45 protein-coding genes and 1 pseudogene (2 of these 46 running past the window's edge) are annotated in these 57,671 nt (G+C 50.6%); 6 read left to right on the top strand and 40 right to left on the bottom strand.

What is annotated here, in order from left to right; genetic code table 11:
- From MCJ35_RS17655 to MCJ35_RS17710, 12 genes and pseudogenes are all read right to left on the bottom strand, one after another.
- On the bottom strand, positions 1-179 hold the 5' portion of the coding sequence (locus MCJ35_RS17655; RefSeq protein WP_025486165.1) for a methyl-accepting chemotaxis protein. 1,498 nt of this gene lie to the left of the window's left edge; only the first 179 of its 1,677 coding nucleotides appear in the window; it begins with the start codon at positions 177-179; the stop codon falls past the left edge of the window.
- Positions 180-198: 19 nt separating this feature from the next.
- Entirely contained in the window at positions 199-564 is a 366-nt protein-coding gene (locus tag MCJ35_RS17660) for a response regulator (RefSeq protein ID WP_008718835.1), read from the bottom strand.
- 17 nt (positions 565-581) lie between these two features.
- Positions 582-1,400 carry a CheR family methyltransferase gene (locus MCJ35_RS17665; RefSeq protein WP_025486163.1) on the bottom strand — a complete coding sequence of 273 codons (819 nt, stop codon included), beginning with the start codon at positions 1,398-1,400 and terminating at the stop codon, positions 582-584.
- Complete coding sequence (locus MCJ35_RS17670; RefSeq protein ID WP_025486162.1) at positions 1,372-1,707, bottom strand: hypothetical protein; 336 nt, start codon at positions 1,705-1,707, stop codon at positions 1,372-1,374. Before MCJ35_RS17670 ends, MCJ35_RS17665 begins: the two co-directional genes overlap by 29 nt.
- Positions 1,707-2,111: a hypothetical protein gene (locus tag MCJ35_RS17675; RefSeq protein WP_025486161.1), complete on the bottom strand. Its 405-nt coding sequence runs from the start codon at positions 2,109-2,111 to the stop codon at positions 1,707-1,709. Before MCJ35_RS17675 ends, MCJ35_RS17670 begins: the two co-directional genes overlap by 1 nt.
- 153 nt (positions 2,112-2,264) lie before the next feature.
- A pseudogene (locus MCJ35_RS32180) lies at positions 2,265-2,867 on the bottom strand (polysaccharide deacetylase); the annotation flags it as partial.
- A gap of 639 nt (positions 2,868-3,506) precedes the next feature.
- Positions 3,507-4,334, bottom strand: coding sequence for a hypothetical protein (locus MCJ35_RS17685; RefSeq protein ID WP_025486158.1), 828 nt, complete (start codon positions 4,332-4,334; stop codon positions 3,507-3,509).
- 1 nt (position 4,335) lies between these two features.
- Entirely contained in the window at positions 4,336-5,745 is a 1,410-nt protein-coding gene (locus MCJ35_RS17690; protein ID WP_025486156.1) for a sensor histidine kinase, read from the bottom strand.
- Positions 5,742-6,401 (bottom strand): response regulator transcription factor, encoded by a 660-nt coding sequence (locus tag MCJ35_RS17695; protein WP_008718843.1) that lies wholly within the window; start codon positions 6,399-6,401, stop codon positions 5,742-5,744. The genes MCJ35_RS17690 and MCJ35_RS17695 overlap by 4 nt, the downstream gene beginning before the upstream one ends.
- Complete coding sequence (locus tag MCJ35_RS17700; RefSeq protein WP_025486154.1) at positions 6,398-7,528, bottom strand: hypothetical protein; 1,131 nt, start codon at positions 7,526-7,528, stop codon at positions 6,398-6,400. Before MCJ35_RS17700 ends, MCJ35_RS17695 begins: the two co-directional genes overlap by 4 nt.
- A gap of 158 nt (positions 7,529-7,686) precedes the next feature.
- Positions 7,687-9,627, bottom strand: coding sequence for an ABC transporter ATP-binding protein (locus tag MCJ35_RS17705; protein ID WP_025486153.1), 1,941 nt, complete (start codon positions 9,625-9,627; stop codon positions 7,687-7,689).
- Positions 9,627-11,402: an ABC transporter ATP-binding protein gene (locus tag MCJ35_RS17710; protein WP_025486151.1), complete on the bottom strand. Its 1,776-nt coding sequence runs from the start codon at positions 11,400-11,402 to the stop codon at positions 9,627-9,629. Before MCJ35_RS17710 ends, MCJ35_RS17705 begins: the two co-directional genes overlap by 1 nt.
- Positions 11,403-11,589: 187 nt before the next feature.
- Here MCJ35_RS17710 and MCJ35_RS17715 point away from each other — a divergent pair, with 187 nt between their 5' ends.
- Positions 11,590-12,465: a LysR family transcriptional regulator gene (locus MCJ35_RS17715; protein WP_025486150.1), complete on the top strand. Its 876-nt coding sequence runs from the start codon at positions 11,590-11,592 to the stop codon at positions 12,463-12,465.
- 30 nt (positions 12,466-12,495) lie between these two features.
- Here MCJ35_RS17715 and MCJ35_RS17720 read toward each other — a convergent pair whose 3' ends face one another.
- The 3 genes from MCJ35_RS17720 to MCJ35_RS17730 form a co-directional block, all read right to left on the bottom strand.
- Positions 12,496-13,839: an MATE family efflux transporter gene (locus tag MCJ35_RS17720; protein ID WP_034577724.1), complete on the bottom strand. Its 1,344-nt coding sequence runs from the start codon at positions 13,837-13,839 to the stop codon at positions 12,496-12,498.
- Between the two features lie 263 nt (positions 13,840-14,102).
- Positions 14,103-16,460 carry a beta-L-arabinofuranosidase domain-containing protein gene (locus MCJ35_RS17725; protein ID WP_240299595.1) on the bottom strand — a complete coding sequence of 786 codons (2,358 nt, stop codon included), beginning with the start codon at positions 16,458-16,460 and terminating at the stop codon, positions 14,103-14,105.
- Entirely contained in the window at positions 16,457-17,785 is a 1,329-nt protein-coding gene (locus MCJ35_RS17730; protein ID WP_025486148.1) for a dicarboxylate/amino acid:cation symporter, read from the bottom strand. Before MCJ35_RS17730 ends, MCJ35_RS17725 begins: the two co-directional genes overlap by 4 nt.
- A 281-nt stretch (positions 17,786-18,066) precedes the next feature.
- On the opposite strand from MCJ35_RS17730, the gene MCJ35_RS17735 reads away from it, so the two are divergent.
- From MCJ35_RS17735 to glgD, 4 genes are all read left to right on the top strand, one after another.
- Positions 18,067-19,002 carry an AraC family transcriptional regulator gene (locus MCJ35_RS17735; protein ID WP_240299596.1) on the top strand — a complete coding sequence of 312 codons (936 nt, stop codon included), beginning with the start codon at positions 18,067-18,069 and terminating at the stop codon, positions 19,000-19,002.
- Between the two features lie 87 nt (positions 19,003-19,089).
- A complete protein-coding gene (locus MCJ35_RS17740) occupies positions 19,090-19,500 on the top strand; it encodes a hypothetical protein (protein WP_025486147.1) in 411 nt (136 codons plus the stop codon).
- Between the two features lie 192 nt (positions 19,501-19,692).
- Complete coding sequence (locus MCJ35_RS17745) at positions 19,693-20,901, top strand: glucose-1-phosphate adenylyltransferase (RefSeq protein ID WP_008718862.1); 1,209 nt, start codon at positions 19,693-19,695, stop codon at positions 20,899-20,901.
- Positions 20,895-22,040 carry a glucose-1-phosphate adenylyltransferase subunit GlgD gene (gene glgD, locus MCJ35_RS17750; RefSeq protein ID WP_008718864.1) on the top strand — a complete coding sequence of 382 codons (1,146 nt, stop codon included), beginning with the start codon at positions 20,895-20,897 and terminating at the stop codon, positions 22,038-22,040. Before MCJ35_RS17745 ends, glgD begins: the two co-directional genes overlap by 7 nt.
- A gap of 50 nt (positions 22,041-22,090) precedes the next feature.
- Here glgD and MCJ35_RS17755 read toward each other — a convergent pair whose 3' ends face one another.
- The 22 genes from MCJ35_RS17755 to MCJ35_RS17860 all read right to left on the bottom strand — a co-directional run bounded on the left by MCJ35_RS17755 (position 22,091) and on the right by MCJ35_RS17860 (position 50,455).
- Entirely contained in the window at positions 22,091-22,468 is a 378-nt protein-coding gene (locus MCJ35_RS17755) for a cupin domain-containing protein (protein WP_025486145.1), read from the bottom strand.
- Positions 22,469-22,486: 18 nt separating this feature from the next.
- Positions 22,487-23,488 (bottom strand): LacI family DNA-binding transcriptional regulator, encoded by a 1,002-nt coding sequence (locus MCJ35_RS17760; RefSeq protein ID WP_025486143.1) that lies wholly within the window; start codon positions 23,486-23,488, stop codon positions 22,487-22,489.
- A gap of 116 nt (positions 23,489-23,604) precedes the next feature.
- Positions 23,605-25,566, bottom strand: a complete 1,962-nt coding sequence (locus MCJ35_RS17765) for an FAD-binding protein (protein ID WP_353656078.1) — start codon at positions 25,564-25,566, stop codon at positions 23,605-23,607.
- 12 nt (positions 25,567-25,578) lie between these two features.
- Positions 25,579-25,803, bottom strand: coding sequence for a hypothetical protein (locus MCJ35_RS17770; RefSeq protein WP_025486140.1), 225 nt, complete (start codon positions 25,801-25,803; stop codon positions 25,579-25,581).
- A gap of 24 nt (positions 25,804-25,827) precedes the next feature.
- Positions 25,828-27,498, bottom strand: a complete 1,671-nt coding sequence (gene ilvD, locus MCJ35_RS17775; protein ID WP_025486139.1) for a dihydroxy-acid dehydratase — start codon at positions 27,496-27,498, stop codon at positions 25,828-25,830.
- Positions 27,499-27,500: 2 nt separating this feature from the next.
- On the bottom strand, positions 27,501-29,423 hold the full coding sequence (locus MCJ35_RS17780; protein ID WP_025486137.1) for a TRAP transporter permease: 1,923 nt from the start codon (positions 29,421-29,423) through the stop codon (positions 27,501-27,503).
- Between the two features lie 31 nt (positions 29,424-29,454).
- Positions 29,455-30,549, bottom strand: coding sequence for a TAXI family TRAP transporter solute-binding subunit (locus tag MCJ35_RS17785; protein ID WP_025486136.1), 1,095 nt, complete (start codon positions 30,547-30,549; stop codon positions 29,455-29,457).
- 29 nt (positions 30,550-30,578) lie between these two features.
- A complete protein-coding gene (locus MCJ35_RS17790; protein ID WP_227796281.1) occupies positions 30,579-31,346 on the bottom strand; it encodes a 3-ketoacyl-ACP reductase in 768 nt (255 codons plus the stop codon).
- 29 nt (positions 31,347-31,375) lie between these two features.
- Complete coding sequence (locus MCJ35_RS17795; RefSeq protein ID WP_240299597.1) at positions 31,376-32,383, bottom strand: zinc-dependent alcohol dehydrogenase; 1,008 nt, start codon at positions 32,381-32,383, stop codon at positions 31,376-31,378.
- Positions 32,384-32,394: 11 nt separating this feature from the next.
- Complete coding sequence (locus MCJ35_RS17800; protein WP_025486133.1) at positions 32,395-34,422, bottom strand: oxidoreductase; 2,028 nt, start codon at positions 34,420-34,422, stop codon at positions 32,395-32,397.
- Positions 34,423-34,830: 408 nt separating this feature from the next.
- A complete protein-coding gene (locus tag MCJ35_RS17805) occupies positions 34,831-35,349 on the bottom strand; it encodes a hypothetical protein (protein WP_008718866.1) in 519 nt (172 codons plus the stop codon).
- A 311-nt stretch (positions 35,350-35,660) separates the two neighbouring features.
- Positions 35,661-37,067, bottom strand: a complete 1,407-nt coding sequence (locus MCJ35_RS17810; protein ID WP_025486131.1) for an ABC transporter substrate-binding protein — start codon at positions 37,065-37,067, stop codon at positions 35,661-35,663.
- An 85-nt stretch (positions 37,068-37,152) separates the two neighbouring features.
- Positions 37,153-39,033 (bottom strand): glycoside hydrolase family 43 protein, encoded by a 1,881-nt coding sequence (locus tag MCJ35_RS17815; protein ID WP_025486130.1) that lies wholly within the window; start codon positions 39,031-39,033, stop codon positions 37,153-37,155.
- Positions 39,034-39,064: 31 nt separating this feature from the next.
- Positions 39,065-39,868: a carbohydrate ABC transporter permease gene (locus MCJ35_RS17820; RefSeq protein WP_008718871.1), complete on the bottom strand. Its 804-nt coding sequence runs from the start codon at positions 39,866-39,868 to the stop codon at positions 39,065-39,067.
- 2 nt (positions 39,869-39,870) lie between these two features.
- Positions 39,871-40,746, bottom strand: a complete 876-nt coding sequence (locus MCJ35_RS17825; protein WP_025486129.1) for a carbohydrate ABC transporter permease — start codon at positions 40,744-40,746, stop codon at positions 39,871-39,873.
- Positions 40,747-40,818: 72 nt separating this feature from the next.
- Positions 40,819-42,369, bottom strand: coding sequence for a response regulator (locus tag MCJ35_RS17830; RefSeq protein ID WP_025486128.1), 1,551 nt, complete (start codon positions 42,367-42,369; stop codon positions 40,819-40,821).
- An 18-nt stretch (positions 42,370-42,387) separates the two neighbouring features.
- Positions 42,388-44,175, bottom strand: a complete 1,788-nt coding sequence (locus MCJ35_RS17835; RefSeq protein ID WP_240299598.1) for a sensor histidine kinase — start codon at positions 44,173-44,175, stop codon at positions 42,388-42,390.
- Between the two features lie 247 nt (positions 44,176-44,422).
- Positions 44,423-45,760 (bottom strand): amidohydrolase family protein, encoded by a 1,338-nt coding sequence (locus MCJ35_RS17840; RefSeq protein ID WP_025486125.1) that lies wholly within the window; start codon positions 45,758-45,760, stop codon positions 44,423-44,425.
- Between the two features lie 58 nt (positions 45,761-45,818).
- On the bottom strand, positions 45,819-46,280 hold the full coding sequence (locus tag MCJ35_RS17845) for a hypothetical protein (RefSeq protein ID WP_025486123.1): 462 nt from the start codon (positions 46,278-46,280) through the stop codon (positions 45,819-45,821).
- A gap of 14 nt (positions 46,281-46,294) precedes the next feature.
- On the bottom strand, positions 46,295-47,191 hold the full coding sequence (locus MCJ35_RS17850; RefSeq protein WP_240299599.1) for a DUF3100 domain-containing protein: 897 nt from the start codon (positions 47,189-47,191) through the stop codon (positions 46,295-46,297).
- Positions 47,192-47,295: 104 nt separating this feature from the next.
- A complete protein-coding gene (locus tag MCJ35_RS17855; protein WP_008718877.1) occupies positions 47,296-48,195 on the bottom strand; it encodes a LysR family transcriptional regulator in 900 nt (299 codons plus the stop codon).
- A gap of 109 nt (positions 48,196-48,304) precedes the next feature.
- On the bottom strand, positions 48,305-50,455 hold the full coding sequence (locus tag MCJ35_RS17860) for a M13 family metallopeptidase (protein WP_240299600.1): 2,151 nt from the start codon (positions 50,453-50,455) through the stop codon (positions 48,305-48,307).
- Positions 50,456-50,753: 298 nt separating this feature from the next.
- Between MCJ35_RS17860 and MCJ35_RS17865 the strand changes: the two genes are divergently transcribed.
- Positions 50,754-52,217 (top strand): FAD-dependent oxidoreductase, encoded by a 1,464-nt coding sequence (locus MCJ35_RS17865; protein ID WP_025486119.1) that lies wholly within the window; start codon positions 50,754-50,756, stop codon positions 52,215-52,217.
- Between the two features lie 72 nt (positions 52,218-52,289).
- Here the strand turns inward: MCJ35_RS17865 and ilvD (MCJ35_RS17870) are convergent, their stop codons facing one another.
- The 3 genes in view from ilvD (MCJ35_RS17870) to MCJ35_RS17880 are tightly spaced (at most 53 nt apart) and all read right to left on the bottom strand, a layout consistent with a single transcriptional unit that may run on beyond the window.
- Complete coding sequence (gene ilvD, locus MCJ35_RS17870) at positions 52,290-54,074, bottom strand: dihydroxy-acid dehydratase (RefSeq protein WP_034577722.1); 1,785 nt, start codon at positions 54,072-54,074, stop codon at positions 52,290-52,292.
- Positions 54,075-54,127: 53 nt separating this feature from the next.
- The gene (locus tag MCJ35_RS17875; RefSeq protein ID WP_025486117.1) at positions 54,128-55,588 is read right to left on the bottom strand and encodes a DUF4340 domain-containing protein; all 1,461 of its coding nucleotides are present in this window, start codon (positions 55,586-55,588) and stop codon (positions 54,128-54,130) included.
- Positions 55,585-57,671, bottom strand: the 3' portion of a protein-coding gene (locus MCJ35_RS17880) for a DUF7088 domain-containing protein (RefSeq protein ID WP_025486116.1). The gene runs 178 nt beyond the window's last position; 2,087 of the gene's 2,265 nt are visible here — the last part of the coding sequence; the start codon falls outside the window, past its right edge — the gene reads right to left on this strand; the stop codon is at positions 55,585-55,587. The genes MCJ35_RS17875 and MCJ35_RS17880 overlap by 4 nt, the downstream gene beginning before the upstream one ends.

Below are 57,671 nucleotides of genomic sequence, written 5' to 3' on the forward strand. Positions count from 1 at the left end.
ATCCTAAGGGAAGACTGCACATTGGCAAACTGGTTATTGTACAGGGTTTCCATCCGTGATGATATGGTCTCGATGTTAGACAGCGCCATGGCAACCGTGATGATATATAAGAGGATGATAAGCATGAATGCCAAAATCATTTTCTTTCCTGTCTTATAGTTCCTGAACCGTTCTCTCATCTTATGCTTCCCCACATTCTTATTGTTTTAAGTAGCAGTTCACAACCTTGCTGAATTCTTCCGGCTTAAACGGCTTCACTATAAAATCCAATGCCCCTGCAAGCACCGCCTTCTGGATCATCGTATCCTGTCCGACCGCGGAACACATGATAACCTTTGCCCCCGGATCCATGCCTATCATTTCCTCAAGCACCTCAAGCCCCGACTTTCCGGGCATGGTAATGTCAAGCAGCACCAGGTCAGGGTGGATCCTGCGAAACAGGTCAAGGGCCTGCTCCCCATCCTGGGCTTCCGCCACATCCTCATATCCGTTTTGTTTCAGGATCCTGCGGATCATACTTCTCATGAACATTGCGTCATCCACTATCAGAATTTTTTTATCCATCTAACCACCCTCTGTTTCTACCTTGTTTTTATATTTTTGTAAACCGCGGGATATACGGCTTTCAGCCCTGTCTCATCCGCTGCCAGCAGTTCCGCGTGCCCTACCAGCAGGTATCCGCCCGGCTTCAGGCACTGTTCCAGCTGCCGTATAAGCCGTCCCCTGGACTGCCTGTCAAAATAAATCATCACATTCCGGCACAATATCAGGTCATACTTATCCGCTCCCGGAGGCTGCTCCATCAGGTTATGCCGCCTGAAACGGATATTATACCGGAGCCGTTCATCCACGGCAAATGTATTCCCGTCCCGCACATGGCAGTATTTGCGCTGCCATGGTCCGGGCAGGCTTTCCAGCTCCTTCAGCGGGTATATCCCCTCTTCTGCTTTTTTCAGGGCTTCCCCGGAAATATCCGTGGCCGTTATCCGGATTCCCGGCATCCTTGCGCCCCTTTCCCTGTAATCCTGGACCAGCATGGCTACGGAATAAACCTCTTCCCCGGTGGAACACCCTGCGCTCCATATATTGCAGATTCCCATGCCGCGGTCCTCAAACAGGTCCGGCAGGATATCATTATACAGCGCGGAAAAATGGGCCGGCTCCCGCATGAAATATGTATAATTAGTGGTGATGCGGTTAATCATCTCACCCGCCATCTCACCTGACCTGTCATTCCTCATCTGTTCCATATACTGGGTAAAAGAGGTGAGCCCTCTTTTCTCCATCTCCCTGGCCATCCTGCATTCAATCAGCACCTGTTTCTTTTCCAGGTTGATTCCGTAATTTGACCGTATATATGATACAATCTCTTCAAACTCCCTGTTGTTCAGTCTTATCACTACACTTCTCCCATATTCCCGGCATCACATGAACCAGTCCTTCTGAATGGATGGATTCCTCTCCTGCCGGTTCTCCTGCAATTCCCCAGCGGGATTCCTGCTGTCCATTCATGATGACCGCGCAGACAGGCTCCCCGTCCCCTATGCGGCGGATAACCACCGGCATGTCTTCATGGAACAGGATGCCCAGGATATCCTGTGGCGCTCCCGGCACCCCATATACACGGGGATTGAGGATGATTTCCTTAATACAGCCCTTTTCCACATATATCTCCCTTAATCCATCCCGGACAATCACAAAATCCATTAATCAACACCTCTTTCATCACGCAAAGCAGTCTGGAAACCAGCCGGTTCCAGCACATATGCCAGTATCCTCCCGCCCTCCGTTCCGTCAAGAAGCGCCATGGCGCTTATGTACCGGTTCATCTGGCTCTTAACTTCCCCGGGCAGTTCCCATATCTGCTCCTTTAAAACCTGCACAAGCCCGGTTATCCCTTCAGCCCGAATGCCAGCCTTTCGTTCCCCGCATTCCACAGTCACCATATAGGGCCTGCTGTCCTGTCCCTCCGGCAATCCGGTCAATACGGCTTCCGGCAGTTCCGGGTCCGCTTCATCTGCCGCAGAAACCCGGCCTATCCATTCAAGGGGAAGAAGAAAATGAAACCCGGACAAAAAAAAGAGCATGTATGACTCTGTCAGACCATTCATACCATTCTCCTTTCCAAGCTTTTTAGTTAACATTCCTTCTTAACATATTGTTTATATTCTAACATATATGGAAGAGATTTACTATATTGAAAGTACAGAAAAAGAACCAGGAGCATGATTTTTCCTGATTCTGTAACATTTCCAGATTGAATTTTATGGCCTGAACCGCACAGGCTCCACCTCCGGCGTCAGGGGTTCCATACGGTATTCCGGGAACTGGCTTATCAGCTGGTCCAGACAGAGGGATGTGCTGTGGACGATATCATGGCCCAGAAGGACCACCTTCCGCCTTCCCATCATGGTCTTTTTAGCATTGTCAAGCAGTTCCTCAGGGCTGGATTTCCTGAGGGCGTCATCCAGGCTGGCATTCCAGTCAAAATAGATGAATCCCCTGGCGTCCATGGCTGCTATGATATCACTGTAAACTTCCCGGTTATGCGAATTAATGCTTCCTCCGGGGAAACGGTACAGCCTTGCCTTCTCCCCCGTTACCTCCAAAACAGCCCTGTAGGCCTTGTCAAAGTCCTCCAGATAGCTGTCCACACTCTCATAAAGGGCTTCATAATCATGCCTGTAACAGTGGATTCCTATGGTATGCCCCTCCGCCACTATCCTTTGGGCTGTCTCCGGATGCTTCAGGACATTTTCCCCCACCACGAAAAATGTTGCCTTTATATTCCGGTTTTTCAGTACGTCCAGGACCGCGTTTGTATTCTCTTCCGACGGGCCGTCGTCAAAGGTCAGATACATGACCTTCTGGGGGAGGACATCGTCCGGGACGGATGGGGTGTCCGGGGTGATGGAACTGTCCAAGGTGGTGGAACCATCCGGGGTGGATAGGGTATCCGGCGTGTTGGTATTACCCGAGGCGGATAGGGGGGCCGGGACGGATGGAACGCCTGGGACTGCCTGGGTTATATCCGGCTTCAGTACACTGCCTGGATTTCCAGCCTGGTATAGATACCCTGTCACTATCTGCAGGACATCCCCAGCCAAGGGAACCGGATATACCATGAATCCGTCATTTCCACCCTTCTCCCCGGTTGCTCCTTCCGACACCATGCTGTTCCCAATGAGCCTGTCAATTCCCGGGAACTCCGGCCGGACGGCAAGGAGCACCGCCAGGACAGACAGAATGCCCGCCGCCGCGGTTGACGCGGTAAACAGGATGTCCATCAGACTTTTCCTGCGCCTTCTTTTCCATCTCCGTTTACCGGGGTATGGATATCTTCTGTACATAATGGCTGCCCCTTTCATGCAAAAACTCCTGTGTAAGTGGAAAGCAGGTACAGGATAATCCCATACCCATGCCCCACAGCCCATCCTTCTGCGGGACACCATCCATCTTACACAGGAGCGGCATCATAATACCATCATTTTTGCATCATAGTTGCATCATTTGGATATTTTCAAAAAGAATTCATTGATTCCTTCATAGAATCCCACGGTGACAATGGTCGTCTCCCCTGCCGGGCCAGGGCATGCATATTTCTTAAAATAAGGAGTGGTCTCCATCAATGGGTTGGCCTCCTCATAGGGCTGGGGCTGCAAAAGCCCCATGTAGCTGCACCAGGTTTCCATTATCCTGTCCGGGTCCATTTCCTCCCAGCGGCGCGGGGTCCTGACGTAAAACTCGTACATTTTCCCATCATCCGCATCAATGTATGCGTTTATCAGATGGTTTTCCTTGTCCGCATTCTTCTGGATGTTTGACATTTCCATCTTCCATACCGCTACGTTATTGCGCGGCTCCAGCACATCAATGGCAGAGTAGAGGACCGCGTCATACGTCCCTGCATCCACATCCTTTACCGTATCCGGCAGTATGCCAAGCTCTTTCAGCGCCGCCAGTCCCTGGTTGCAGGTGCCGTATATCTGGGCATCCGTGATTTCTTCACCGGAAGGCCCTCTGTGGTTTACAACAAATGCATAATTCCCTTCCAGCTCCCCATATCCCGCTTCCGTATTGCTTCTGGTGACTGCATACTGTTCGCTTTCAGGCAATACCTGGCTGCTCAGGCTTTCCGACAGGATATAGAGCTTCTCACCGCGGCTTAAGGTATAACGGTACCCCTCCCCTTCCTCCTGGGCATCCACCTGGTGCACCGTACCCAGCACCGACCGGTCCCGGTACCTGGCAAACAGTTCAGGACCAGCTATGGACAGGGCCATGACAAGGACGGTAAACAGGATCAGGAGCAGGTTTGTCATTATCTTTCTCATCTCATCCCTCCTCCGGACGGGCCGGAAGCACAAAGCCCATGCAGGTGCCTTTCCCCGGTTCACTTTCTATCTCCAGACGGCTTCCATGCAGAAGAAGGATTTCCGCGCACAGGGCCAGCCCAAGTCCTGCCCCGTTCCTGCTTCTTGATCGGGACTTATCCACCATGTAAAATGCCTTTGTGATTTTGTGCTGTTCCTCCTTGGGGATTCCTACCCCATAGTCCTTTACTTCAAACCGGTACCCGTCCTTCTGAAGACGGCCATAGACTTCAATGAGGCCGTCTGCCTCCGATGCCTTGCAGGCATTGTCAAGAAGGTTCATGAGTACGGATTTAATCAGGTTTGCCTCTGCCCACACAAATCCTTCATCGTAGTTGAAATATATTTTCGCGCTCTTATTCAGCACATACATATCGTAAAGATAAACAAACAGGGATTCTGCAGAAACCACGGTAAATTCCACTTCGCTGCGCCGGGTGACCATGATGTCCAGCAGACGGAAGGACATGGTTTCCAGCCTTTTACCTTCCGTATAGATATAGTTGGCCGACATGAACTGCTTTTCCTCATCCAGCTTGCGGGAGCGCAGCATGTCCGCATATCCGATAATGGAGGTCAGCGGCGTTTTCAGTTCGTGGGCAAATGCAGCCACAAAGTCCTCCCTTGCCTGTATCTCGTCCTCCAGCTTCCCGATGTTGTCCTCCAGCGCATTGGCCATCTGGTTAAAGTCCGATGTCAGCTGCCCCAGTTCATCGCTGCTGACCTTCCTGGCACGGTAATGGTAATCCCCGGACGCCATGCGCTTGGTGGCACGGGTCAGGAGGCGGATGGGCCTGGTCAGCCAGGAGGATATCAGATGCATGATGAAGGTGCCGCATACCAGCATGGCAACGGTCACCTGGCGGTAGACGGAAAAGCCCAGGGCCCGTTCCCGGAACACATCCGATACATCCCTTAAGGTCTCCAGGTAGAGCGCCCGGTCCAGTGCATTGACCATCGTGCCTGCCTGTATGTAGTAGCCGCCATCCAGCTTTATGACCCGGTAGGTCTTGGTGCCGGAGGCTGTCTGGTCCAGGCTTTTGTTGTCAGCGTCAAAACCGATGCTGGCATACAGGACCTGCTTCTGCTCATCAGAAAGGCGCAGCATCCGTCTGGCGCTGTGTCCCCCTGTTTCCAGATTGGAGGCAATCTCGCTAATCGTGTTATCCTGCAGGACATCATATTTGGCCGGCACATTCAGGGCCGCGGTCTCAAATGCAAACCGCAGGATGCTGTTGTCATCCAGCGCCTGTGCCACTTCCCTGTCCATCGCTGTCTCAAACACATAATTCACAAAATAGAATCCGCTGAAGCCAAAGCCAAGGGCCATTACAATCATGGTGCATAACAGCAGTTTCAGTGAAAATTTCATCCTGATACCTCTAAGCGGTATCCCACTTTATAGACTGCCACCAGGCTGTTTTCCCAGCCAAGCTTCCTTCTCAGCCTCTGGACATGCAGATCCAGGGTACGGCTGTCCCCGGAGTATTCTCCTTCCCATACCTTTTCATAAAGGGTTTCCCTGAAAAGGGCAACATTCTTATTCCGTATGAAGAGGACCAAAAGGCCAAATTCCTTATTGGTCAGCACCACCGGCCTTCCCGCCTTGGTAACCATCCGCGCCTCCACATCCACGGTCACATCCCCGGCGCTTAACAGGTGTTCTGTCTTATTATACCGCCTCAAGACCGCCTCAACCCTGGCCGTAAGTTCCACCACGTCAAATGGCTTCACCAGATAATCATCCGCGCCCAGCCGCAGTCCCTTTACCCTGTCCTTCACCTCGTGCTTTGCCGTGATGAAGATTACAGGAATCCCAAGGGGACGTATGTATTCCATGATGTCATAGCCATCGGCTCCCGGCAGCATGATATCTAAAAGGATCAGGTCAAATGCCTCTTCTTCAATCATCTTAAGCGCCGCAATCCCGTCCTGGACCGCAGCGCACTGGTAACCGCTTGCACTCAGGTTCATATCAATCAGATCACAGATCGGTTTCTCATCATCCACTATCAGTATTCTTATCATTGCCCTGTTTTCCACCCCCAATATGCGCGCGCACGCTCCACCAATTCAGACATGGTGTCGGTATCGCTGCATTTTACCGTCTGTTTGATATCCGTATCCTCATAAAAACCAGCCGTCCTCTGGTAATAGACCGAATACCCGCTTTCCACCACGGACTGTCCGCCGCTTCCCTCATAGCTGTAGCTGGCCAGCACCATGATATCCTTCAGTCCGTCGCCGTCAATGTCCTGGCAGCTGATTCCCTTAAGCCCGTAAAGATTCTCATAATCCCCCATGGGCTGGAAGCTCCATACAATATATCCCTGTTCATTGACCAGATAAATCATGAACACGGTATATTCCGCCATGCGGTAGGTGCCAGGCACCACAAAAAGGCGGCCCAGCTTCTCAAACTGCCTGGGATAATACTGGTCCGCGGCAATCTCAAAGCCATTGTCCAGAAGTTCCTTCTGGGTGGCTGCCGTGTACAGGAATTCCGTGGAATACCCATCCCTTATAAAAGATGTGATGAACCGGATGCTCTTATTCATGCCAAAGCGGTTAAGCTGGTCCGACAGCCTGTAGTCCCTGTAAAATGCCCCGTTCTTCTGGAACAGTACATCGCCCACTTTGTAAATGCCGGAACCGGCGGACGCCGGCGCTTCCGGATTAACAGGCTGGTCCGCATCCCCATAGCTGCAAGCCGTGATGAGGACAATGTCGGACAGGCCATCGTTATCCATGTCCTGGAAGGAAACCGCTGCCAGCCATTCATTGGGCTGGCCAAGACTGCCCCTGCGCTGGCTGTTGGTCTCCAGCCGGTCCGTCTTAAACACCAGCCGTCCGTCCTGCCCTGCAAAGAACAGGGCCAGCCGGCGGTACTGTGTATCGTAGGCAGGGATGAAGGAAACCTCCCCGTGCCCCTTTAACTCCACTGGGAATATCTGGTCTTCAATTATCTGAAAACCCGCAGGCCCTATGTCACCCTTAACGTCTATGGATTCAAAACGGCGGCAGTAATCCTGGTATTCCCGGGAGGATGGGATATCCGCCGTTCTCCCGGCCCCAAACGCACGGCTGTCCAATACCGCCACAGACAACGAAAGAATCAGGAGGGCAGGCAAAAGCTTATTCTTTCTGAAAATCAAACGTATCCCTCCACTTCTCCCTTGTAAAAATCAGGCTTTTGGCAACCAAAAACAACTCAGGACCACACAATTACCCCCATGCTATCCCGCATCCTAATTAATAGTATCGCAAATAGAATGATATTTCAACCAGATATGGTCATTGACTTACGCCCTGCCTAACAAGCCTCCGCAAAATTCCCGGTATACAACTGATAATATCTCCCTTTCCTCCCAATCAGCTCATCATGTGACCCCCGCTCAATGATCCTTCCCTGTTCCATCACCATGATACAGTCAGAATTGCGGATAGTTGACAGCCGGTGGGCAATGACGAATGTGGTCCTTCCTTTCATAAGGGCATCCATGCCTGCCTGGACCAGGGATTCGGTCCTGGTGTCAATGGAGGAAGTGGCTTCGTCCAGAATCAGCACAGGCGGGTCAGCCACTGCTGCCCTGGCAATGGCAAGGAGCTGTCTCTGCCCCTGGCTTAAGCTGCCTCCGTCCCCGGTCAGTACGGTTTCGTAACCATCAGGCAGACGGCGTATGAAGCTGTCTGCATTGGCCAGCCTGGCCGCATTCACACACTCCTCATCCGTGGCATCCAGCTTGCCATAGCGGATATTGTCCATTACAGTTCCCGTGAAAAGATGGGTATCCTGCAGCACAATCCCCAACGAACGTCTAAGGGCCGGTTTCCTGATCTTATTTATGTTAATTCCATCATACCGGATCTTACCGTCCTGGATATCATAGAAACGGTTGATCAGATTGGTAATGGTTGTCTTACCTGCCCCGGTGGAACCCACGAATGCAATCTTCTGTCCGGGCTCTGCAAACATCTTTATGTCGCGCAGCACCATCTTGGAATCATCATATCCAAAATCCACCCCGTCAAATACAACACTGCCTTCCATCTTCTTATAGGTGACAGTCCCCTCCGCCCTATGGGGATGCTTCCAGGCCCATACTCCGGTGCGCTCTTTGGTTTCCTTAAGGGTTCCGTCCTGATTTTCCATGACATTTACAAATTCAACATACCCATCGTCCTTTTCAGGTTCTTCATCCAGCAGTTCAAATACGCGGGCCGCGCCTGCCGCGGCCATGACCACTGAGTTCATCTGCTGGCTGATCTGGGTAATGGGCTGGGTGAAATTCTTGTTCAGCCCCACAAATGCAATGATGGTTCCAATGGTAATCCCCCCAATACCATTCAGGGCCAGCAGGGCGCCTGCTGCCGCACACAGCACATAGCTCAGGTTACCGATGTTGGCATTGACCGGCATCAGAAGGTTCGCGTAGCGGTTGGCCTTGTCCGCGCTATCCCTTAACTGTTCATTGAGGCTGTCAAAGTCCTCCTTTGACTGTTCCTCATGGCAGAATACCTTTACCACCTTCTGCCCGTCCATCATTTCCTCTATGAATCCATCCACGGTTCCCAGGTCTTTTTGCTGCCGGCCAAAGTGGGCGGCCGACATTCCTGAAAGTTTTCTGGTCACAAGGAGCATGACAGATGCCATTGCAAATGTCATGAAGGACAGAGGTATATTCAGTACCAGCATGGAGATGGCCGTGGCCGCCAGGGTAACAGCTGAGTTAACCACCTGGGGCACGCTCTGGCTCATGAGCTGGCGCAGGGTATCCACATCATTGGTATATACCGACATGATATCGCCATGGGCATGGGTGTCAAAATACCGGATGGGAAGGGATTCCATTTTCCTGAACAGTTCTTCCCTCAGCCGTTCCATGGTGCCCTGGCTTACGGTAACCATGATCCTGTTATATGCGTAAGCGGTGATGACGCCAATCAGGTAAAGCGCGGCCAGCCCGCACAGGGCGGTAAATAAAGGTGCAAAGTCCAGTTCCCGGAGCACGGTTCCTGCTGCCTGGGTATTTCCTGCCGCCCTTCCTTTTACTGCCTGCGCCAGCAGCGGCTGTATATAGTCGTCAACAAGGGACTGTATGAACATCATGCCCTTTAAAGTAGCTGCCGCCGAAACAATGATACATGCCAGCACAGCAGCTGAGGCCCCTTTATAATTGGATACCATGTATCCGATTACGCGTTTTAATATCTTCAGGGATTCGTCTGCCCTGCCTGTTTTTTTCTTATCCATCATGCAACTTCCTCCTCTCCCGGCTGGCCGGAATCCGCCTGGGACTGGTCAAAATCTCCCCCTCCCTTGTTCTGGGATTCATATATTTCCTTATATATTCCGTTTGTTTCCAGCAGTTCCTCATGGGTGCCGTAACCATTCATCCGTCCATCATCCAGCACCAGGATGTGGTCTGCATGCTGCACGCTTGATATGCGCTGGGCAATGATGATTTTCGTGGTTCCTGGTATGGCGGTTTCAAAGGCAGACCTGATCCTGGCATCCGTAGCCGTGTCCACTGCGCTTGTGGAATCGTCCAGAATCAGTATTTGGGGATTCTTAAGCAATGCCCTGGCAATGCACAGGCGCTGTTTCTGGCCGCCGGACACATTGGTCCCGCCGCGTTCCAGGTACGTATCATACTTTTTGGGGAGCCGTTCAATAAACTCATCCGCACAGGCCGCCTCACACGCCTGCCTGCATTCTTCCTCCGTAGCATGGGCATTGCCCCAGCGCAGGTTATCCAGGATGGTGCCTGAGAACAGTACGTTCTTCTGAAGGACCACCGCCACTGCATCCCTGAGCGCCTCCAGATCATATTCCCGTACATCCCGGCCGCCCACACAGACAGAGCCTTCACTTACGTCATAAAGCCGGCTCACCAGGTTTGCCAGGCTGGATTTCCCGCTTCCTGTGCCGCCTATGATGCCAAGGGTTTCACCGGATTTTATGTGGAGCCGGATGTCTGAAAGGACCTGCCTGCCGCTTCCCTTTTTGTAGGAAAAGCTTACATTATTAAAGTCAATGCTGCCGTCCCTTACTTCTTCTGCCGGATTTTCCGGGTTCCTGATTTCCGGTTCTTCCTTGAACACCTCCTCAATCCTCTTAACGCTGGCTGAACTCATGGTTATCATGACAAATATCATGGACAGCATCATCAGGGACATCATGATGGACATGATGTAACTGAACAGGGAAGTCAGCTCGCCGGTGCTCATGGTTCCGGCCACGATGTAATGGGCGCCGAACCAGGATACAGACAGGATACAGCAGTAAACCGCCAGCATCATGACAGGGTTATTGAATGCCAGTATTCCCTCTGCTTTTACAAACAGACGGCAAAGCTTCTTTGCAGCCGCGGTAAATTTCCGGTTCTCATATTCCTCCCTCACATAAGCCTTGACCACACGGATGCCGGATACATTTTCCTGTACGCCGGCATTCAGGTCATCGTACTTCTGGAAAACAACGTCGAATGTTTTCCTGGCTGCCAACATGATGCATCCCAGGATACATCCCAGGAACAGGATGGCTGCCAGGAATATCATGCTCAGCCTGGCATTTATCATAAATGACATGCCCATGCTGCACAACAGCATCAGGGGCGAACGCACGGCGATACGGATACACATCTGATATGCGTTCTGGATATTGGTCACATCCGTGGTCATACGGGTCACCAGTCCGGCCGTACTGAATTTGTCTATGTTTGCAAAGGAAAATGTCTGCACCTTATCATAGATGCCTTTCCTCAGGTTGCAGGCCAGGCCTGAGGATGCGCTGGCCGCATATTTTCCTGCCATGGCGCCTGCAAAAAGACTGATAAACGCCATGATGACCATGATACCGCCGTAAGTCCATACCTTTTTCATATTTCCCCCCTGTATGCCCTCATCAATAATCAATGCCGTTATGAACGGCAGCATGACCTCCATGATTACCTCCAGGGCCGTAAACAGCGGCGTCAGGATGGAATCCTTTTTATATTGTTTCAACTGGCTGAATATTGTTCCCATATTTTCTTTCATCTCCTTTTCCCTTATTGGGGTGTATAATTAATTAACTAGCTAACAATTACGGTACTTATATTTTATACCTCATATTTCCTTGAATGTAAAATTCAAAAATGTTATAATCTATAAAAATCTTTTATCGTTATTTATCATATTTATTTTTTATTGTGGATTTATGCAGGAGAAAATCATGAATACGGTGCAATTAGAATGTTTTTTAGCAGTGGCAGAATACCTGAACTTTTCCAAGGCAGCCAACTCCCTGAAGATAACGCAGCCGGCTGTCAGCCATCAGATTACATCCCTGGAGGATGAACTGGGCTCCAGATTATTTATACGGACCAGCAAAAATGTAAGCCTGACCGAAGCCGGGCTTATGTTCATCGAGGATGCCTCCAGTATTATAAAAATCGCCTCCGGGGCAAAAAAAAGACTGCGGTCAGATGCCTGCGACCTGCTTTATCTGACCATTGGCTGTCACAACCAGTCCGAGCTTGATCTGCTTCCTCCCATCATCAGCCGGCTGGTGAAGCATTTCCCCACACTTCATCCTTCCGTTAAGCTGATTCCTTTTAAATCCATGGCAAACCTGCTGGAAGAGGAACGGATCCATGTCATGTTCGGGTTCCAGTATGATGACCAGAAAAAGCCCATCGGCATATACCATGAACTGGGCGGGCTAAACGTATGCTGTGTGTGCCCGGCCAATCACCCCTTCACCGGACGGACCACACTCTGCGCGGAGGATCTGGTTGGGCCGCTGGTCCTCTGTGACCCTCAGAGACTGCCCCAGCCCATACTCCAGTCCCAGATACGCATCTCATCTTCCTGCCATCCGTCAGAGCTTTATTTTGTGGACAGCTATGAAAGTATATTAGCCATGGTAAAGGCAGGGCTTGGATGTTCCCTGCTTCCTGCCTATCCCCGGTGCGCCCAGGACGGGCTGGTGTATATACCGGTGGAGGATCTGTCCCCGATTCATTTTGGTATGTATTATAAGAGTCTGAAGGGTAATCCGGTGTTAAAGGAATTCATACGCCTGATGGATACAGAAGGCGGTTTTTAGGAACCATCCGCATGTATGGCGCACCAATCCTTAGTCCCTGGTCAGCTTCCGTATCCAGTTCCCATAGTTCACCTCTAAAAAGGCCGGTATGCATTTAAATATCTGGTCCGCATTCAGGCAGCACACAACGATTACAGGAGATGCCTTCACCACAAAGGCCATGTAAAATGACAGCGGCAGCACAATCATCCAGATACTCACCAGATCCATCTTCACCACAAACATGGCATTGCCGCCGCCCCGGATGATGCCGTTATTGGTGGGCATCTGATAGGACATGCCCACGCATACCACGCTCAGTATAATCAGGAAGGCGTTGGCCATGTCCCTTGTCTCATCGGATAAGTCGTACAGGCCAAGGACAGGTATCCTGATAAAGAACAGGATGAACCCGGATACAATTCCAATCAGCACGAATATTTTCTGGAGCCGCAGGGCATACGCCTTTGTCTGGGCAAGGTTCCCCCTTCCTATGGCCTGCCCAATCAGGACGGATGCCGAGGAGGAGGCGCCCACGGCCATGGATTTGACCAGCAGGAACAGGGTGGAGGCCACGCTGTTGGCAGCGATTGCATTGCTTGCCATGTGTCCCAGGATTACGGTCTGAAGCGCGGTGTTTACGCCCCAAAGCCCCTGGACGAACAGCATGGGAAGACATACCCTGAAATAATCCTTTCCCAGCGTCACGTCCTGGTGCAGGTAATCCCCGGGCCTTAAGTGGATGGTCCTTTCCTTTTTGGCAATGTAAAGGACGAGGATCAGCACTTCAATGATCCTGGCTGTCAGGGTCCCGACCGCAGCCCCCGCGGTCCCCATCTCCGGCGCCCCGAACCTTCCGTAAATCAGGACATAGTTGATGCCGCAGTTAATGCAGAATGTGGATATGGACAGGTAAAATGCCACCTTCACCATCTCAATGCTGCGCAGTGTGGCAAGAAGTATCTGTGTAACTGCAAAAAACAGGTAGGTAAAACGGATGATACCGAGATACCGCATCCCCTCCTGTATGATTCCCGCATCTGTTGTAAAGATGGAAACCACCCGGTACGGATACAGGCTTGCCGCCGCTGTCAGTATGACGGCCAGGGCCAGGGCGGCATGCATGGCGGTCACTGCAATTTTCTTCATTGGCCCTGTCTGCCGCTTTCCCCAGTACTGGCTGCAGAAAATCACAAGCCCGTCCCCCATTGCGGTCAGCAGCTGCTGATATACAAACTGTACCTGGTTCACAGCCGCCGCCCCTGCCAGGGCCTGTTCACTGTACGCCCCCAGCATGATGTTGTCAGCCAGATTCACGGCCAGGCTGATGACATTCTGTAAAACCAGTACGATATAGAGTGCAAAAAAGCGTCTTAGAAATTTATCCTTTGTCACGTGGTATCCTCCCAGGTACGCGTATCCTTGGCTGACAGAAAGTGATTGGCATACGTGTCCCAGCTAATTATATTGAATCCGGCGGCATATTTCAATGTAAAAACAGAAAAGGATTGAAAACAGTGCTGTCTTCAATCCTTCTGTGCCATATCTTAGCCATATCTTGCTGCTATGACAGCTGATGATATATATCCATACCATCTTGTCATACCTTACCGTGACGCCTGCCCCCCATGCCGGGCCGCCGGATTAACCTGCTGTCTTTACTGTTTATCCGCAAAGTAGATATGATACCTCTCCTCATCCACATCTGCCAGGGGCATCCATTTCATCCCGTCCGCCACAAATTCCCGGACCCCGTCACGGAAAACTTCCCTGGCCATCTGGTCATTCCACCTATCCACATCCGGGCAGGGCAGGTATTCCTCACTGTCATTCAGCGCAGCCAGGATATATGGACCATATGCAATGCTGGAATAACCGCTGCCATCCGGCGCAGGCAGTTTTCTGAACCGGAATGGCAGGCTGATTTCCATCCGGTCATCCGGCATCCACTGGCGGCGGATCCTTACATATCCGTCGGAATCCACCGTGAAGCCTTGGGAGGCCTCTGTAACCGCATCCGTTTTTGCCAGCCCGTCTGCCTCTGCGCCTTCCGGATGCACGGTGTGGATCCGGATATCCCAGTCCTCCCCGGCCCAGCAGGGAATCCTCAGGGCCACGGTCCTTTCCCCGCCGTCCTTTGGCCCATTGAAGGTAATCCTATACCCGCCCTGTGTCCGGGCGTCCTCCTCCAGTTTCAGTTTCCACCCATCCTCCATATCCAGTTCCGAAGGAATATAGAGGTTCACGTACACTTCTTTCTTATCTTCCCCTGCCGCGTATATGTTCCTGATGTAACGGAACCGGCTTTCCAGCCCAGTGCCGTGGCAGCAGGTGTTCTCAGAGGTATTGAATTCCTTCCGCCCGCCCGGACGCACCGGCATGAAGTAGGTGGTTCCCCCGTCCGCCTTGTGGCTGGCAGAGGACAGGATATGGTTGTAGAGGACATTTTCATAATAATCCATCTTACGGCTGTCCGGCGAAAGCCCGAACAGGCCGAAGGTCAGACGCATCAGGTTATAGCTGGCGCAGCTTTCCGCGGATTTATCCGTCATATAATGGGCGATATCGCCCGGCTCATGGAACATCTCCGTCTCGCCCACTCCGCCAATGCTGTATTCATGGGAACGGACCACCATCTGCCAGAAATTCCTTGCAATAGCAAGGTAGCGTTTCCCGCCTCCTGCTTTGTACAGCTCCAGTGCGCCGATGGCCTGGGGGATGTGCTGGTTGGCATGCATATCCTTTAAAGTATCAACATTTTCCTCCATGGGATAAAACAGCTTCTCATTGCGGAAGAACAGGGCCGCCCTGCGGTACCTTCCATCCCCGGTTTCCCGGTACAGGCGGACCATGACGGAAATCATGCCGCCGAATTCCCCTGCGATGTACATGGACCACATCTTATCCAGCTGTGCCCTGGAAAGCCTGGACAGACGTCCATAGACCCAGTCCCCCAGCCCTGTAAGCAGATGGAACGCTTCCTTGCTCCCGGCCAGGCAATAGCAGTCATATAATCCTGACATTATCTTATCCAGGGTATAGTAGGGCGCCCATATCTCCGGATACCTTGTATATACCTCCAGAAGGTCAAACTGCTGCTCTGAATAGGCGCTTAGGAACCCTTTGGCGCAGCCCTTTGCTTCCAGTGCCTTCTGGCACTCTGCCAGGGCATTTACCATATAGTTGATTTTGTCCTTCAGCTCCGGCTGGCCGTGGACACTGCAGGCCAGGGCCAGCCCGGATAGGTAATGCCCGGTGGTATGGCCTTTCAGGTTGCACTCCGGCGCATCCCAGCCCGTCATCGGCCCTGCGCCCCGCACATCCAGCCCTGCCGCGCTGCGGAAGTTGTACAGCATCTGGTCATCGTCCACGGACAGCAGCCAGCGGATCATCCGCTCCTGGGCGTCCCAGAACCTGGTTCCTTCTGACAGCCGCACGGAACCGGCCGGCACCTCGCCTGCAGATATCCTGGCAGGCCCTGAATCCTCCCGCTGATCCGTGACCAGGATCTGCGCATCCGCAGTAAGCCCGGTTTCCTCTGCATATCCTTTTACATGTATGGTTTTTCCGGATACCGGAAGGGTAAACGGTTCCCACTTGACCGTAAGCGTGGTAGGGATTCCCCTGTCATCCGTTGCAATGACCACTGGGGGAAGTTCCCCCGGTTCCCCTGGCCTCACCGTCCTTTTAACAGGGCGCAGGCTGACAATGGACGCCTTCCTGGGTTCCTCCAGCACCGTTGCCTCAAAAGTACGGTCCGCCAAACCTCCTTCATAGGCAGAAGATGCAGTAAGGAGGATCTTGCGGTTGCCCACCCCGTAAGTGGGTCTGGTCACTTTTCCGTCATGGCTTATGAAAAGAGTTTCGTGTGATTTCCAGCTGAAACGCGCTCCGCGTTTTCCCCTGGACGGCAGTTTCAAATCCGTATCCACTGTGTTCAGGTTGCCAATATAGATATCCGCCAAATCCTGGCGGACCGCCTCTTCCGGCAGGATTACATCTGTTCTTCCACTCATTGCGCGGCTTCCTCCCAGTTTGCATTCATTGGTTTTTCCTTGACTGCCTTTTCCTTTACAGCCTTTATCCCGGTTTCCTGGATTCCACCAAGGACCTTTTCTTTTATCCAGTCTTTTCCTTCAATTACCCTGGTAATCAGCATGGCCAGGGCCGGGTCGCCAGCCACGTTATTCATGGTACAGAACGGGTCTGTCAGCGTTCCCATGATGACAATGATCGGTATGACGGATGTGGGGAACCCGAACGCGGTACAGATGAACATCTCGCCGATAAACCCGCCGCTTGGAATGGTCCCCACGATGATACCGCTGAGAAGAGCCACAATCACTGCCTTTGCAATCTCCCCAGGTCCCATGGACATATGGAAAATACCGAATAGGAATGCAATCTTGACAATCTGCACCGACACCACGCCATTTTTATGCATACTGGCCCCAAGAGGGATCACAAGACTGCTGATTTCCTCGGAAATCCCCATCTTCTTAGCCGCAAGCAGGTTGACAGGGATGCATGCCGTACTGCTGCAGGCGCCTGCGGCCGTGGTGGCCGGAAGCCAGATTTCGGTCCAGTAACGTTTCACGCCTTCCGCTCCCCCGCTGATGAACGGGACAATGATGCCAAAACCAATGAAAAACAGGATACAGAAAACCGCATATATCACGGACATCCTGGCAACGGATCCGATGATCTGGCTTCCGACCTTGCCAATCAGTGTTGCAAAATAACAGGCAATGCCCACCGGCGCATAATACATGACAATGGATACCATCCTGCCTAACGCCTCACTCAGCGCTGAAAACAGGCTTATGATCGGTTTTCCCTTTTCCCCGATGCTGGCAACTGCGATTCCGAACAGGATTGCAAATACAATCAGTGCCATCATATTGCTGATGGACAGCAGGTCCACGAAATCCGTTACCGTGAACATATTTACAAAGTTAAGGGACGTATTGCCCGGGTCAATCTCCCCGGCCAGATTTACCGTGACGCCTTTGGCCGGGTCAAACATCTTGACCGCCCCGACAGCCAGCAGGGATGTTATCAGCCCGCCTATGACAATTGCGGCAAAAAACACGCCCAATACCTTTCCCAGCTTACCCAGATTGCCCATATTGGCAATGGAATTTGCTATGGAAATGAAAACCACCGGTACAATAAGACAGAATACCATATTCAGGAAAATGTCTGCAAAGGGCTGCAGTACAGCCGTCTTCTCCCCCAGGAAAACTCCCAGCAAAGCTCCCGCAACCACACCGGTTAACAGGATAATGGAAAACCTGTAACTCTTTAAGATGTTTCTTAACCTTGAACCTGATTCATTCATTCTGAACCCCTCCTATTATTTTCTTTTTTGTCACCCCATTGCTGATATGCCTATTATAGAAAAACATGGGCTGGAAAAAAAGAAAGGAAAGGAACCATTTATATAATAAAATCAACACAATTTATATGATAAAATTAATAAATTTATTGTTTATTACCTGAAAAAGTGTTAAAATAATACAATGATTTAATATGTTTGAAACCCCGGAAACCCTTGTAAATACAGGCACTGGCCTGTATGAAGCCATCAGCCGGCCGTGTACCGGACATTGGAGGACTTTTATGTATATAAACATCATCTGCCCGCCCCTGCCCCATCTGATTGTGGGAGGGATATCACTTTTCCGCAAAGGGGACCGCCATGAGCGGCGGGCCATCCACAAGACCTTTGACTTGATTTATGTTCAGAAGGGAACCCTGTACATGGAGGAAAATGGAATCCAGTTTGATGTAAAAGAGGGAGATTTCCTGATCCTGGTGCCGGAGCTGATACACGCAGGATACCGCCACTGTGCAGAGGACACCGTGTTTTCCTGGATGCATTTTTATACGGAGGGCGGATATACCTGTACCAAAAATCCGGTCAGTTATATGCCGTCCAAGATGAACAAGAACAAATACTACCAGAAGGATAAGTTTACCATTTCCCTGCCCCAGTTTGGGTCCCTGCCAAGAAAACAGGGAGACCGGCTAAAGGATTATATGGAGCAGATATCCCAGGTAAAGATTGATAAATACAACCAGCAGAAACTGTTTTTCGACTCCACATCCTCCCAGATTGAGTACCAGATCCTGTTCCTACGGATTCTTTCCCTTATCTGTGAATCCAATGAACATCCAAAGGAAAAAGACCTGGCCGGGGAAATCTACAGTTATATGTTGAAGGTTTATGCCCAGCCCTTCAGCCTGGCAGGGTTATCCCACCATTTTTCCTTCCATCCCGCCTACATTACCAGGTGCGTGAAAAAGAAATACCATATGACCCCTCTGCAGCTCCTGATCCAAATCCGCATGGAGGAAGCCCGCAAGCTTTTAAAAACCACCTCGCTCCATGTAAACACCATTGGCCAGCTGGTGGGATATCCGGACGCCGCGTATTTCTCAAAACAGTTCAAACAGGTCATGGGGATGACGGCTGCCGCGTGCAGGCGGGAAGCGCAGGGGGAAAGGGATGCAGAGGTGGCGGAAGCAGGAACAAAGGAGCCAGGGGGGGACTGAGTTGTGAGGGGGATGGAGCCGGAAGTGTAAGAGCCGGAAGTGATGAAGCCGGAAGTGTAAGAGACAATAAGAATCGGAGGTGTTTTTATGTATTTTCCAACCGGATACCGTATGATGTTTGATTACCTGGATTCCCTATACCAGCGGACCAAGGCCGATGAACTGGGTGTTCTTCTCGGCAGTATGTCCCTGCTTGGGGACGGGGAACCGGCAGATCCTGCCCATGGTCCTGACTGGGAACAGGCGGTCCGGCAGGCCGGGGACCCTTCCAGCCAGACATTTTCGCCAAGCGGACTGGCATATGGCTCCATGCTTCTGTTCCTCCGGAACTGGGCTGCAATCGGAAGCGACGGCACTGTGTCAGATATCTGCGACAGCCTGGAGGGTAAAAGGGAACTGGATCTCTGGGATGAATGCGTACGCCGTGTCCTTCAGAATGAGGATACCCCGTTTCTGAAGCTTACAAACGGAAGTCCGGCAGATGTATTGAAGGATTGACCTGTATGTTCCAGGTTAAATGTATTAATCCCATGCTTTAGCGCCCGGATCAGACGTCCATTCAATTAATATACTGATATACTGATATCCTAATATACTTTCAATCATTCTGCACAATTGGATACCATTTTCTACCTGTTTATGGTACAATTTGAACATATACATCCAATATCATCTAGGGGGAGTAATACTATGGCAAAAGAAATGATTGCAATGCTTCTTGCCGGCGGACAAGGGTCGCGTCTCTATGCATTGACCCAGAAACTGGCAAAACCAGCAGTTCCCTTTGGCGGCAAATACCGTATCATCGATTTCCCGCTGTCCAACTGCGTAAACTCAGGGATTGATACCGTGGGAATCCTGACCCAGTATCAGCCGCTGGTACTCAATGAGTATATCGGCAACGGCCAGCCGTGGGACCTGGACCGCCTGCACGGCGGGGTACATGTGCTTCCGCCCTACCAGAAAGCCTCCGGCTCTGACTGGTATAAGGGTACGGCCAATGCGATTTACCAGAACATCTCATTCATCGAGCGGTATGACCCGCAGTACGTCATCATCCTTTCCGGTGACCAGATATGCAAGCAGGATTACAGCGACTTCCTCCGGTTCCACAAGGAAAAAGGGGCTGAGTTCAGCGTGGCTGTCATGGAAGTTCCATGGGAAGAGGCGCCCCGTTTCGGTCTGATGGTAACGGATGAGGATGACCGCATTACGGAATTCCAGGAAAAGCCCAAGAACCCCAAGTCCAACCTGGCTTCCATGGGAATCTACATATTTAACTGGGACATCCTGAAACAGTACCTCATTGAGGATGAGGAAGACCCTGACTCGGAAAATGACTTCGGCAACAACATCATCCCCAACCTGCTGCGTGACAGCCGCAGGATGTACGCCTATCATTTCAGCGGTTACTGGAAGGATGTGGGAACCATCTCCTCCTTATGGGAAGCCAACATGGAGGTCCTGGACCCGGAACACAGCGGCATCAACCTGTTTGATGAGAACTGGAAGATTTACAGCCGCAACAGCGGTATGACCGGACACAAAATCAGCGCCGGGGCATCGGTGGAGAATTCCATGATTACCGACGGCTGCCGCATTGACGGACAAGTCAGGCACTCCATCCTGTTCGCTGGCGTTAAGGTGGAGACCGGAGCCGTGGTGGAGGACGCCGTGATCATGGGAGGCACCACCATTAAGGAAGGAGCCGTAATCCGGCACTGCATCGTGGCTGAGAATGTCCAGATTGGCGAAGGAGCCGTGGTAGGCGCCATGCCTTCCGGTGATGAGAAAGGGGTGGCTACCATCGGTTCCGGCCTTACAATCGGAGCCGGCGCCAAAATCGGTCCCAATGCCATGGTTAACAATAATGTAAAAGGCGGTGAAGAACAATGGTAAATTCCAATGCAAATGCCCTGGGCATCCTTTTCCCAAACAGCTATGATTCCCTGGTACCCGACCTGGTAGGCGAGCGTCTGATGGCTTCCATTCCCTTTGCAAGCCGTTACCGCCTGGTGGATTTCATCCTTTCCAGCATGGTAAACTGCGGGATTGACAATATTTCCGTGATTGTCCGTAAGAATTATCACTCGCTCATGGACCACCTGGGTTCGGGCCGCGAATGGGATCTGACCCGCAAGAACGGCGGATTAAACCTGGTTCCGCCTTTTGCAGAAAAAACAGTTAAGATTTATAACGGACGTGTGGAAGCACTGGCCAGTATCCTGGATTTCCTGAAGGAACAGAAGGAACAATATGTTGTCATGGCAGACACCAACCTGGCGGTTAACTTTGATTTCAAGGCGCTGATTAACGCCCATATGGAAAGCGGCGCCGATGTGACCATTGCCTATCAGGAGGCCGAACTTCCGAAAAGCTTCATGGAAGCCCAGAACATAGGGACCAACTTCTATTACACCCTTGGCATTGAAGACGGACGCGTGGCCAAGATGAAGATCAATGCCCGAGACGAAGGCATACAGAATTTCTCCATGAATATTTACATCATGGACCGCGAGCTTCTCATTGACCAGATTAACACCGCCTTTGTCCGCGGATACGTTTACTTTGAACGGGATATACTTGCGCCCCAGTTAAGTAAGCTGGATGTGCGCGCCTACCGCTATGACGGTTATGTAGCCCGCATCAGCAGCATGAAGAGTTATTTTGATGAGAACATGAAAATGCTGGATGATGCCAACGTAAGCGCGCTGTTCTCCGGCGGAAACCCCATCTACACCAAAATCCGCGATGACCACCCGGCCCGTTACATAAACGGTTCCAAGGCCGCCAATATCATGGCCGCAGACGGATGCGTCATTGAAGGGGAGGTTGAAAACAGCATCCTGTTCCGCGGAGTCAAGATTGGCAAGGGCGCCAAAGTCAGGAACTGCGTGCTCATGCAGGATACGGTCGTGGAAGCCGGGGCAGAGATTGAATATGTCGTCACGGACAAGGATGTGACCATTACAGCGGGTAAGGAACTGAAGGGAGCGGATACATTCCCGGTTTATGTGGCTAAGTACCAGAGGGTATAAAAGCATGAACCAAGGGGGCTGTTCACAAAAACAGCCCCCTTTCCATAACCTTACTTCAATTCTCCGCTCTGTTCTTTAGCCCAATGGTCTACAACAATACTGGGAGCATAGACAAACATCATGTGAAGTTCATCCTCTCCTGTATTGTGCAGGGCGTGTTTTAAATTACTTGGGATGAAGATACAGTCCCCTTCTTTCACAGCCTGTTCCTCCCCATCTACTTCCATCACACCGGTTCCTTTTAAAATAGTGTATGATTCCACAGTTTCATGTTCATGCTCCGGAATACCGCCGCCCTTGTACACCACTACAAAACCTTGGCAGAACTTGTCCCCACTCATCGCCCCATTCTGTCCCAATATTACCCTGGTACGCCTTCCTGCTGGAAATTCCGTTCCCTCTATATCCCAAATATTTACTTTCTGCATCTCATTCCTCCGAAAGCGTCATGCCTCCAATTTTTTTACTGACTCCCGCTCAATCAGCCTTCCTTTAAAATAGGTCCTGCTTCCATGGGCGCATGTCTGTGTCTTTATCTGTTCCATTAACCTTTCAAATATTATTTCCGCTGTATCCGCCAAGGAATGGCGAAGTGTGGTCAAAGGGGGATCCAGATACTTAACCTGCGGAATGTCATCAAAGCCTACCACGGATATATTATCTGGTATCCGCATACCGCTTTTGGCGATTCCGCGGTATACCCCATAAGCCATAAAATCATTAAACATGAAAATACCCGTTGGACGTTCCTCACTGCGCATTAACTCAAGCGTCCTGTAGTATGCATCGTCTTCAGAGCCTACATTCCTGATAATATACTTTTCGTAATCCTTTATTCCGTACTCCGAAAGAGCCTTTAATGCGCCCTCCAAACGTTCCCTGTTATACTGCCGGTCTTTATCACTGATGTAAAGCGCAATTTTCTTATGTCCGTTCTCTGCCAGGCATTTCACTGCCTGATACGCCGCATCCACATTATCAATATTAATACATGGCGCATCAACATCAAAAATTCGATTGACAATAACCATAGGAATATCACCTATGTACGGTCTCACATGTTCTATGTCCTCCGTAGATGCAATATAAAGTATACCGTCCACAAACAGATATTTTAAAGTTTCAAAATATTCCTTTTCTTTTTCCACATCCCCCAAGGCATCACATAAAATAAGAGAATAGCCGGCTTTAGTAGCACAGGTTTCCATGTACTTTACCACTTCTGGGTAATATGGGTTCATAATATCCGGTATGATAAGGCCTATAAGCCTGCTTCCGCCCTTTTTCAAGCTTCTGGCCGCCAGATTAGGTTTATAATTCAAATCGCTGACTGCCCTCATTACTTTTTCCTTTGTCTCCGGCTCTACAAATGCCACACCTGACAGTGCCCTGGATACTGTACTGGGCGATACACCCGCATATTTTGCAACGTCACGAATTCCTACCATACCTTCACTCCTTTAACCGCATTTTACTTTATAGTACCATTTCTGCGGTAATCTTACCAGATATTTTCCGCTAAAACCTCCCCTCCGGTTACATGTCAGCTATATTTTCCACACCCTTAATATATGTTTTTATTTTTTCGGAAATCCCGCCATACATTCTCAAAAAAGTCATCGATATCCGGTATCGGATGTACTTTTCTCCAATTAAAACTGCATTTACCCCGGCTGTAACCAACCTCCTGTATTTGATCAGCATGTAATCCATCATCCAACCGGTATCTGAACATATCAGGCAGGGAAGGTGCCGGAAGCACTCCGTTGGAATCCGTATACATGGAACTTCCCCGTGATAAACCTCCACGATTAACATAGTCTTCCATAGCACTGAGATAGACATACTGGCAAATCAGTGTTTCCCGAAACCGGAAATACAATCCTAGTTGCTGCCGGCTGATTATTTTCACTGTGTCTTGAAAAGTTTCCAGCTCCTTTTCTATGGCACAACGGGTATTATGTATATCCTCCACATTCCTTATGGCAGCTCCCACCCTGCTCATCCGCCTGGTTATCCTCTGCCAGGATTCTTTCAGACAACCCTCCTGTCCTCCCATTGCGCTCTGTTCCATACATATAATCTCTTTTATACTCTGTCCACATGCATCAAACAGCATCGTTTCTGGCTCTCCCCGCCGTCTGGCGGAAATATACTGCGCCGCCCGGACTGCACCAACCTGCCCGGAATTCAACGCACTGCCCCCTGGCCGGTATACGCCATGGGTGCCACTGACCTCTCCCACTGCAAAAAGTCCCTCAATATCAGTCTGCCACCACTCATCTACCTTCAGCCCACCATTATTGTGCTGGGCACTGAGAGCCACCTCCAACATCTCAGTCCTCAAATCAATTCCCTTATCAAGATAAAAATTGAAAGCAGGAGTATTCATATGCTGCAAGCGGTCAACAGGTTTTCCAAAACAGGCTCCTGCTTTTCTTAAATAATCATATGCCTCCCTTGATAAACAATCATAGTCCAGCTCTGCATCACCTGGGTTTTTCCGAAAATCCAGGAAAACACGCCTGCCCTTAATACAACTTTCCTGGTATACCAGTAAATCGATAATAGAACTTCCCGACATGACTTTCCGTACGTCAAAGGGCCATTGATATCCTTTAAGGAAAATTTTTGATAACATTTCTCCTTTATCATGAAAATAATCCAGGAGGAACTCCTTTGGATTTCTGCCCTCTGTATCCGTGGAAATAAAACGGGGCAAAACCTGCATATAAGTACCGCTCACATTCCAGCGTGGCTTTAACGATGCCAGTCCAAACTGCCATTCTGTCAGATTCTTCCCCATTGCTCCAGCCTCAAAAGCAATACCCGTGGCGCCATAATGGCCTGCCGGATACGCACTGTCTGCAAACATCCCCGCCGGCCCGCCGGTAGCGAAAATAATATTTTTACAATTAATTACTTCGTAAGTCAGCTTATCCTTATTTAAACAGACAAGCCCTCTGGCCAACCTTCCCTCTGTCAGTATACGCAATACCTGCAGATGATTGTAAATCCTGATATTTTTGTCCTCAACTGATTTCTGCAGGCACTCTGTCATTATCTTTGAAGTATAGGGTCCTGCGCTGGTGGCCCGTCTGCTGGGATCGTGATCGGTCTTGTATCCCACAAATTCCCCATAACGGTTGTGCGGGAAGGGAACTCCCAATTCCACAAGATGCAGAAAACACTGAGCTGACAGAGCAGCTTCGCACAGAGCATGTTCACCATCCACACACTGTCCGTCAAAGAATACCTGAGCCATATCTTTTACACTGTCACATTCGCTGCCAGACAGAGACAATTTATAATATGTCTGTTTATCCGAACCTGTATTACGTGATGTTCCTGCCAGAATGTTCTCTGTCAGCATTGCGATATCGGTCTGTCCATATTGATAAAGCCGTTCTGCCGCACTATATCCGGCTGCCCCGGTTCCTACAATAACCGTATTAAATGAATGGACTGTCATATCCATGCCACAAAAGCGAAATTGTTGTACCCTCATTTTTAACCTCAAATACATCTGCACAAGTTGTTAGTTATGATTAGGAGTGTCCACACTGTCAGCATTATTACGATTCAAAAGCCATCTTCGGTAACCATAGTATCCTATCATCACAATAGTGATACATATAAGGCTGATAATTAAAAACCGGGCCAGATTCTGCTGATGCATCCGCATTTTTCCAAGTACAACAACCGGAATGATCAGAGCTGCAAGAAACACCCATTCAAACTGTTCTGCTCTCTTTATATCCATGCATGTCCTCCTACATTACTTTATTTATTCCAAACGGGCGCCCTTGTTCGCCGGACCTCCGTATTTTTTAAACAGATTAAGGACACCTTTATATGTATTTTTATCTTTCGGATTCTCAGCCGGCTCCCTTTCCTCAAATATTGCCGGATTCTCCACATCAATAGAACGCTGGGATACATTAATTATTACGATATCCCCATTCCTCAGATATGCCAAAGGGCCTGACTTGGCTGCTTCCGGTGTAATCTGACACACACCAAAACCTCTTGCAAAACCCGAGAATCTGGCATCTGTAATGACTGCCACATCTTTATCCAGCCCCATACCACAGACTGTTGCCTGTACGGCGTAAATATCCGGCATGCCCGGGCCTCCACAAGGTCCTTCAAAACGGACAACCATCACATCCCCACGTTCTATCTGGTTATTATGCAGCGCTTCCAGTGCCTCCTCCTGGCTATCAAACACCTTAGCCGGGCCTTTGTGGTACAGGTTTTCACGATACCGGGCAGACTGTCTTAAAATAGCGCCTCCAGTTGCCAGGTTGCCATATAAGACTGCGATGCCCCCATCCTGGGATATCGGGGAATCAAAGCTATAGAGTACCCTTCTGTCGGGTTCATACTTGAGGGGACTCTCCATGTTTTCAGCCATTGTTTTACAGGTAACAGTCATGACATCCGTATTCAGGCAGCTGCGGACCTCACGCATAGCTGCAGGCATCCCGCCGGATTTTTCAAAATCAGTGAGATGGTACGGCCCATTCGGCTTGACATTCACAAGACATGGCGTCCTTTTACTGATTTGTGCAATTTTATCCAGGTTCACTGCATCACCAAAACCAAGTTCCTCTGACAGGGACAGTATATGCACTACTGAGTTTGTGGAACCTCCAAGTACCATCATCATGGTAACCATATTCTCCAACGCCGGTAATGTCATGATATCATTGGCCCGTATATTCTTTTCAATCAATTTAACAATCTGATTACCACTTAATTTAGCAGAACGAAGAAGCTCCGATGATGTGGAAATCATTGTGGCCGCTCCTGGTAATGTCAATCCCAGCGCCTCTGCCAGACACTGCATTGTATTGGCAGTTCCCATTAACGGACAGGCTCCCCATGTTGGACAGGCCCTGTCTTCCATGGCGGTGATGACTTCCGCGGATACGCGGCCGGTCCGATATCCGCCCATTATCTTTTCGTCCAGATCAGACAGTGAAAAGGCCTCTCCATTTAATTGTCCTGCCTCCATTGTACCTGCGCATACAAAAATAGACGGCAGGTTTAATCTGGCAGCGGCAATCAGCATACCCGGAACCACCTTGTCACAGGCAGTCATAAATACAATCCCGTCAAACATCTGGGAGTGTACAATGGTCTCAATATCAAAGGATACCATCTCCCTTGTGGCCAAATCATAGCGGATTCCATCCAGCCCCAGCGTCAAGGTCCCGCATTGGGATATGGTGCAGAATTCAACCGGAGTGGCTCCTGACTGCCATATTCCCTCCTTTACTTTTTGGGTCAGCATGTTAAGACCAAAATGCCCTGGACACACCTCTCCCCAACTATTGACCACCGCCACCAATGGTCTGGATAAATCAGCATCTGTAAAACCCATTGCCTTATACACGGCCCGGCGATGTGCCCCCTCTGGCCCAGTCATGTATTGTTTTGTAAAATATTCCATGGTTACGCTCCTTTCTTTTGTCTGATCATAGTCACAATCTGCAGCACAGCGATACATGCAAAAATCACATAGGCAATAAAGTTAGAAGCCGCAAATGGAGCTACTACCAATATACTTACCGCGAATGCCAGAAAACGTTCAATATTCCTGAGCCGGCGTGAAAAGTATCCGGCAACACAAACAGATAAACATACAACAGCTATTACCCCATCAATGATGGCTATGACAATCTCGCCAGCACTTCCTATGGCAAGGGTTGCGGGATGATACACAAATAAGAAAGGAATGATGTAGGCCGCTATGCCAATAGTAAATGCTTTAAATCCGGTTTTCATAGGTGATGCCTCTGCAATTGCAGCTCCGGCAAAGGCTGCAACACAGACAGGCGGGGTTATATTAGACACGACCGCAAAATAAAATGCAAAGAAATGTGCTGAAATAGGGCTTACCCCCATCTGGGTCAGCGCCGGGATGATAGTCGTCACAAGGATTAAATAAACCCCCACCGAAGGCATGCCGCATCCCAGGACCAAAGAAAATAAGGCCGTATAGATTAATGTAATCAACAGGCTTCCATCCGCTGCTTTAATAATAATGGATGATAGGCTGACACTCAGGCCTGAGGAATACATGCATCCGATGATGATTCCTGCTGCCGCACAGGCAATGCCTACGGAAATGGATGTCTGTGCCGTCTTTTCAAATGATTTTATTATCTGTGACGGTTTCAGCCTTGTATTTTTACGCACAAAGGTAAGAAAGAATAAAGTAACAACTCCCCAGAAAGCCCCCATACTGGTTGTATATCCATAGATTAAAAAGATAACCAGGCATACCAGCGCCAGAATCAGATGTCCTCCTTCTATAATACTTTTTTTGAAGGACGGCAGCCCATTCTTGTCCATTGGATGTATGTTCTTCTTTAATCCATCGAAATGTATATAGGATAGAAGGGCGATGTAATAAAGCATGGCCGGTATGATTGCATACCGCACTATTTGTATGTATGGGACCTTCAGATACTGTGCCATTACAAACGCCACCGCCCCCATGATTGGCGGCATATAATTGCCGCCAGTAGATGCAACAGCCTCCGTTGCTCCTGCCTCCTCAGATGAATAGCCGGTAGACTTCATCAAGGGAATCGTGAAACACCCGGTAGATACAACATTGGATACGGAACTTCCTGATATACTGCCGAACAACGCGCTGGAGATTGCTGCAGTCTTAGCCGGACCAGCTGTAAAGCGTCCTCCTATGGCATAGGCAATATCAATAAAATACCTGCCAGCCCCGCTTTCCTCCAAAATCGCCCCAAACAGTAAAAACAGTATGATGTAAGAAGCCATAGACTGCACGGGTTCGGAAAATATGCCCTGATCACTTACCAATATATCAACAAGGCGCACCCATGAGGTCGGCGCTGTTTTCAGAAAACCCGGAAAATAGTTGGCAAAACTGGTGTGAAGCCCAAAAAAGAGGACCACACAAAACATTGTCATTCCCACCATACGCCGGGTTATATCCATTACCAGGAAAATGAATACTGTCCCAAAAACCGTATCCAGCCTGCTTGGGCGAAACATACGAAGCTGCCAGTTGTCCAAATCACTGATATAATACACAACGCAGACAACTGCTAAAACCACACATACAATATCGTACACAGACCATATATTAAGCGGTTCATACCAGTTCTTACGCTTTGTCGGATGAAGGAAAAAGGCAAGCAGCATAATAAATAGGACAAAAAGCAGACGATGGGCAATAGCAACTGGCGTACCACAGTAAGCAGTCACCAGAAAATAAACCACCATAAATACTGAAATAATACTCAATAACATTGCCAGAAACGAACGGGGTGTCAATTTCTTCTGATGTACAGCATACTCGAACAGACCTGTTTTTTGTTGAAAACTGCTCATGTCACTACCTCATTTTCTAGACAGATTTTTGTCACTTAATGATACCGATTTCACGATAGAACCGCTCAGCGCCTGGATGGACAGGCATCTTTTCATCAATACCTGACAAAGGGTTATTCAGAATCACACTGTTCTCCTCGCCAAAATACTGATACAGGGAGGATGCATTTTCATAGATAGCCTTTGTTATTTTGTATACGGTTTCTTCATCCAGATCATCACGGCAATATAGCGAGGTTATTGCCGCCACAGTCACAATCTCTTCCTCCTGATTCTCATCAAACGAATGAGGTGCAATCGTTATCTTCTCCAGTCCGGGAACATTAGCCTGGATTTCGTTAATTACATTTTCATCCATGCTGATCAGCTTAATACCGGGTGTCATGCTCATGCTCTGTAGTGTGGAATTATCCAGAGGAAGCAGGCCGGTAATTGCATCCAGCTGGCGGTCCCTGAGCATATCCATGCGTTCCGAATCTCCTAAAAAGCTGTTCATTCCGGTAAAGGATTCCCCTTCCAGATCAATACCATGGGCTTTTAACACGGCCTGGGCTATGGTATAGCCGGTCTGCCCTGCCTTACCTAATGAAAGATTTTTATCTGAGAGATCATATACGCTATTCACAGACTCATCACCGCTTAATGCTACAATCAGAAATGGCATGGAATACATTGATATGACCGCATTCAAATTACTATGAGGTTCTGTATAATCCCCCTCACCCAGGTAAGCCTGATAACCTACACCACTGTACACAAGACCGAAATATCCCTCGCCATTCTGCAATGTATCAGGATTAGCTGATCCGCCGCCTGCAGCCACCTTGGATGTGATGCCGGTTGCTTCCTGTGCAAGCGCCGCCAGCTGGGATCCCACCTGATACCAACTTCCGCCTTGGGAACCGCTGAAAAATTCCAGATAATCCGGCACTATACCCTCTGTCTGCCCATCCGATGCAGCAGCTTCCTCCTGCGCGGCACTTGTCTCATCCTTGCTCTCCGTTTTTACTTCCTGAGCTGCCTTAGTCTCCTGCCCTGCCTTTGTTTCTTCCTTCTTACCAGTTCCGCATGCTGTCAGTGAACCGGTCAATGTGATTGCTAAAAGAACCGCAAGAATCCTTTTCATATGTTTCCTCCTTTTGATTATGGGCAGTTTCACATTCTCCTGATATGAAATCCGCCATCTACGTCTATGTAGTTACCAGTGGTATATACAAATTTCTCACTGCACATCAGGCTTACAACATTACCGATATCCTCGGGGTATCCCCATCTCTTAATTGGAAACTGGCCCTCCTCTATCATCCTGCTATATTTATCGTGTACCACTTTCGTCATATCTGTATCTATGACACCCGGGCGGACTTCATGAACCAGGATTCCTTCCCCCGCAAGGCGGTCAGCATACACGGTCGTCAGCATGGATAGTCCGGCCTTTGACATACAGTATTCTGCACGGTTGGGCGATGATACAGTGCTGGACGCTGAACCAACATTAATGATTGTGCCCCGTTTTTCTCCTTCCCATGGCTGACTCAGCATCTGATTTGCCGCTAACTGTGTCATAAACATAGTTCCCCGAAGATTCGTCCCAACCACATAATCAAAACTCTCCTCTGTCATCTCGAGAATATCCGTGCGGACCTTTGGCGCCACACCCGCATTGTTGACCAAAACATCAATCCGGCCAAAGCGTTTCACCACCAATGCCACAAAATCCTCCCTGACCTTCCGGTCCGTTATATCGCCCTGATAGTATATACAGTCCGGATTCAATGCTTTAAGTCCATCAAAATTCTCCTGATACGCAGCGAGCGCATTTATATCCAGTATGGCTGCCGTATAACCGTCTTCCACCAGTTTACGGGCAATTCCATATCCAATCCCTCTGCTGCCGCCCGTTATAATTGCAATTTTATTCAAAATATCACCTCTTCTTTACGGTTTTAGTATTATCTTAAGTGGTTCTTCACCAGGGCTTTTTTGATATCCATGGCCTTTTGTACTTCATCCAAAGGGAAATGATGGGTAATGAGTGACTTTAAATCAATCCGGCCAGATGATACCAAATCGATTCCCCGTTGAAAATCCCAACAGTAACTGGAGGTTCCTACCACCTCAATTTCTTTTACCATTGCATCTACAAGGGATTTTGTGCTGAATTCATCTTCGAATATACCAAAAATAACAGCCCTTCCACCTTTTCTCGTTACAGCCATGGCCTGATTAAAAGTAACAGGAATCCCAACCGCTTCAAATGTAACATCCACGCCGCGTCCCTCTGTTCTCCTAAGCACCTCCTGTACCGCATCATGCCCACTCTGAAGTGGTATGCAGCCCAGCCGTTCTGCAAGTTCCAGGTTTCTTTTCATAATTCCCAGTACATATACATGGGTTGCCCCGGCGGCAAGAGACAATTGTGCAAGTAACAGTGCTATAGGGCCGTCTCCCATGACGCAGACAGAATCACACAACTGAATCCTGGCTTTCATTGCGGCGTGAACCGTACAGGCCAGAGGTTCCATTAATGCGCCCTCGTCAAAGGAAATTTCATCTGGCAAAAGATGGATCCACCGCTCCTTGGCATAGTAGTAGTCCGCATACCCACTGCTGCCGCTGCGGTACTTTAACCTGAGGTTTTCACAGTAATCATATCGCCCTCTCTGACAATAGTAACACTGGCCACAGGTAATAAGCGGTTCAACACATACCCTGTCTCCTACTTTGAACCTGGTCACATCCGCGCCAACCTCTTCTATCACTCCTGCCAACTCATGGCCAACCGTAGTTGGCAGTTTTGCATATGGATGTTTTCCTGAATACAGATGCATATCGCTTCCACAAATAGCGGACGACACCACCTTTATCATAACCTCTCCACTACCAGGCGTCTTTTTTTCAGCTTCATGTAATACAATTTTTCCAGGTTCAGTTATAAGAGCCTCACGAAACGTATCCATTCTTACCTCCTCTATATCATACCGGACAGTTCATATGCGCCATGAAATGCCTTTAAGGCATTGCCGATTGTCCCGCAGTCCCCAATCTGATAAAAGACACCCCCAAAGTTCTCTGCCTGCTTCTTAATATAACTGCTGCTCTCCATACCAGTGCTCATCACAATGTTGTCTGCACATACCTTGAATTCCATTCCCTCCTTTTCACATACAAGTCCATCCTGTAGTATTTTCTTTACTTTTAATCCTGTAGAAACAGTTATATTCTTCTGGAAATAGCGTTTCAGCATATTGCCGCGGTTTGTAAATCCCATACCAGGAACAAATTCATCCCTTCCTGTAATGATACAGACCTTCTTTCCCTGATCCGCCAGTTCTTCTGCTACATCTGCTGCTGCATGTCCCGCTGAACAGGCATGGCTTTCACTGGTTTTCATCCCCACAATATCATCCGGGATATCCTCTGATATCTTACGGCAGGTCCATGTACAATTATAGCTGCAGGCAACCACAACTACATATTCCCCTAATTCCTTGGAACCATCCAAAGCCTCTGTTGGAGTCATGACACTGGGAAGATTGATACCCTCTATATCCGGCATTTTAAACTCTGCTCCGGTAGCATCAATCAATATATCCGGCTTTAATTCATCCAGCATCTCTCTCGCAAATGCTTTTCTTAACCGCACATCTACACCCGCTTTTTCTAAAGCATAAGCAAAATAGCGAAAAACATCCTCAACTTCCTTCTTAGCCTTTGTACGTGTACAGTACCAATATTTTCCTCCCAGCACAGCTTCCTTCTCGACCATTGTGACCTTATGTCCCAGCCTGGCCAATTCCAGCGAAGCTTCGCACCCTGCCGGACCACCTCCGACAACCAGTATTGTTTTACTCCCTTTCTTCTTCCCCCGTTCAGCCAGGTATGTCATCTTTTTTCCCACACTTGGATTGACCATACACGTAATAGGTTTCTTCATCCACAGTTCATCGTAGCATCCCTGGCAGCACGATGTACATGGGATGATATCCTCCAGATGCCCATTAAGAACCTTCGACCCAAAATCAGGATCACAGATAAACTGCTTTCCAAATGCAATAAAATCAGCCTGCCCTCTTTCCAATGTAACCTCAGCAAGTTCCGGATTAAAACGTTTTACAATAATTACCGGAATCCCTATTCCCCTCTTGATACGTTCTGCCAGATGAATCCATGCACCTCTGGGCTGGCCTGAAGTATGGTCATTAAAACTTAACTGGGAGTCACGCATGCCTGCGGATACATTAATTGCATCTGCTCCAGCTTTCTCTAATTCCTGCGCAATAAGCTGGGCCTCCACAATACTATTTCCACCCTCCTTAATATAATCATCCCCGTTAATCCGGCAGATCACCGGGTATTCATCCCCACAGGCCGCCTTAATCCCGGAAATGATATCACAGCAGAATTTAATTCCCCCTTTCAGGCCTCCGTATTCATCTGTTCTCTGGTTTGAAACCGGGGAGAGGAAATTATTGGCCAGATAACCGTGCCCCATTATAATCTCCACTCCATCCAGGCCTGACTTCCTTGCGATTACCGCAGCCGCAGCAAACTTGTCCACAATCCCAGTAATATCCTCTTTCTCCAATACCTTTGGCGTATCCGGATAGAGTGGGGAATTACTGGCAATGGGGGATGGGGCTACAGGGTCCATACCAGTAGTGCTTCTCCTGCTTTGACGCCCAACATGGCTTAACTGAACAAATACTTTCGCACCATACTGATGGCATCCATCTGCGATGCGCTGAAAACCAGATATGTATTTTTCATGGTCAATGGCTGGGTTTAATACAGAACGGCTGCGTGGATAATCCACGGAAGTAGCCTCCACAATAACAAGACCTGCCCCTCCCCTTGCCTTTGACACATAAAAATCAATGGATTCTTCTGTCATATATCCGTTATGTGTAAAGTTATTGTTCAATGCAGGGAGAACAATTCGATTTTTTATACTTAAACTGCCAATATTGCCTTCTCGGCCCAATGCTTCAAATTTCATCTCATTCCTCTTTTTGAATCAGTATTATCCTAATTGACGGTTACTTTTGATGAACACATTATTTTAATGAATATTTAACTAACACTTGATATCTTCCGTTATATCCCCCTCCCATGAAACCGTTTTCTTGACTTGTTATGTATATATTATCTCAAGAAACCGTTTTCGTCAATATATTTTTATACATTTTTATCAATAAATTTTATTTCTCCACATTACTCTGATACAAAAATATGAACCACCATAAAAAAGTATCTCTTGTCGAAAAATATGCTTTCCAAAAATACGGTGAGACAGCACAAAAATACCAGCTGGCATATATCCAGCTGGCATCCAATTTATATTTTTTATCTGTACACTTAACAATGTCCCAGGAATAACAAGTCAGGCCAGTATCTTCCCCCCTTCTCACCACAATGAGATGATTTCCTTTCCAATGACAGGTTCCGCGGTTCCCTTCTTCCTGTCAATCCCATAGGAATTAAGACGGTGGAACTGTCCTGGTTTTTCCTCATATCCCACAGAGAGGATAAGCTGGCTGCCATCCTCATAATCCACCTTGAACTCCAGTTCTTCCTCCTCATCCTGGTACAGGCCCAGGTCCTTCAGTTTATTATCCAGAAGATGGCTGGCTGCCTCGGATGTGAGACTTGGTCTGGGAATCCATACGCCGGTCTGGGAATCCAGGTAATACCAGCGTCCGTCAATCCGGTTCCATCCCGTCAGGACGACCGTTTCCCGGGTATCCTGGACGCCGCCTTCCCGGGCCAGCCCGTCCCCAGTTTCCTCGTTTTCCACCTCATAATACCAGTCCCCGATTTCATCCTGTATCCACTGTCCCGCCCAGGCGGGAAAGGAATGGAAGGTCAGGGACAGGATTGCAGTTAATAAAAATACCTTGCATTTACCGGAAGCTTTTCTTACCATCCTGTATCGTCCTCCTATTGGATATGTCTGCTGGCACATGTCCATCGGCATATGCCTTTTCCCTGTTTTTATATTCCATGATACCATTTCAACATTAACTTCATATAAACTCATGGCGGGAAAAGATGCGGCATACAGGACCGGCAGGATTCCTTATTTCCTAATCCTTATTCCCTAATCCTTATTCCCTAATCCTTATTCCTTATTTCCTATTCATTTCTTTATATCCAAAAGCCCCAGCAGCCCTGGGCGGCTCCTGTAAGGATGCGCGCCACATGGCTCCGGGGCCTGATGGTATATTTTATCATGTTTTACTGTGAATCAGCCACACTCTGAACGCCCTTCAGTTCCTGGGCCGGGTCGGCTCCGGCTGCCACGTTCTGCATTGCGACCTGGATTGCAGTCTCTATTTCGCTGTTGACCAGTTTACGGTTTCCAACCGCATTGCTCACATAATCGTTTACTTCGTCAATGGACTGCTGCTGCAGTTCGCCGTCAACGGTTCCCGTATACTGGATTTCGCTGGACACCGGCGCTCCCTGGAGACGGTTCACCCAATACTGCTGCCCCTCTCCGTTGGACATGTATTCAACAAACCTCATGGCTGCTTCCTTCTCCTTGCAGTCCTTGTTGACAGCCAGCACGATGTCCACGCCGGATGTGCCGCATATGGTTCCGTCCTCTGTCATGGATGGGAATACGCTCATTCCGATTATATCCTTCTGGTTGGAAATCTCCGTCCCCTGAATCTCCGGTGCGGATGGGGAAACTGGGCCAAGATGCCAGGATCCGGTCATGAAGAACACGGCCTTTCTTGCAAAGAAGTACTGGTCCCGGGCATCCGGATAGGTGGCAACGCCAAGGGCACCGTCCTCAAATATACCGTCGCTAAACAGGTTCTGCCATGCTTTCATGGTATCCACAAAGCACTGGTCTGTCCATGGGCGTTTTCCCTGCTCCGCCTCATAGACAGCGCCTTTCTCAAATTCATTTGAGATCTGTACAAACCAGTCGGAGTTAATCCAGTCATCCGCTGCCCCGGCCGCCACACACACATAACCTTTTGCCTTTGCTTTTTCAGCCGCGTCCTTTAATTCTGCGTAAGTGGTGGGAACCTTCTCTATCCCGCACTCGTCCATCAGTGTCTTGTTGTACAGAAGGTCAGTCATACCTGCCACCAGCAGCGGCATACCTACCATGTGGCCGTCTTCGGTCACACACTGGTTCACGGCTGTCCCGCTGATGACTCCGTCCCAGCCGGGCAGGTACTGGTCTGCCAGCCCTTTCATATCCTCGGTAAACGGCGCATACTGTTTCGCCATCGGGCCTGTGGTAAGCCCAAACAGGTCGGGACCCGTGCCGGATGCCATTGCAACCTGAAGCTTTTCAAAGTAATCGTCCTGCTCTGTCCTGATATACTCAATCTTAATATCCGGGTTGGCCTTCTCAAAATCCGCAATCATTGTCCCGGATTGTTCAACCGTCGGAAGCCAGGACCAGTATGTCAGGGTCACCTGCTCCCCGCTGCCCTCTGCACTGTCTGCGTTTTTACCCTCCGCGCTATCCTTCGCGCTGTCTGCCCCGCTGTCCTTTGCAGCGCTTTCCTGGTTCTGTCCAGGGGCCGGGGTTGTAGTTCCTTTATCAGAGCCTCCACATGCTGTCAGCGAAGCCGCCATAACGGCTGCCAGTGTCATTGCCATTATCCTTCTCTTTCTCATTTTTAAACCTCCCGTTTCTGCTTTTTTGTATCTAAAGCATACCTTATTTTTACTGTCTGCATGACTCCATTTTTTTGCGTTTCATTTAAATTTTTGTATAGCTGTACCGGGTTATTTTAAGTCCCTGTATCTGGATTGTAAATGCGTCCCCGCCTTTCTGTAAAGGGGAAATTGGTTCCCCATCCAGTAAGATCCACTCCTGGTTCCTGAACACCGCATGATACAGGGAAAACTGCTTTTGTCCGCCGCATCCCGTCCGGATGGATCTCTCTCCAAGTACAGTATTCCCGCGCATGATCTGTATGGACGGCTGTTCCCCGTCTACCGCAAACTCAAACTCTTCCGTATGGTTTTCATCCCATGGTTTCTCTGCCAACACTGCCTTTCCCGTGCCAAAGGACAGCCCGCTTCCACTGGCAGTTCCATGTGAAAATCCATAGAAGGCCGTCATTCTCTGAAGCTGTCTACCCTCCAGCCGGGCATGTCCGGTCACAGCCATGCTGCTAATCGTGACCTGGGTAAAATAGGGCACAACGCCAATCTTTCCCACCGCACATTCCCCGTTTCCTGCCTTGTCATCCACTCCACCCATTCCCATACACATTCCCATGCAACATGTACGGGCGGTAATCGCCGGCTGTTCATCCATCCACAGGTCAAAGCTGTTAAAATTCCTCTGCACAAGGAGCAGATGAGGCACTTTGTAGTCAAAATCCACAGGCAGTTCCCAGTCTGCAAGTTCTGCCACCGCCCCGTCAAAGCATTCTAAAAGCGTCAGTTTCCTCTGTCCTGAATGCAGCCTTGCCTCCACATAATTCCTCTCATCCCGGTAATCCAGATAGATTCCGTACCTGGCCCCGCTGTGGCTTCTTCCTGCTTTTATCCAGCACTCCATACGGTAAACAAGGCGGCTTTCCCCTGCCCAGAAAATCTCCTTTACCTCCTGTTTCCGCACCATGATATGGGGTGCCAAGGGGCTGGATTTTTCCCACATGGATGGACCGAAGCACAGCATATGGCTGCCGTTAAAATACAGCGGGTCAATGCGCATATTCCTCTGTTCCGTCCCAAGAACAAGCTCATCCGCAGCATTCCTTCCATGGTATACAATCCAGTCGTCCACCAGGTTAGGCGCCTTTGTCACGGTGTTGTGCCCGGTGCCTTCCACCAGCTCATTCCTCTTTAAAAGCGGACACCAGGTATAGGGGTCAGGATACTTGTGCCACTCCATCTCATGGAACACTGCCTTCTCATCCGCCACCGAGGTCCCCACAAAATAGTCCTCATGCTCATAGGCATTGGCTGAATAGAGAAGCCACGTCTTCCCGTTATGGGACACGGTGCAGGCCCCTTCGATGGTGTACCAGTCCCTTCCATCCCCAAACCTGTTTTCTTCAAATATTTCCTTGCGGATACCGGGCGCCACTACCGGCCTTGGATGGCCGGAAAACTCGTATGGGGTGCGCATCCCGTCTAACAGGATACAGGTCCCGGCCACCTTATCCTCTGTCCCGAACCAGTCATTGACAGAATAGAACATATACATTTTCCCGCCCCACATCACCGGGTGGGAATCAATGGAGAAGTGGTCAAAAAATGTCTTTTCCCACACAAAGGGGCCAAGGGGATCATCTGATTTTGCCACCTTAAGATGCTGCTCATGACAGTCTGTTTCCTCCATGGGGATATTGGAATAATACATGTAAAATGTACCGTTCAGATAGATGACGGAGGGCGCCCAGTAATGGTGGTACCCCTGTTCACGGATTGCATATCCCCTGTCCTCCCAGTGCACCAGGTCCTCTGAAACACTTACCTTTGCACCGTGTTCATCGGACGCATAACAGTAGTACAGACCGCACCAGCGCAGGATGAAGGGATCCGGGTTTGTATGGATCTTCCCATCTGAAAACGGGACCGGGTTACAATAGGTGCTGCTGCCTGTTACAGGCATGAAATCATTCATATGTGACCTCCAGATTAAATTAATGATTGAATCAGCCTTTGACCGAACCGCTGGTAATTCCCCCCACCAGGAACTTCTGGCTGAATAGATATACGATGATGGACGGCAGTGTGAGAAGCATCATGACCGCGTAAATCCTGGCCACGTCCGCCGGGCTTTGGTAGGTACTGGATACAAAGTACTGGGCCGCCAGGGTGACCGTATAGTTTTTCTCGCTTCTCATGACCAGAAGGGGAACCAGATAGTCATTCCATGAATAGATGAAGGTCAGCACCAGCACATTGGCTATGATAGGTCCGCTTAAGGGCACCATGAACTCCAGCCAGATGCGGAAACTGGATGCACCGTCAATCCTGGCGCTCTCTAAAAGCTCATCCGGAATGGTGTCAAAGTAATTCTTAATCATCAAAAGCATCATGGGCGCGTTGAACGCCACCAGCGGGATCATGACCCCCAGATGCTTATCCAAAAGCCCAAAATTCTTGATGGCCGCAAAGAGGGGGCTGGTCACGGCAGCCACCGGGACCGCAAGGCATGCAAGGATTGCGCCGTACAGAAGCCTTCCTCCGAAAAACTGCATTTTCGAAAATGCAAATGCAGCCAGGGTGGTTATGAGCGTGACCAGGACCGCGGTACTCACCGCGATGAACATACTGTTGAACACTACCCTGAAGTAGCTGATTTTGTCATAGCTGAGTACATATTGATAGTTTCCGATTCCATTAATCTGAAAGGATTTTACAAAGGCAGTGCCGATTGGCAGAAGCCATATAAGGGCGCAGAGGACAAATACCAGGTACGTGGGCGCCGCTGTTTTCCATTGATTCTTTTTCATCCTCAATCCTCCTTGCCAAGCTTAATCTGCAGAAACGACATGATGACCGCGATAATCAGGATGGCAACGCCGATGGAGGCCGCCCCACCTGCGTTAAAGTCCTTAAAGGCCTTTTCATAAAGGTAGGTGTTCAGCACGGTGCTGGACCTTCCCGGACCGCCTCCTGTCAGCAGCTTTACAATGTCAAATGTCTTTAAGGACCCCACAATCCCAAGTATGATAAGGACATTGGTGGTTCCCTTTACCATGGGGAATGTGACGGATAAGGTGGTCCTCCAGAACCCGGCCCCGTCAATCCTGGCAGCCTCATACACGTCATCCGGAAGGCTCATCAGCCCGGCATAATAGATGATCATGGAAAAGCCCATCCACTGGAAAATGTTGACGATGATGACAGATAACAGCGCATATCTGGGGTCCCCCAGCCAGCTGACTGCAAATACATCAAGCCCCACCGCCCTGAGGAATGTATTGAGGGCGCCGTTGGTCGGATCCATCAGGATACGGAAAATAGCCGTGATGATGGACGTTGCCATGGCAATGGGCATAAAGTATATGGCCTTGAAAAGATTGCTGCCCGGCAGCCGGTTCTTAAGCAGCACTGCCAGCAAAAATCCCAGCCCGGCCTGGATGAATACTGTCCCAAAAAAGAAAATCACATTGTTGACCACCGCTGTCCAGAAGGTCTTGTCATGAAGCATTTTCGTGTAATTCTTAAAGCCGACAAAGTTCATTTCCTTGGACATCCCGTTCCAGTCCGTGAAGCTGGTTCCCACCGTACAGATGATACAGTAGTAAATCAGCGCAAAAGACAGGACCATCAGCGGCAGGATATAAAGATACGCGGACCAGTTGTTTTTTTTCCCTAATTTATTCATTATGGCCACCTCCTGATACATATTATAAAAGGAGGCGGCCATAAAATGGATACTAATATTTTGGGATTTACTCTAATTTTTTGCCATGAACTCGCTGGGCGTCAGCCCCTCAGATTCCTTGAATATCTTGAAGAAATACGTGTAGCTGCGAAACCCCGACTGTTCAATGATTTCCTTCATGGTCATATCATGGCGTATCAGCAGGCTCTTTGCCTTGTTCACCCTCTGCTGGTTCAGATACTCCACAAACCGCTGTCCAGTCTCCTGCTTGAACTGCCTGCTGAGATAGGTGTAACTGCTGCCGGTGACCTCGGCGCATTTTTCCAGGGAAATGTCACTGGCAAAGTTCTTCTGGACATAGTTAAGGACCTGCTGTATGACAGGTGAATATGCCTGCTTATCCGGCTGCGGACCGGCTTCCCGGCTGCGCGCATATAACTCCAGGATATCCTCCCGGAACTGCTCCAGGATTTCATACTCCCGGATGCGTTCCAGAACCGCATCCCTGTCCTTTTCATCCACTTCCCGGCCCTGCGCAATCAGGCCCGCCAGACGCTGGCTGATATCCCTGACCCGCTCCAGGGGCGCCCTTATCTCTTCCATCCAGCCAAAGAATCCGTTCAGCGTTTCCGCAGTGCCTCCCGTACCGCTTTCCAGTTCAAATACCAGCTGCTTCCAGTAGCTGGGAGGCACATCTTCCGTGCCGTAATGAAGCCGTCTGGCCATGGCAGCCGCAGTGACACGGTTCCCGCCTATGTATAATTTGTCCTCCAGCAGCCCATCCATCTGACAGGCGTCCTTCACCGCTGCCTGAAGGTCCGTCTGGGGATTGCCGCATATGATGGTAACCGTAAGGTCCAGCATGCGGATGATCTGGCGCTGAAGCCTTCCTGCCAGGTTTTTAATCACATTCAGCATGTAAAGGGTGCTGGTGACACCGTTAAATGAAACCAGCAGGATCAGGTGCTCCTGCCTGGTCTGCCAGATCAGGTACCCATATTCCTTGCCCAGGATCTGCCCCAGGATATCAATCACCGCCTTGCAGATATCGTGCTTATAATCAGCCGGTTTTACCCCCGGCGGAAAGCTGTAATCCGGGCTGATTGCAATGGCAGCCATATTGGAGCAGCAAAAATCCAGCACGCCGCTGTCCGCCATGTTCCTGATATTGTCCGCCGTGAATTCCTTCCTGTCATAAAAGCAATACCCGACACGGTGCCGGATGGTCCGTTCCTCCGGCACGATCTTATATTTATCCCTTGCCTGGTCCAGGGCTGATATGAGATGTTTCCTGGTCAATTCATGTTTCAGCAGGTAATTGGCTGCGCCGTTTACAAGGCTCCCCCTTACATAGTCAAAATTGTCAAAGGCGCTGATTGCTATGACCGGAAGGAACTCATTGATTACATGGATCATACGGATTAACTCCACGCCGTTCATCCCCGGCATCTGCATGTCGCAGAGAAGGATGTCGATATCATTTCCCCGCAGCCAGTCCAGGGCCGCCTTTCCATCGGAGAAATCAGCCACCACTTCGTAGGATTCGTTTTTCTCCAGCAGTTTTTTAATGGTATTCCTGCTTATCAGCTCATCATCCACAATCATCAGCTTTATTTTTGCCATTTATCCCCTCATACCTCCTTATTCCTCCCCCGCGCTGTCCACTGCGGGCAGGACTAATACAGCCTTTGTATATTCCCCCGGGCTGCTTTCATAACGGATTCCGTAGTCCTCCCCAAAGAACAGACGGATCCTGGCATTTACATTGGAAATGCCGATCCCGTTAAAACGTTTCCTGTCTCCTGCCGGGGTGCCAAGGACTGCCTCTATCTGCTCCTCCGTCATCCCTTCCCCATTGTCCTCTATGACGATGTTCAGCCTGTCCTCCTCCCTCCATGCCTCAATCTGGATGGTCCCCTGCCTGGACAGGTCCGCGGGCAGGCCGTGGTAGATTGCATTTTCCATGATGGGCTGCAGGATAAAGCGGGGCACGTACAGTTCCTTTGTATCCTCACTGATTTTCTTTTCCACGACAAAGTCATAGCTTCCGCTGTATTCAACAATGGTCAGGTAATTATCCACGTATTCCAGCTCATCCTCCAAGGTTATCATGTCGTTCCTGCGGTGCATTACATTCTGAAGCATGGCATTCAGGGAATGGATCAGGGGGACGATGTTGTCCGCGTGCTGCAGCTTTGCCATCCAGACCACATTGTTAAGCACATTGGAGATGAAATGGGGATTGATCTGGGCCTGGAGGAAATCCATCTCAATCAGCCGTTTCTGCTTTTCCTCCTCAGTAATCCGGTGCATCAGTTCCCGGATACGCACTACCATGTGGTTAAAGGTATGCCCCATCTGCCCTATCTCGTCCTCGGCCCTGACGGCATAGCTCACGGACAGGTTGCCTGCGGAAACCTTCTGCATGCTGTCCTTTAACACCGTGATTTCCCTGGTGGACCTGGACACCACCAGGCCGGAAAGCAGGCCTGCCAGCAGGAGGATCACAACCATGATGGCCCCGGTAAACAGCGCGGTCCGGTATATATCCGCCGTATAATAATCCGATGGCAGGGCCATGGTAAAGGTCCAGTCCACATCATCGGCTTCAAATGTATTATACACATACCCCTGTATGGGATGGGAGATATCCAGCAGCTCATCGCCGCAGTTGGAGAAAATAAGGGACCGGCTTCCGTTTGCAACCTGGAACCGGCTTCCCTCCGGAAGGTTGGAGGAAAACATGTCCTCTATGACGCCGTAATCAAAATACATCACGGTGTAGCCGATTATCCTCTGGTTCCAGTCCGTAATCCCCCTGACAGCCGGAACCACGTAGTCGCTGTTATAGGTGGACTTACCGCCCTCCACGTGGATGGGCTCCAGCATGACGATATTCTTCTTAAGCCTGTCCTGGTCCAGCTGCATGATCCGTTCATAGACATCCCCCTGCCCCTCCACCAGATGGGAGGTGGAAAAGGTACATGTTTCATTTACGATCACGCCAATTCCCACGATATAGTACTTATAGCCGTTCAGGTCATTGATGAATTCCTTTATGATCCTCCTGTTTTTCAGATATTCCATGTTCCACTGGCCGTTCTCCATGATGGTCCGTTCATTCAAGGCTTCCACGGGCCGTATGATGTTCCTGTCATTGAGTGAAACCATGGCCGCCATATAGGAGGTATCTGTCAGCAGATACTCAAAGGCCTGGCACGCATCCCTCATGGTGCTCTCTGAAATGTCCTTCAGGTACGTACCTGCCATCTTACTGCTGGCAGTATACCAGACCGAGGTTATCAGGATGCTGCAAAGCATCAGGACAGCCGTGATGACCAGCAGTATCTTGTTCCTGATTGTCATGTGTTTTATCATTGCCATATGTTTTATCATTGCCATGTGTTTTGGCATCCCCATACCTTTCATATCACCCTCCCACAACAGACCCTTCCTTTTACCATTGTAACATTGCATTGGCAAATATGTTATATGAGTTTTTGATGTTTGTTATGTTTTTTTGCGTTCCCATCCCCTGCTAATACCGCAGTGCCATTCCTGGCTTTCATTCATTGCCATACATTTTTCTTCCGGACATCGGAAAAACCCCTTTCATCAGACTATTTTGTCTGACAAAAGGGGTCCGCTTCATAACGGTTGGATTCCACGGTCCTATCTAATATGCGCGCTTAATGATTTCCTCCATATGTACCTGCGCTTCCCTGCGTATCTTCTCCTCGTCCAGGGTCAGTACTTCCCGGTTCTTCATGACTATCCTGCCGTTGATGATGGAATCCGTCACGTCATGCCCGTTGGCTGCCTCCACAACCGTGTTAATCAGGTTCTGGGTGGGGGTCAGATGGGGCTGGTCTATGTTCAGAAGGATCACATCCGCTTTCTTCCCTTCCTCCACCGTGCCCAGGATGCCGCCCTTGCCAATGGCGTTGGCGCCGCCCCAGGATGCCATCTTAAGAAGGGTGGGGCAGGTCATGACCACCGGGTTAAAGGACGGGAGTCCCCAGTATGCCATCATGCCGTAGCGCAGCACCTTCATCTCATCAAACAGATCCAGGTTGGATGGGGCCGCGCCGTCGCAGCCAAGGCCCACGCTAAGTCCTGCCTGAAGGATCTGGGGCGTCTTTGGGAATCCATGGTTGGAGAGGTTGGCCCTTGGGCAGTGGATTACCTTTACATCCCGGCTGGCCATGATGGCTATGTCCTCGTCGGAAAGCATGACGTTGTGGGCAGTCAGGAGGTTGGGGCCGAGGACGCCCATGGACTCCAGGAACTGGGCCGGGCGCAGCTGGTAATTCTGCAGGCAGAAGCTGACCTCGTCCTTGTGCTCACACAGATGGGCATGGATCCCCGTGTTCAGTTCAGCAGCGGCATCCCTTACCATGGCAATCAAATCCCTTGAACAGGTCATGACCTGGCGGATGGCAAACCAGATGGATATCCTCCCGTCCCCTTTGCCGTCATATGCCTGGTACAGCTCCCGGGTGTGCCTGACTGCTTCCTCTGCCGTCTCCTTCATTGCTCCGGTAATTGCATTGCCCATATCCATGGTGGATTTGGCAATGGCCGCACGCATGCCTGATTCCAGCACCGCGTCAGCCACACGTTCCATATGGACGCCGCCGGAATCCGCAAATGAAGTGGTCCCGTTCTTAATCATCTCCAGACAGGCCAGCTGTCCGCTGATATAGGAGTCCTCCGGCCTTAGGTTGCTCTCAAAGGGAACCAGGAACCTGGTCCACACCATGGGGTATTCATCCGAAACCCTTCCACGCAGAAGCTGCTGGCAGGTATGGGTGTGTCCGTCCACAAGACCAGGCATCAGGAGCTTGCCTGTCCCGTCCAGGGTTTCCGATGCCTGGAAGTTCTCTTTCATTTCCCCGGAGGGGCCGATTTTCTTAATCCATGAATCATGGATGGCAACGCTCCGTTCTTCTGAAACCGTCATGTCCGGGTTAAGGACCCGGCATCCGTTGATTAAAATATCACATTTTTCCATTCTGGATCATTTCCTCCTCGCTATCATGGCTTTACGCCTCTTTGTCCGGCGGTACGGCTTAGATTGCTCCCGTGGCCCGCAGCACCAGATCTGCCACGAAGGCAGAGAATATAAAGGTTCCTGTTATCACAAGCAATGTAATCACAACCATCTTCCATCCCATTTTCGCAAAGTTTTTAAGGTCCTTGCCAAGGGAAATCCCTGCAAACGCACCTAATGCGGTGGCAGGAGCCATGAATGCCACCTGGGATGTGACCTGGATGATCACGTCCTTGACCGGAGATACGGGGCAGGCCAGAAGCAGCCCTGTAAGGGATACATACATCATGGACGGAAGTTTGATAAAACGGCTCATGAACCTGCTGACTGTCAGGCCGAACAGGGCAATGGCGCAGAGTACAAGGATTCCTGCTATGGAATCAGCCAGGGGCATCTGATAACCAATCATATTGGTCAGTATCATGATTACTGCCACAAGGCACAGAAGACCGGCCTGCTGGATACAATATTTCCTTACCATTTACGTTCCCTCCCTTATTTCCTGTGATTTGATTTGCGTCCGATTTTGGGTTCCAGCCACGCGTACAGTTTCCTGGTAACAGGAAGTCCCACAAAGGTTCCCATGTAGATTCCGGTGATTCCTGTCAGCATGTCGCTGGCGCCGCCCATTACCATGATGTCTTCCGCGTATGAGGGATAGATTTCCCCCAATGTCCCTGCCGCCGCGGTCATCATGGAACCGCTGCCCACCCCGCTTGCCATGCCCATGGCCAGTGGATGGAAGATATTCCAGGATGCGACCACGCCTGCCAGCAGGCTGACAAACACGGTTCCGATGACAGAACCAACAATATATACCGCAAACGTCCCCTCTGTCTCCTTTGCATCCGGCCCGTAGATATCCGTGGTCAGGCCCAGGTTTGAATCCCTGTTAATGGAGTAGCATGCGCCGATGGCTTCCTTTTTCAGGCCCAGCAGCAGCGCGATGGGAAGTGAGATGAAAATGGTTCCCAGATTGCCGAATTCCTGCAGGATCAGGGCCGGTCCCACCGCCACCAGCTTGGCCAGGTTGGCTCCGGCAGAAACACCCATCTTGGCCATGAAGGGCGCCAGCGCCACCAGCACCAGGCTTCCTCCCAGCTTGCATTCCCCCTGATTGAACATCCGGATCACATCCGGTCCCAGGAGTCCGCCCAGTATGACTGCGAATACCATGGGAAACAGGGTCAGGGTGCCGATCCCGATGTTAATCTTGATGGTTCCCACTGAATCACAGACCAATGCCAGCACTACTGCCGCTGCATAGACTTTCCAGTACTTTCTTATGACGGCCTTTACTTGTTCCATACGTTTCATTTCCCCTTTCTTCTGTATGCCTCCGGTGCTAAAGCGCACCGGGATTGACAGGATACCTTTTGTTGATTTCATCATATCACAGGGCCTTTCACTTCTGTAGACAGAAAAAAACGATGGGAATCCATCGTTTTTGCTGATACTATATGATATTTCCATGGTTCCTTAACCTTACTTCCCTTCTATGCCTCCTTTTCCCCCACCAGTTCAATGAAACGCTGGGCCATGTCCGACAGCAGGTAATTCCCCTTCACAATAAAGCCAATCTCCAGGTTCACCCCATCCTTAATGGGGATGGCCCGGATATCCCCATAAGCCCTGTCCGCCGTATGGTATCCGCTTCCCACCACGAACCCCTGGTTTGTCCGCATGATGGAATACGCGGCCGCGCGGTCCGTGACGGAAATCACCTTCTTCATGCGGTAGTGGGGGATGATGACTTCCGTATAGGCCGGATTGGCATCCGTACTCCTGTCATAGGTGATGAATGGATACTGGATGATTTCCTCGGTCCGTATCTGGCTGCATCCTGCCAGGGGATGGCCCTCATGGAGATAGACATGGGCTGTCCGGTAGGCAATATGGTTGAAAATGATCCCACGTCCCCTGAGTTCCTGCATCATCTGGCCTTTCAGCTGTTCCGCAAAAAAGATGACCCCCAGATCCGCCAGCCCCTTTTCCACCTGCTCAAAGACCCCGGATGTCTTGCACTCCCTGAATCCCACGTTATATTCAGGCACATCCAGGGACTGTATGATGGACATGAAGGAATCCATGCCGCAGATATGGTGCTGGGCCGCCACATAGAAGCCGTGGCCGCTGTCCTTTTTGTCCTCATACCTTAAATCCAGATAGTACAGGCGGTTCAAGATTCCCTTGAACTCAATGAACAGCTCCTTGCCGTCACCGGTCAGCATGACGCCTTTGGGCGTCCTTAAAAATGCCTTAATCCCATAATGCCCCTCCACTGCCCGCACTGCCTCCGAAACACTGGACTGGGCTGCAAACAGCCGCTTGGCCGCCTCACTGATGGAGCCTGAATCAGCTACCGCTACAAAATATTTCATCTGCTGTAATGTCATGACCTGGTCTCATTCCTTTCTCCAGGGCGGGCGCGGATCCCCATCCATCCGCCCGCGTTCCGGAACACTGCCCTATCAATAGCCGTGCCTCTTTCCCTTATCTATGAATTTACCAGATTCCGGGGCGGTTTTCAACCTTCTGATACATCCCGTCCCCTTCTTTTACATGAAATGCAGTATAAAAGTCACTGGTTGCCGATAACACTGCGTTCACCCTTATGATTCCCGGGGAATGGACATCGTTGGTCATGACATAGGCCAGGTACTCATCCCTGTATTTACCGGCCCATAAGGCTGCGTAGGCTTTATAAAGCTCCCTCAGGTCGTATCCCTCATCTTTTGCTATCTCCGTCACGCAGGAAACCCCGCCCAGGTCAGCTATATTCTCAGTGGCGGTAAGGCTTCCGTTTATCTTGGTTCCGTTTACCTCCATGGTGTCATAATAGTCCACCACCTTGGCTGCCAGCTCCTCAAACCGCTGTTTATCCTCAGCAGTCCACCAGTCGCGCAGGTTGCCCTTTTCATCGTATTGGGAGCCGCTTGTATCAAAAGCATGGGTGATTTCATGGCCGATTACAGAGCCGATACGCCCAAGGTTGGTGACCGGCACGCCCTCGGGGTCATAAAAAGGAGGCTGGAGGATTCCTGCCGGGAACACGATTTCATTGTTGCCCGGATTGTAGTAGGCGTTAACGGTCTGAGGCGTCATTTCCCATTCCATCCTGTCCACAGGGTCATCCTTGGTCCTGAACATATAATCCTGGTCAGCCTTCCTGATGGCCAGGATATTATCCACATAGAGGCCGCCGTCCTCCGGCGCCGTCAGCTTCAGGCTGTATCGGTCCTGGGGCCATTGTTCAGGATACCCCACCTTCACCATGATGGCGGCCAGTTTCTTCCGCGCCTCTGACCGGGTGGTTTCTGTCATCCACTCCATGTCCGCCAGTCTTCTGTCATACACGTCTATGACCTTGCGGACAATGTCCGTCACATCCTGTTTGGCATCATCATCAAAATACTTCAGGCAGAACAGCCTTCCGCACTGGAATCCCAGTTCCTGCTGGACAGACTCTGATACGGTCCTCTCAAAAGGCTTTTTTTCTTCCGTCCCGCTGACCGCCATCTGGTATTCCTGGGCCGCATTCAGGGATTCCATGTCTGTCATGGCGGAAAGGTCGGCATAGAGGCAGGTTTTCACATACTCCTTTAAAAGAGGCAGATTGTCCTCCGTGAGATAGGTCCCAAGCTTCCTGCATACGTCCGGTTCCGCCACCACGGTCTTCTCATCCTCCCTGATGCCATAAATCCCGCTTAACAGTTCCATGGAAAGGGCTTCCGGATAAATCGCGGACGCATCCCTGGCCGTATATACATTGTTGGTTTTTTTTGCATCATAAGTTTCTTCTATTTTCAGGGAGCTGGATGCCAGGTCCTTCATCATGGCGGTCACACGTTCCACTGTTTCCCCTGCTTCCCTGGTCTCCAGGCCATTGGATTCGTGGAGCCTGGTCAGATACTGTTTATATTCCTCCACCCGCTTTTTGTTGGATTCCTCTTCGGAAAACCAGACTTCGCGTTTCAGCCCCGTGTCCGGCTTTAACCAATACAGGGACTTAACGGAGGAGTCATCGCTGTCCCCTGTATATACCAGCCCCGCCAGGCTATAGATGCCGTAATCCTTCTGGAACCGGAGGGATGCGCTTAAAAGCTCCCCTACCGTGCCTGCATCCTCAATTTTATTCAGGAATTCCCCTGCCCGCTGGCCGTAACCGCCCTTCTCCCTGGCCTCCCGGTCCAGTCCGGTCAGGTTCAGGGCGCGGATGTTCTCCTGGTCGCGGATTTCCCCGGTGTCTGATTGGGCCGGGGTCCCTCCGCCATCTTCCCTGCTTCCGGTCCCGCTCCCTGATGAAACCTTCTGGATCATATCATTTACCTTATTATAGTTCTCCTCCCTCACCTTACGGAACCAGCTCATCTCCGGCTGGTCGGCAGGGATTTCCCAGCCGCCCAGGGTCACGTGGTTCACGGCATTGTAGAAATCATCCACATAGTCCGGCGCACTGCCCTGTCCGGATGCAGACGGCTGTCTGGATGCGGTTACGGCCTGTCCGTCACCGTCCATCCCTGCCGGGGATTCCATCCCCGTTCCCGGGTCCTGTTCCGTCCTGCCCGCCGAGCAGCCCCATACCATGGCTGCCACAGCAACCGCCATGGCCCCGGCAATCATCCCTTTTGCTGCCATACATTTTATATGTCTCATCTTATTCTTCTCCTTTACCATGCCTTTAAAACCAATCCTGTACACGCTTCTTATTATAACCCAATTCTACTGGTTATCCTGCATTTCCATATCTTAATAATACATGCGGTATCCAATCCATTATACCCCATACCGCTGCAGAAAAAAAGGCGTGGGCCTTCCTATTCTTCCGTTGGGAAATCCTTCGTTTAATAATCAGATAATCGGTAAAGACTATATAAAAAGGCAGCCGGGCCGATAGATAATGAAAAAAGCCACCGTTATATGCTTGGCAGAAAACCTGGATTGGAGCAGAAAAATGGAAAACAAATATACTGAAAAATCAAAATCAATATGGAGCATGACAACCCACCTGCCGCCCAGGAATCCCCTGCCCGGGGACCTGACCGTGGAGGCGGCCGTCATTGGCGCGGGCATGGCCGGAATCTTAACCGCCTACCTTCTTCAGAAGCAGGGAATTGATGTAATTGTGCTGGAGGCAGACCAGGTTGCCAGCGGGCAGACAAAAAACACCACCGCGAAAATAACAAGCCAGCACGGGATCATTTACCAGGACCTGATTAAAAAGCTGGGGAAACAAAAGGCAAGGACGTACGCCCTTGCCAACGAAGCAGCTATCCGGGCCTACGGGGAGATTGTAGGGGAAGAGAAGATTGAATGCGGTTTTGAACGGCTTCCATCCTACCTTTACACCAGGGAACCGTCCATGGTGGTGAGGCTGGAGCAGGAAGCCCAGGCCGCCTCCGCCCTGGGAATACCGGCCCATTTCACCCAGATCCACGGCCTTCCCTTTGACACCATGGGCGCCGTATGCTTTGAAGGGCAGGCCCAGTTCCATCCCCTGGCGTTCCTGAAACATTTATCCCAAAAAGTGACTGTCTATGAGGGCACACGTGTGCTGAAGGTAAAAAAGCATATGATATGGACGGACCGTGGAACGGTAAATGCAAAGCATGTGGTTTTTGCTTCCCATTACCCCTTCGTGAACCTGCCGGGCATGTTCTTTGCACGCCAGCACCAGGACAGAAGCTATGTGCTGTGCCTGGACCACCCGGATCAGCTTGACGGCATGTTCTACAGCGAGGACAAGGACGGCCTTTCCCTCAGATGGACCCACGGCGCCCTCCTCCTTGGCGGCAATTCGCACCGGACCGGAAAAAACAGGACGGGCGGGGAATACCAGCGCCTGAAACAGGCGGCAAAACAGTATTACCCGGACAGCAGGATCATTGCCAGGTGGTCTGCCCAGGACTGTATGCCCCATGATGATATCCCGTTCATCGGAAGGTACTCCGTGTTCAGGCCCTTCTGGTATGTTGCAACCGGGTTCAAAAAATGGGGGATGACCTCTTCCATGCTGTCCGCAATGATCATAAGGGACCAGATCTGCGGACTTCAAAACCCATACGCAAGACTCTTCTGCCCCCAGAGATTCCATGTCAGGGCATCCCTCCCAAGCCTTCTGACCGATATGGGTGAAAGTGTCATCTCCCTTACAAAGGGCGCTTTCCACCTGCCCCTCCGTGCCGCGGACCTGAAAGAGGGTCATGGCGGCATCATAAGGATCGGATTCAAACGGTATGCCTGCTATAAGGACGAAAAGGGAGTCCTGCACAAAACCTCTGCCCGGTGCCCCCATCTGGGCTGTGAGCTGGAGTGGAACCCGGCGGAAAAGACCTGGGACTGCCCATGCCACGGTTCCCGGTTCGATTATGACGGCAGACTGATTGACAATCCGGCACAAAAAGGGAACGCTTTTTAAGGCGTTCCCTGGCGTTTTCTGGGGTTCCCTCCCCATCCACAAATCTGCCGTGTTCCAAAAACAGACCTGTCCCTAATCCATATACGCGCCCTTCATGGCGCTGACCGCATGCTGGGCATACAGCTTTAAGATACCCTTTGTATATTTGCTCTTAAACCCTTTCCAGCCCTTCTTTCTCTGTGAAAGAACCACATCCATTTCCTGAGGCGTCTTTTCCACTCCATTGACACCCACGATATTAAGGGACCTCTTTTCCAGATTCAGTTCAATCAGATCCCCCTCCTCAACCAATGCAATGGGGCCTCCTGCGGCTGCTTCCGGGGACACATGGCCGATGACCGGGCCGCGGGATGCGCCTGAGAACCTTCCGTCTGTTATCAGAGCGACACTGGCCGCCAGCTTCGGGTCGGAACAGATGGCCTCGCCGGTATAGAACATTTCCGGCATACCGCTTCCTCTTGGGCCTTCATAGCGGATGAACACGGCGTCTCCCGGTTTCACCTTTCCGTGAAGGATGGCGTCAATGGCTTCTTCCTCGCTGTCAAAGGGACGCGCCGTAAGGCGGCTGTTAAACATGCCGGGCGGGCAGGCCGTATGCTTGATGACCGCCCCTTCCGGCGCCAGGTTGCCTTTCAATATGGCAATGCTTCCATTGGTGCCGATGGCATGGTCAAAGCCCCGGATGATGTCCGTCCTGGCAATGTTCCTGTGGATTGCCTGGCTTTTGCTCTTAAGTATCCCATCACAGTGTTCATAGTAACCGCTCTTTTTAAGGTCCTCCAGGTTTTCCCCCAGCGTCTTTCCCGTAACGGTCATCACATCCAGGTGGAGCATTTCCTTAATCTCCTCCATGACCCGGGGAACTCCTCCTGCATAGTAGAAATACTGGGCCGGCCAGTCTCCGGCCGGGCGTATGTTAAGGAGGTAATGGGCGCCCCTGTGAAGCCGGTCAAAGGTATCCGCATCAATCTCAATACCGAACTCATGGGCAATGGCCGGGATATGCATCACCGCGTTGGTGGAGCCTGAGATTGCGGCATGTACCATGATGGCATTCTCAAAGCTCTTCATCGTGACAATGTCCGCAGCCGTGATGCCCTGCCGGACCAGCTGAAGCAGCTGTTTTCCCGCGTCATAAGCAGCCTGGCGCAGTTCCGGCGCAGTCGCGGGCATCAGGGCGGTTCCCGGAAGCATCAGGCCCAATGACTCCGCCATCACCTGCATGGTGGATGCCGTCCCCATGAAGGAGCAGGCGCCGCAGCTGGGGCATGCGTGCTGTTTATAATAGGTCAGCTGCTCATCTGGTATCTCATGGCGCTCATACTGGGCGCTGAACTTGCCGATCTGCTCCAGGGTGAGAAGCTCGTTGATGGCGCAGCCCGGGTCATCCTCCGTATATTCGGGGGGCAGTGTAAATGCCTCCATCACGCCGCCTGTCACCATGATTGCGCTCATTTCCTTTAAACGGCCGATGCTCATGAGCATGGCTGGCATGGCTTTGTCGCAGCTGGCTATAAATACCCCGCCGTCAAAGGTGGTTGCGTTGGCCTGTACTTCAATCAGGTTCACGATGGCGTCCCTGTGGGCCAGGGAATAATTAATCCCGTCATGCCCCTGTCCCATTCCATCGCACATGTCCGTTGCGTAATACCGCGCAGCCTTCCCGCCATTTTCATCAACGCTCCGTACTGCTTCTTCCACAAACTGGTTCAGGTGGCTGGACCCCGGATGGCTGTTGCCATATGTGCTTTCAATCATTATCTGGGGTTTCTCAAGGTCGTCCAGCTTCCACCCCATCCCAAGGCGCAGCGGATCCATCTCCGGCGCCAGCTTGCGGACTTTTTGGCTTCTTAACATAATATCTTCTCCTATAGAATCATCTTTTTTTGTGGTTATAAAACCAGGCCGCCTCATGAAAGAGGAAGCTTATTCACTTCATTGATAAGGCTGTTGACCCTCTGCCTGTTCACAAGCAGGAATGCCTGTCCATCCACCTTTGCCCCATAATAGTTCTGGTCATAGGGAATCAGTTCCACGGTCATGTCCCCAGCGGTTCCCGGTATGCACCGGTATTCGATGGTAAGGATTGGAGGGCCAATCAGCTGGGAGGCCATGTCCGAAACCCGCTTTTCCGCCGCAAAACCATAGAGCGGGTAATAAAAGGCATTGAACTCAGCCTCCGTGATTTCATGTCCGTTCAGGGTATAGGCCGCCTTGTTCCCATCCTCTGGATGGGTGACGGCAAACTCCGCCTTCCCGTTGTCCCACGTCAGCGTAAGATTGGTGAGCGTCTCCGCCTTAACCGGAGCGATGCTTAAGGAAAGGAAATCCTCCGCCGCCAGATGCATGAACGGTTCCAGCCCGTCCTTCCTGACGGTATAGATTCCCTGTCCGCCTTCCGGATACACGTAGGTATACCGTCCATCCCCGCTGTCCTTTCCAATATGGAGCGCGAAATCCTGGACCGCACCTGTTTCATCCTCCTGGCGGGAACCGTCCTGCCGGGAGCTGTCCTGCCGGGCACTGTCCTGCTGGGAGCTATCCTGGCGGGCACTGTCCTGATAAGCAATCCGAATCAGACTGCCCGTTTCCTTCCCGCCCAGTCCGTATTCCTCCATCTGGCCTTCCGACGGGCGGTATACCGCCATCTCCTCATACCTGAGCTTCACCAGCTTGCCCAGGCATCCGGATACCAGCCCGGTGTCGGCGGGCCTTAACGCCCCGTCATCCTCCGAGACGCTCCAGGAGCCATCCCCTGGCCCCGGCCTTTGAAAGGTAAATGTTCCTCCCTTTTCCTCAATGGTTACCATGGTCATGTTGTCCAGGCTGATTCCCGGCAGTGTCTCACGGATTGCCATGGCGTTCAGGCTGCTTGAGAACAGGTTGGAAAATGTGGAATCCACCGTGTATATTTTCTCCGAACCCTCTACCGCCATGTAACAGTCCCCCGTGGCGCTGTTGGTACTGCCCAGATAGATGGTTTCTGTACGGCCAGTCCCGGTCACCTGGATCACATTGGAGGGATGGTCCAGTCCATACCCGCCAAAATACCCGCTTCCCTCTGCCACAAAGCGCCGGGCGGTAAGCCGCGCGGTCTTATCCAGCATGGTGTCCACAAAGCCCTGGTTCAGGGGAAATGTCCCATCCTCCGCGTATACCCATCCATCCTCCTGCCTTACAAGGACAATCCTTTCGTCCCCGCTTTGGAAGGCAATCCCGGTCACCGTATCCGCATCCATGGAATACACCACCAGGCTTTCCTCTTCCCCTGCCTTTCCCCCGGCGCCTGAGGGCATCATGATATAGATGATAAGAAGCAGGAGCGCGGTCACCGACGCCAGCAGAAGGTTTCTTTTCTGTTCTTTTTTCATTGACGTCTCTTCCTCCTTATGCACAGGATGCTGCCGCCAGCCATCACGGCAGCCGGGATTGCCAGCACGAACAGTACGCTCCAGCCCATGGCCTGGGCCGAGGTGAGCCTTAAGGATGCGGATGAGGTGGGCTTGGGACGGATGGTCATGCTGTTCTCCTGCTCTGTCATCCATCCGATTGCATTTAATACAAGGTTGGTGTTATTGCCCCCGACCATTTCATCCATTTCCTCCATCAGCATACTGGAGCTGGAGAACCAGACAATCCTGGTCACGCCTCCATCGGTCTGCTCCGAAGCAGTCACCCCGGTTGCAAACGGCCCTGCCGGGTCCCCCCGCTTATATCCAAGGGAAGAGCTGTCTGTCTTTATATAGGAATTGGGGGACGTGGTAAGGATCCCCTTTACCTCCACCGTACTGCGCACATCCTCCGTCTTCACAATACCGTGGGAATTAGGCATCAGCAGAAGGCTGCCCTCTGCAATGAACGGCTCCGTTATCTGGCTGCTCCTGATTTCAGGAAGCAGGAAGTTGGGGTAGGATGGGATGCTGTAATTGCTGTCCCCTTCCACAATCATGCCCTGAACCGCCGATACGCCGTAACCGGCCAGCACCTGATCCAGGTTCGGCATCTTCGCCGCGGTGATACCGGTAATCAGAAGCATGCGTCCTCCCTGTTCCAGATACGAGGTAAGCACCTCCCTCTCCCGGTCGGTAAGGTCAGAAACCGGAACGTTAAGGAACAGGCAACCCGCATCCTCCGGCACCTGTCCTGCTGCAGTCAGGTTCAGCCTCCCGGTCTCCACACCCTCCTTTTCCATTGCGGCGGCAAAGGACTCCGTCAATTCATTTTCTCCATGTCCGTTCATCAGATAAACCTTGGTCAGGACATCCGAAGTCACATAGTGGATGGCGCTGGTAATCTGGCCTTCCCCGTCAAAATCAGTGGAGGTCCTGCCCGTATCATAATCATAGTTGACCGGATACAGGTCCGTATTGCGCAGTACCCTGGAACGGTTTTCCCCCGCCACTATGATGCTGTTGTCACTGACCTTATCCGATGTATAATTTGACACAAATGCAGGCGTCAGGACAGGGTCCACATATTCCACCGTGATATTTCCGTTTAAATCCCTGTATTTCTCCAGCAGCTGCGTGAGCTTCTGGTCTTCTTTTCCCCTTGGCGCGATCAGATACAGGCTGACAGGGGAGGTGTTGGATTCCACCAGCTCCCTGGTCTGGGGGGAAATGCTGTAAAGCCCGGAGGCGGACGTGTCATACCTGGTGTACCGTCCAGGCAGCTTATGTGAAATCATATTGGTTAACACCACGATCACGGTCATAAGGATGCACATTGCCACTGCATACAGGCCAATCTTAAAATGCCTGCTTTTCAATGAATCCCATCTGCGCTTTTCCACTGACTGTACCGCAAAAAACAGGAACAGCACCACAACCCCCAGATAATATACAAGATGGGTGACATCGAATATCCCATCCACGAAATCATAGTACCGCCGGAACAGGGAAAAGTACCCTAAAAAGCGTGGAAACGCCCCTTCAAACATGGAACTGTCCACCAGGTAACACGCCCCCAGCGCCACTTCACATACGCTGGCTGTCAGGACGCCCGTGGACAGGCTTTTCGTCATCACCGCAAGCAGGATACCGCCAAGCACGATCACAGCCCCGAAACCTGCCAGTGAATGGAGCGCCTGGATACCGATCAGGCCGCTCATGCCATTAATCAGGTAGCTGCAGAGCATGATTGCAAATGTGCCCACAGCCGCTATGATCTGGCTCTCAGTAATGCTGGAAATAAATATGCCTATGGCAATGCAGGCCGCCCCCATGAAGAAGAATGCCAGGAAACAGGAATAGGATTCTTTCAGGGGCACCGCCCCATAGAGGGACAGTACCAGCGGGCAGGCCGCCAGTATGATAAGCGGCGCCGCAAACACGGTGAGGATGGCAAGGAACTTGCCCAGCACGATCCTCCCCACCTTTACCGGGGCCGTGAACAGAAGCTGGTCTGTTTTCTGTCTCTGCTCCTCCCCCAGTGCGCGCATGGTAATGACCGGTA

This window comes from Enterocloster sp. OA13 (genome assembly GCF_022440595.1).
Taxonomy (GTDB): Bacteria; Bacillota; Clostridia; order Lachnospirales; family Lachnospiraceae; genus Enterocloster; species Enterocloster hominis.

Coding starts and splice junctions, on each gene's coding strand:
- MCJ35_RS17660 (WP_008718835.1), bottom strand. CDS start 564: ATGGATAAAAAAATTCTGATAGTGGATGACGCAATGTTCATGAGAAGT.
- MCJ35_RS17670 (WP_025486162.1), bottom strand. CDS start 1,707: ATGGATTTTGTGATTGTCCGGGATGGATTAAGGGAGATATATGTGGAA.
- MCJ35_RS17675 (WP_025486161.1), bottom strand. CDS start 2,111: ATGAATGGTCTGACAGAGTCATACATGCTCTTTTTTTTGTCCGGGTTT.
- MCJ35_RS17685 (WP_025486158.1), bottom strand. CDS start 4,334: ATGAGAAAGATAATGACAAACCTGCTCCTGATCCTGTTTACCGTCCTT.
- MCJ35_RS17690 (WP_025486156.1), bottom strand. CDS start 5,745: ATGAAATTTTCACTGAAACTGCTGTTATGCACCATGATTGTAATGGCC.
- MCJ35_RS17695 (WP_008718843.1), bottom strand. CDS start 6,401: ATGATAAGAATACTGATAGTGGATGATGAGAAACCGATCTGTGATCTG.
- MCJ35_RS17705 (WP_025486153.1), bottom strand. CDS start 9,627: ATGGATAAGAAAAAAACAGGCAGGGCAGACGAATCCCTGAAGATATTA.
- MCJ35_RS17710 (WP_025486151.1), bottom strand. CDS start 11,402: ATGGGAACAATATTCAGCCAGTTGAAACAATATAAAAAGGATTCCATC.
- MCJ35_RS17715 (WP_025486150.1), top strand. CDS start 11,590: ATGAATACGGTGCAATTAGAATGTTTTTTAGCAGTGGCAGAATACCTG.
- MCJ35_RS17725 (WP_240299595.1), bottom strand. CDS start 16,460: ATGAGTGGAAGAACAGATGTAATCCTGCCGGAAGAGGCGGTCCGCCAG.
- MCJ35_RS17730 (WP_025486148.1), bottom strand. CDS start 17,785: ATGAATGAATCAGGTTCAAGGTTAAGAAACATCTTAAAGAGTTACAGG.
- MCJ35_RS17735 (WP_240299596.1), top strand. CDS start 18,067: ATGTATATAAACATCATCTGCCCGCCCCTGCCCCATCTGATTGTGGGA.
- MCJ35_RS17740 (WP_025486147.1), top strand. CDS start 19,090: ATGTATTTTCCAACCGGATACCGTATGATGTTTGATTACCTGGATTCC.
- MCJ35_RS17745 (WP_008718862.1), top strand. CDS start 19,693: ATGGCAAAAGAAATGATTGCAATGCTTCTTGCCGGCGGACAAGGGTCG.
- glgD (WP_008718864.1), top strand. CDS start 20,895: ATGGTAAATTCCAATGCAAATGCCCTGGGCATCCTTTTCCCAAACAGC.
- MCJ35_RS17755 (WP_025486145.1), bottom strand. CDS start 22,468: ATGCAGAAAGTAAATATTTGGGATATAGAGGGAACGGAATTTCCAGCA.
- MCJ35_RS17760 (WP_025486143.1), bottom strand. CDS start 23,488: ATGGTAGGAATTCGTGACGTTGCAAAATATGCGGGTGTATCGCCCAGT.
- MCJ35_RS17765 (WP_353656078.1), bottom strand. CDS start 25,566: ATGTATTTGAGGTTAAAAATGAGGGTACAACAATTTCGCTTTTGTGGC.
- MCJ35_RS17770 (WP_025486140.1), bottom strand. CDS start 25,803: ATGGATATAAAGAGAGCAGAACAGTTTGAATGGGTGTTTCTTGCAGCT.
- ilvD (WP_025486139.1), bottom strand. CDS start 27,498: ATGGAATATTTTACAAAACAATACATGACTGGGCCAGAGGGGGCACAT.
- MCJ35_RS17780 (WP_025486137.1), bottom strand. CDS start 29,423: ATGAGCAGTTTTCAACAAAAAACAGGTCTGTTCGAGTATGCTGTACAT.
- MCJ35_RS17785 (WP_025486136.1), bottom strand. CDS start 30,549: ATGAAAAGGATTCTTGCGGTTCTTTTAGCAATCACATTGACCGGTTCA.
- MCJ35_RS17795 (WP_240299597.1), bottom strand. CDS start 32,383: ATGGATACGTTTCGTGAGGCTCTTATAACTGAACCTGGAAAAATTGTA.
- MCJ35_RS17800 (WP_025486133.1), bottom strand. CDS start 34,422: ATGAAATTTGAAGCATTGGGCCGAGAAGGCAATATTGGCAGTTTAAGT.
- MCJ35_RS17805 (WP_008718866.1), bottom strand. CDS start 35,349: ATGGTAAGAAAAGCTTCCGGTAAATGCAAGGTATTTTTATTAACTGCA.
- MCJ35_RS17810 (WP_025486131.1), bottom strand. CDS start 37,067: ATGAGAAAGAGAAGGATAATGGCAATGACACTGGCAGCCGTTATGGCG.
- MCJ35_RS17815 (WP_025486130.1), bottom strand. CDS start 39,033: ATGAATGATTTCATGCCTGTAACAGGCAGCAGCACCTATTGTAACCCG.
- MCJ35_RS17820 (WP_008718871.1), bottom strand. CDS start 39,868: ATGAAAAAGAATCAATGGAAAACAGCGGCGCCCACGTACCTGGTATTT.
- MCJ35_RS17825 (WP_025486129.1), bottom strand. CDS start 40,746: ATGAATAAATTAGGGAAAAAAAACAACTGGTCCGCGTATCTTTATATC.
- MCJ35_RS17830 (WP_025486128.1), bottom strand. CDS start 42,369: ATGGCAAAAATAAAGCTGATGATTGTGGATGATGAGCTGATAAGCAGG.
- MCJ35_RS17835 (WP_240299598.1), bottom strand. CDS start 44,175: ATGAAAGGTATGGGGATGCCAAAACACATGGCAATGATAAAACATATG.
- MCJ35_RS17840 (WP_025486125.1), bottom strand. CDS start 45,760: ATGGAAAAATGTGATATTTTAATCAACGGATGCCGGGTCCTTAACCCG.
- MCJ35_RS17845 (WP_025486123.1), bottom strand. CDS start 46,280: ATGGTAAGGAAATATTGTATCCAGCAGGCCGGTCTTCTGTGCCTTGTG.
- MCJ35_RS17850 (WP_240299599.1), bottom strand. CDS start 47,191: ATGATGAAATCAACAAAAGGTATCCTGTCAATCCCGGTGCGCTTTAGC.
- MCJ35_RS17855 (WP_008718877.1), bottom strand. CDS start 48,195: ATGACATTACAGCAGATGAAATATTTTGTAGCGGTAGCTGATTCAGGC.
- MCJ35_RS17860 (WP_240299600.1), bottom strand. CDS start 50,455: ATGAGACATATAAAATGTATGGCAGCAAAAGGGATGATTGCCGGGGCC.
- MCJ35_RS17865 (WP_025486119.1), top strand. CDS start 50,754: ATGGAAAACAAATATACTGAAAAATCAAAATCAATATGGAGCATGACA.
- ilvD (WP_034577722.1), bottom strand. CDS start 54,074: ATGTTAAGAAGCCAAAAAGTCCGCAAGCTGGCGCCGGAGATGGATCCG.
- MCJ35_RS17875 (WP_025486117.1), bottom strand. CDS start 55,588: ATGAAAAAAGAACAGAAAAGAAACCTTCTGCTGGCGTCGGTGACCGCG.